Origin of the sequence: Agrobacterium burrii (genome assembly GCF_017313405.1) — a bacterium.
GTDB classification, from domain to species: domain Bacteria; phylum Pseudomonadota; class Alphaproteobacteria; order Rhizobiales; family Rhizobiaceae; genus Agrobacterium; species Agrobacterium burrii.
Genome location: NZ_JAFLNA010000002.1, coordinates 627,578 through 684,528, shown reverse-complemented (window position 1 = coordinate 684,528; position 56,951 = coordinate 627,578). Strand labels below are relative to the sequence as shown.

Genomic DNA, 56,951 nt, shown 5'->3' with positions numbered 1-56,951 from the left:
GCAGGCCGCCGGCTAGGCTGACGGCCTTCAGAACCGTGAGATTAGCCGCATAGGGATATTCGCCCGGCGTCTGCACGTCACCGCTCAGAAAGATCGGCCGGAACTGGGCAATTTCGACGGAAGCCGACGGCAGGTTGCGAAGCGCGAATTTGCTCTGAAGCTGCGCGCCAATCGCCTCCCCGACTTCCGAGGGTGTTTTTCCCGAAACCTCGAGCTGGCCGATGAAGGGCAAGGACAGCGCCCCGGATGGGCCAACGGAATAATCGCCGTTGATGACATCCCAGTTACGGATGCTGCCATCGGCGGGCTGCCATTCGGCGACGCGGATGCGCAGCTTGTCAGCGGTGCCGAGCGTGTATTGTCCACCCTCTGCCGCCATTGCGGAGAGCGGCGCGGCAAAGGCAACGGCAAGCACGAGGGTGGCAAGCGGACGGCGGGTGGTGGCAAAAAAGCCGTTCATCGGGAGACTCCCTGTTTGCTGATCGCCATGCAGGCGATCAGACGATAGAGCAACCGGACAGGGCCGGCTGCGCAGCGCCGCATGAGCGGCCGCTATTGTTAGCACCAATGACGCACCCGAAGACCGGACTTGGGATCCCGGTCAGGGTGCGTGTCGAAACGAAAATCGATAAAGCCGAACTCAATATTGATTTCAGTAGCTGCCGCGCGACAGGCACACGGCTGGAATGGTCTTGACGATGATGAAGACATCCTGCCGCATCGACCAGTTCTGAACGTATTGCGTGTCGAAAGCCACGCGGGTCTTGTAGGAGACGTCGTTACGGCCGCTGATCTGCCACAGGCCGGTCAGGCCAGGACGGGTGCTGAGATAATAAGCGGCATCGCTTTCATAATAGCTCAGTTCCTCGTCAACGACGGGGCGCGGGCCAACCACGCTCATTTCACCACGGATGATGTTGAGGAGCTGCGGCAGTTCATCGAGGCTAAGCTTGCGCAGCACGGCGCCGACGGCGGTAACGCGCGGATCGTTCTTAAGCTTGCGGGTCGCGCGCCATTCTTCGGCGGCTTCCGGATTGGCGGCAAGATATTGCCGCAACATCTCGTCGCCGTTCATCGCCATCGTCCTGAATTTCAGGCAATGGAAATAGCGGCCATTATGTCCGACACGCCGGTGACCGTAAAAGATCGGGCCGGGATCGGAAAATTTCACCAGAGCGGCGATCAACAGGAAAATCGGGCTGAAGATGAGCAGCGCAAGCACAGCCGATGCCATATCGAAGCTGCGTTTTGCGATGCCCCCGATAGGGAAGCTGACATCGAAATCTTCGGAACTGCTGAGTGTCTGTTCAGCCGATTGGGTCGCGGACTTCATAGAGTGAACTCCATTTATGTTTTGCGATTGGTCGGTGCCCGGAGGCGTGTCTTTCCGTCTAAAGGAGATAACAAGTCTGTGTTCGGAATTTGATGCTAATGGATTTTTTGTAAGGCACATTGCCCATGACCGTCTATGCGATTTCTTGCGGCAGCGGCCGATCAACCTCCGGGCAATATTATCCGCTGCATAAAAAAGCAACAAATGCGCCTATGGCCATGTGTCCAGAGCATGGGTGTCGCCGCTGCATGTATTGCGTTTTCGACCCCGGATAGTCTTTTCTTATATGTTTCTTATGACTTGATGAGATGAGACAGGAACACCAAGAAAAGCCATGCGTGTAACAGACTATTAAATTTTTTTGCGGCGCAGCAAGATTGCGGCAATGCATATAAAATTTGACATATTAGCCGGGATTTTTTTACCCGGCACTGTGGCTTTGCCAAGAAAAAGCGATGGAGAAGTTGCAAGAGCGGCGGAAAAGCGGCAAAATAGTGGCAGGAATTCGTATCAAAACCTCGTCATGCTGCAGAAAATCCTCTGCTCCCGCCCGTTTTTTTCCGCGCATGCTGGAACGGCCGCCCTTCTTGCCCCACCTGACGCAGAACCCGGTAGAATCAGAAGGTGGGCGGCGTGCAGGCGCTGATGACCTCGCACGGCACGGGTCCAACGCAACGGAAGCGATGTGGCCTGCGGCTTTCGAAATAATAGGCGTCCCCCGGCCCCAGCACCCGCCTCTCCTCATCAACCGTCACTTCCAGGCGCCCGGAAAGGATGATGCCCCCCTCCTCACCATCATGCACCAGCAGCACCTTGCCGGTATCGGCGCCCGGCTGGTAACATTCCTTCAGGATTTGCAGGCTGCGACCGAAGACATTGTCGCCCACCTGCCGAAACGAGATCGGCCCCTTGCCGATCTCGACCAACTCATCCGCCCGGTAAAAGGCTTTGCGGCTTGTCTGCGGCTCGAATGCGAAAAACTCGGCAAGGCCGATGGGTATGCCGTCGAGAATACGCTTCAACGCCCCCACGGACGGGTTGGAGGTGTTGCTTTCGATCAGCGAAATCGTCGAATTGGTCACACCGGCGCGTCTTGCCAGTTCCCGCTGGGAAATATTGTGGCGCAGCCGCAAATGCCGCAAACGCCCGCCTATATCCACCGACATGCTGGAGCCTCCGTTACCCTTGTTCGAAATATCGAAAACCTGCCTTTTCGCCTATAGCATTTTCAATGACTTGGCCACAGTGAGAAAAGGGCTTGTTCAGTCTGGAAAATAGCTTTCAATCATCGGCAACGAACAGGAGAACCATGATGGACAACCCCAGCCGATCCAACTCCACCTCGCTTGACAGCTACTGGATGCCGTTTACCGCCAACCGGCAGTTCAAGGCCAGCCCGCGCCTGCTGGTCAGCGCCGAGGGCATGTATTACACCAGCGATGACGGCCGCCAGGTTCTCGACGGAACGGCTGGCCTCTGGTGCGTCAATCTCGGCCACGGCCGCCAGCAGATCGCTTCCGCCGTTAAACATCAGCTTTCGACCATGGATTACGCGCCCTCCTTCCAGATGGGCCACCCCGTCGCTTTCGAATTCGCCGAGCGGCTGGCGGAAATCGCTCCCGGCCCGGAAGGTGCAAAGCTTGATCGCGTCTTCTACACCGGCTCCGGTTCAGAATCGGTCGATACGGCCCTTAAGATCGCCATCGCCTATCAGCGCGCCATCGGCCAAGGCACCCGCGGCCGCCTGATCGGCCGTGAGCGCGGTTATCACGGCGTCGGTTTCGGCGGTATCTCGGTGGGCGGTCTCGTCAACAACCGCCGTGTTTTCCCGCAAATCCCCGCCGACCATCTGCGCCACACCCACGATCTGGCGAAAAACAGCTTCGTCAAGGGCCAGCCCGAGCACGGCGCCGAACTTGCCGACGATCTGGAACGGCTGGTCGCGCTGCATGGTGCTGAAACCATCGCCGCCTGCATCGTCGAGCCGGTGGCCGGCTCCACCGGCGTGCTGGTGCCGCCGAAGGGTTATCTGGAGCGCCTTCGCGCCATCTGCGACAGGCATGGCATTCTCCTCATTTTCGATGAAGTCATCACCGGTTTCGGCCGCGTGGGCGCATCATTCGCCAGCAACTACTTCGGCGTTACGCCTGACATCGTCACCACCGCCAAGGGTCTGACCAATGGCGCGATCCCCATGGGCGCGGTCTTCACCAGCCGCAAGGTGCATGATGCGCTGATGCATGGCCCGGAAAGTCAGATCGAGCTGTTCCACGGCTATACCTATTCCGGCCATCCCGTCGCCTGTGCCGCCGGCATCGCCGCGCTCGATATCTACCGCGACGAAGGCCTCTTTACCCGCGCATCCGAATTGCAGGATGTCTGGCACGATGCCATCCATTCTCTGAAGGGCCTGCCAAACGTCATCGACATCCGCACCATCGGCCTCATCGCCGGCATCGAGCTGCAATCGCGCGATGGCGCCATCGGTGCGCGCGCCTATGACATCTTCACGGATTGCTTCGAGCGTGGCCTGCTTGTCCGCGTCACCGGCGATATCATCGCCCTCTCGCCGCCGCTGATCGCCGAAAAATCCCATTTCGATGATATCGTCTCAATCCTCGGCGACGCGCTGAAACGCGCAAATTAAAAGTATAAAGTCCTAATATAGGAAAGGCTGCAATAGAAATTGCAGCCTTTTTTTCGCTTTTATCAAAGCAAAGCGTACATAGATCATTTATTAAGCATGTTCTATTATTTTCCCGCAGTATAACCAACAGCGCGGGAACGTCCCATGGCGTCGATTCAGAAAAAGATAATATTGGCTAGCATTGCAATCTTTTCCATCACCGGCGCCGCCACGGGCGTTGGCATGTGGGCAACGGAAACGCTAAACCGTAATAGCGAATATGTCGCACTTTCGGCAGAAGTGCTGCGCAACCACATGCAGGCGGACATGATGCATGATGCATTGCGCTCCGACGTACTTGCCGCCATTCTTTCCACCAATGCCAGTATGGGCCTCGATCTCAAGGCGGTTGAGGCTGACCTTGGCGAACATGAAGCCAGCTTCCGCGAAATGATCGAGGCCAACAGGTCTCTCTCAGCTGGCACAAACGTCAAAACCGTGATCGACGGCGTCGAAAAACCGCTGCTCGCTTATATGGACGCCGCCAATGCGGTTGTCGGCCTTGCCGGCTCCAGCCCGGAAGAGGCGATCAAGCTGATGCCTGAGTTCATGCGGCAATTTTCGGGGCTTGAAAAAGCGATGGAAACGGCCGGCGACCAGATCGAGGCCCTGTCCGATGCCGCCTCGGCCGAAAGCGAAAAAACCAAGGAGACCATCAACCTTGCCTTGAAGGGCCTGCTGGTTCTGGCGGCAATTTTCTCCGCCGGGCTTTTCCTTCTCACCCGCAAATCGGTTATCCACCCCATCCTGCAATTGTCAAAGAATATGGAAACATTGGCGGGCGGCGATACATCTCAGCCACCCTCCGGCATCGACCGCAAGGACGAGATCGGCTCCATGTCCGTCGCCGTTGAAGTCTTCCGGCAGGCGGCAATCGCCAACCGGGTGCTTGAAGAACAGGCGGCAGCGGCCCGCCTGCAGGCGCAAGCCGATCAGGAAGCCGCACGCCAGCAGGCCGAGGAGGACGCTTCCGAACGATTGCGCATTGCCACATCAGGCCTCGCTAGCGGTCTGAAGCGGCTGGCTTCGGGTGATCTGGCCTTCCAGCTCGATCAGGCCTTCGCCCCGCAATTTGAAGCCCTGCGGCACGATTTCAACAGTTCTGTCCGGCAGCTGGCCGAAACATTGTTTGCGATTTCCGATGGTATCGGCACGATCGACGGCAGCAGCCGCGAGATTGCCGCCGGCGCCGGTGACCTTTCCCGCCGTACGGAAAATCAGGCAGCCTCCCTCGAACAGACCGCCGCAGCGCTCGAGGAAATCACGGCCAATGTCTCAAACGCCAACAAACGCACTTCTGAGGCGCGGCTTGCCGCCACCGACGCCAACCACAGCGCCCTGAAATCGGTTGAGGTGGTGAGCCACGCCGAAGAGGCGATGCGCCGCATCGAGACATCGTCGCGGCAGATTACCGGCATCATCGGCGTCATCGACGAAATCGCTTTCCAGACTAATCTTCTGGCGCTGAATGCCGGGGTGGAGGCCGCCCGCGCCGGTGAGGCCGGTAAGGGCTTTGCCGTGGTGGCACAGGAAGTGCGCGACCTCGCCCAGCGTTCCGCAAAGGCCGCAAGCGAAATCCGCGACCATATCCGCCAATCATCGGCAGAAGTGGAAAGCGGCGTGAAGCTGGTTCTCGATACCGGTGCGGCGCTGAAGGATATTGGCGAGCGCATCGCCGGCATCGACCAGCACATGACCGCGATTGCGACATCAGCCGCCGAACAATCGACGGGGCTTGCAGAAATCAACGCCGCCGTGAACTCCATGGATCACGCCACCCAGCAGAATGCGGCGATGGTGGAACAATCCACCGCCGCCTCGGCAACGCTTGCCGCCGAAACGGCAAAGTTGCGCGCGCTGGTTTCACGTTTCCGTCTGGATATGGAGGATGTCGGCGGCCACGACATCATCCGTCACGTGGCCTGAGGCGGAAGCATTGCGCTGCCATTCGCCCATCATTTCCAGCCGCCGATTTCAGCGGCTGGAAATTTTTGTCTATCAGTAGGTCTGGACCGGCTGCGACAACCCGTCGCCAACCACGCCATTGCCATATTGGGCAACGGGCACGCCTTCCTGACCGATCGGCACGCCCTGCTGCGCCGGGCCAAGCGCCGTCACAACGATCGGCGTACCATCCGGCACGCGGTTATAGAGATCGACGATATCCTGGTTGATGAGGCGCACGCAGCCTGATGATACCGACTTGCCGATGGTCCACCATTCGGGCGAACCGTGCAGACGGTAGATCGTGTCCTTGCCGTCCTTGAAGATATAGAGCGCACGCGCACCGAGCGGGTTCTTGAGGCCCGGCTCCATGCCGCCGTTGCGGCTGCTGTACGGCTCCAGTTCCGGCTGTCGGGCGACCATCTCGTCAGGCGGCGTCCAGCGCGGCCATTGGCGCTTGTACTGGATGACGCCGCGGCCGGACCATTCGAAACCGGCGCGGCCGAGACCGACGCCGTAACGCATGGCCTGACCGTTCTCATAGGTGAGATAGAGGAAATGGTTGGCGGTATCGACGACGATAATACCGGGGCGCTCGCCTGTCGGATTGGCCACCATCTGCCGCAGAAACTGGCGTGGAATGCGCTTATAGGGAATTTCCGGCAGCGGAAACTGCTCGTCCGGCTTGGGGCCGTACATCAGCGCATACATCGGGTCGTCGGCGGGGGCGGTCGGCCGTGCGGCTTCGCGCGCCGTGGTGTTACAGCCCGCAAGGCCGGCAAGCGCCAATCCACCTGCTCCAAGCAGGAAACCCCGCCGGGTCGTTGTCGTGTCGTTCAATTGAAAAACCTCATTTACGTCATCTCACACTGGCAAAGGGGTCTGCCAGCGCCGCATCGGGGCGGCTGATAGGGTACTTCGTGCCGGAAACCTGCGATGCCATGGACTTGGCGCCGCTGGATTTCAGAATGGCACGGAAGCTCGGATGCATGCCGCCGTCTACATACGCGCTGAGAGGGGCGGAAGTTCCCTCGTTCATCGCGGCGGCAATTTTTTGTTGTTCCTCGGCCAGTTTCGACGCCACAGCCGGGTCCGGCTGATTGATGGCTGGCGGGCAGGCGGCCAGCGGATCGGCGGGCTCACCTTCGGCAAATTCGCTGTTGAAGACATAGCGCCGGCCGCAGACGGAGACCTTGGGCTGGCGACGCGTTACCTCGAAATAGTCGTAGCCTTCCTTGAGTGTCTTCCAGAAAGGCATGTTGGGATCGTCGCGATTGGCCACCATGTTTCTGGCGCTCATACGGAAAGGATAGGCCTGCACCTGAAAACGATCCTGCCCGCCCTGCAGAGCGCGCGCCACGACGGCGTAAATCTCGCCGACCTGCTGGTCGGTCATGGCGTAGCAGCCGGACGACGAACAGGCGCCGTGCACCATCAGCGCCTCGCCGGTGTAACCGAGCGCCGATTCCAGCCGGTTGGGATAACCGAGATTGAAGGAGACGAAATATTGCGAATTCGGGTTAAGCATGCCGGCCGAGACATGATAAAAACCTTCCGGCGCCTGCCGGTCGCCGGTCTTCATCTTCGGCCCGAGCTTTCCGGACCAGCGGCACATGGGATAGGTCTTGAGCAGCGCATAACTTCCGGTCTTGTCGATCTTCCAGACCTCAAGCTCGCTTTCCTGCTTGAAAATGCGAACGAGGACGGGGCTTTCCGGCCGCATGCTCTTGGCGGACATCTGCGCCATCATCTTGGACGACAGCTTCGGCGGGTCTTTCTTGACACTATCAAGACCCATGGAGGTGCACGCGGCAAGACCCGCGCCGATCGCAACGACCGCAGCCACTCTTACCCCCGCCATCACCTTCAGCCGTAACCCCGCAACCGCGAAATCCAGCAATGCCTTCATGTCCATGGATCGTTCTACCCGACTGATTTGCCCGCCTTTCCGGCAGACGCTTAACTAGCGAAGGTGGCCATAACGCGGCAACCTCGCCCATGGACAAAGTCTCGTGAACAGACGTTACCCTTTCGTTAATCATAGGGACACAAGCCCGTGAGGGGCGCCGGACGATCCGCCTATCGAAGCAGCCCCTGCCCGCCGTCGATCCAGACCGGCGTGCCGGTAATGTGGCGCGACGAATCGGATGCCAGGAACCCGATCAGCGCGGCGACATCGTCGCTCGTGCCTGCGACGCCTCCCGTGATCGGAATATCTCCGGCAGGAAAACGGACCTGCACTTCTGTCTTTTCGCGTCCGCGTATATCGGTGTTTTCGTCGATTGCCGTTTCGATCTCGCCGGGACAGACGGCATTGACGCGAATGCGGTGCCGCCCAAGCTCCAGCGCCAGTTGCTGGGCCATGGCGAGCTGCCCGGCCTTGGTCACGGAATAGGCGGTAGCACCGGGCGAGGTGAAGGTGCGGGTGCCGTTGATCGACGAAACGATAACGATGGAGCCGCCACCCGCCGCCTTCAGATGCGGCACGCTGGCATGCACGGTGAGATAGGTGCCGCGCAGGTTGATGCGGATCGTGTCGTCCCACTCGGAAGGCTTCAACTCATCGATGGGCGCCCAGACGCCGTTGACGCCGGCATTGGCCACCACCACATCCAGACGACCGAAGCTTTCCACCAGCGCTGCGACGGCATGTCGCATGGCCGCTTCGTCCGAAACATCGGCGACAAGGACCTTCGAAGAGCCGGATGCGGCTTCTATATCAGCCGCTACCGCTCGCAATTCGGATTCGGTGCGACCGAGCAGGCCAACCGAAAAACCTTCCGCGGCCAGATGGAGGGCGGCGGCGCGACCGATGCCGGAACCCGCGCCGGTGATGAGAGCAACTTTGCGATCAGCCAATATCACAGCCCGCCTTTTCTGGAGGCTATCGAGGTGACGGTGGCCGAAACCGGATCGCTGGCTGGAAAGCTGTCTTCCAGTCCCTCATCCAATTCTTCTTCCAGAATATCGCGATCCTTCGCGGTGCGGGCGCTTGCCTGACCATGCGGAACATCACCCTGCGCCGTTCCCAGCGCGGAAAATTGCGACGACGCATCAGCGCCGTGGCGGGTGCCGAAAGCCGTCAGCTGAACCATCACTGCGCTGGCGCGTTTGATGGCCTCGGCATCATCGATGCCCTCCAGCCCATCGGCGAGACGGACGGAAACCTGATCGCCATCGCTGCCGACGAACTCGACGGATATGACGCCGTTATTGCGTTTTACATAGGTCGTGGAAAGTTGCATGACATGCCCTCCGGTTTGAAATGCATCGGCTTAGCCATCCGATGCGGTAACACTGAAACCTGAATTCACAACGATGGCAGAGCGGAAGGGGTTCCAGATGAATCAGGCCTTTAGCCCGGAAATGCAGGCGAGTTTCTTCAAGCGTGACGCGCTGGACGTGGCCCGCGCGCTCATCGGCGCGGAATTTCGCGTCGGCAATGCCGGCGGCATCATCGTGGAAACCGAAGCCTATCATCCCGACGATCCGGCATCCCACGCCTTCAACGGGCAGACGCCTCGCAACAGGGCAATGTTCGGCCCGGCCGGCCATCTTTATGTCTACCGGTCCTATGGCATTCACTGGTGCGCGAATTTCGTCTGTGCGCCCGGCTCCGCCGTGCTTCTGCGCGCCATCGAACCTCTGACCGGCATGGACATGATGAAACTGCGGCGCGGAACCGACAAGCCGAAACTTCTTTGCTCAGGCCCCGGCAGGCTCTGTCAGGCAATGGCCATTACCGGAGACATGGACGGCATGCCGCTCGATGCCCCGCCGTTTCTTCTACGGTTGCCGAAGGAAGCCGCCGCCATTACCAGCGGCAGGCGCATCGGCATCAGCCGCGCGGTGGATTATCCATGGCGCTTCGGGCTTGCAGGCTCGACCTTCATCAGCAAGAAGTTCGAAAACCTCGAGAATAAAGCCGTCTAGAGGACTTTTGGCGGCTGATCGTTTTCGTCGGGATTGGGGGTTGGAATTTCATCCGGCAGCCTGTCGGGTTCCGGCTCTTCCACAGGCGGAATATCCGGCTGCGGCGGCACCGGCATTGGCGGTTCGGGATAAGGTTCGACGGGAACGGTCGACATCGCGGCCTCCTGATATAAATGCGCGATCCAAAACAGATTGCGCTTTCATCTATCGGGACAACGCGCCTGCGCCGTCGCCATTCAGGCGGCGCAACATAAGAATTCGCCCATCGGTCATATGCCGATCAGGTCCCTTCGGTCCGGTTGCGCCGCCCCGTGGTTATACAGGGAAACGCCGGGACCGGCGGTCCGTTCCGTTTTTAGGAAGCTTTTTGCGGCGGCTCAGGCAAAACCGAGCGCGCTGCGGGAAATATCGCGGTTTTCGCAATAATCTCGGGAATGGGCCTCATGGCCATGCTCACGGGCTGTCGAACGGGTCAGTTCCGGGCTTGGAACATTGAGCAGCGCGTCGGCGTAAGTGCCGGTCGCTTCCACGTCATCGATCACAGGCTGCTGTTGCGGTTTTAAAAATTCAAACATCCGTCGTCCTCCTTCGACACGTCCCCTCAACGCGCCGGCCCAAGTCCTGTTCCATAACGAACACGACTGCTTCGATTATACATGAGATGTTGCTGCCGTATAGATGACGAAAGGCGAACGCTATCAACTGACGTTCACAAAATGGAGTGGAATCAGTGAGCTATGCCGACAAGTTCAGGCAGGCCCGACCGACTCCCTTAAGATCAGCTCCACCGGCCATAATTCCTGAACCTCGCGCACGGGCCGGCCGCCGACGATCTGCAACAGCAGGTCCGTCACCCGCATGCCGGCCATGCGCATGGGCGAGCGGGTGGTGGAGAGCGGCGGCATCATGCTTTCCGGTGTCAGATAAGGAAACACGTCATCATGAGCGATGACGGAAACGTCCTTGCCGATGATCAGCCCCATCTGGGTTGCAGCGCGATAGACCCCCTGCGCCGTCATCATCGCACCCGCCACGAAGGCTGTAGGGCGCGGCGTCTGCTCCAGAAGCGAACGGGCAAAACGGAAGGCCGCCTCTTCGCTGAAATGCTCGCTCATCATGAAACGCGAATCCGGCGCGATGCCGTGGGTCGCCAGCGCATCGCGAAAACCCTGTTCTCGATCCTGCACGAAGGTACGGCCGACCGGACCATTGATAAGGGCAATCCGCCTGTGTCCACGCTCCAGAAAATGGATCGTCGGGCGATAGGTCACGTCGTGATTGTCGATATCGAGCCAGGCATGTTCGAAGGTTGTCTTCGAGCGGCCATGCACGATGAAAGGTACGCCCAGCCGGTTGAGCAGCGCAATGCGCTCATCCTCCGGTCTTGGCGAATGCACGATGATGCCATCCACCCGTCCGCTCGATGCAAGCCGGCTGAAAATCGCCAGCTCCTCGTCAAGATCATTGTCGACCGTCACGCTGACGAGGATGTCGGTCTCTTCCCCTTCCAGCCGGGTCGCCATTCCGCCCATGAATTCCGAAAAGAAATGCCCGCCGCCTGAACGACCCATAACGACGCCGATGGCGCCGGCCCTGCCGGTTGCCAGCCTGACCGCGTTGGCATTGGGCCGGTAGCCGTATTTCAGCGCAGCCTCCATCACCCGCTGCCGCGTTTCCTCGCGCACCTCGGGATAGCCGCCCAGCGCCCGGCTGACGGTGGTAGGCGACAGCCCGACCTTTTCTGCGAATTCCTTGAGCTTCATGTTTTTTGCCAATTTGCCCCTGCATGCGTTGCCGCTGCAGATTTTTCAAGCCGACAAAAATTGAAAACGATTTCAATTTTCCATCTCCTGAAACCTTACAGTTGGCGTTCTTGAAAGGCAAACGCCTAAAAATTGCAGGAGAAATCGCCCGATTAGAAAGAGTATTGACAGATTGCCCGGCTTTTGCGAGCTTCCTTTCAGTCAAAAGCGCTTTCAATTTTGAGGATGATCGAGAGCGTCAACGGAGGAGTTTTGACAATGAATATTTCCATGAAGACTTTGTTCCTGTGCGGAGCCGTGTTTTCTGCCGCCGTTTCCGCGCAGGCTGCGGAAATTTCCATCGCCGCCAATTCGACCGGCAAGAACGTCGCATTTTTCAAAGAGCGGATCGCCGCCTTTGAAAAAGAGACCGGCCACAAGGTCAATCTCGTCACCATGCCGTCTTCATCCAGCGAACAGTTCAGCCAGTACCGGCTGTGGCTTGCCGCAGGCAACAAGGATGTCGACGTTTACCAGACCGACGTGATCTGGGCGCCGCAGCTGGCCGAGCAATTCGTGGATCTGACCGCAGCGACCAAGGATGTCATCGGCGATCATTTCCCCTCCATCGTTGCGTCGCAGACCGTGGACGGCAAGCTCGTCGCCATGCCGATGTTCACCGACGCGCCGGCGCTGTTCTACCGCAAGGATCTTCTGGAAAAATACGGCAAGCAGCCGCCGAAAACCTGGAAGGAACTGAGCGAGACCGCCAGGGAAGTTCAGGACAAGGAACGCGCAGCTGGCCAGAAGGACCTGTGGGGCTTCGTTTTCCAGGGCAGCGCCTATGAGGGCCTGACCTGCAACGCGCTGGAATGGATCGCGTCGGCCGGCGGTGGACACATCGTCGAAACCAACGGCGATATCTCCATCAACAACGAGAAGGCCGCAGCCGCGATTGAAACAGCCAAGGGCTGGGTCGGCGCCATCGCGCCGCAGGGCGTGCTCGCCTATAAGGAAGAGGAAGCGCGCGGCGTGTGGCAGACCGGCAATTCCGTCTTCATGCGCAACTGGCCCTATGCCTATGCGCTTGGAAACGGCGCCGATAGCGCCATCAAGGATAAGTTCGGCGTCACCCCGCTTCCGGCCGGTGCTGAAGGCGAAGCCCCAGCCTCGACACTGGGCGGCTGGAACCTTGCCGTCTCGAAATATTCTGCAAATCAGGAGGCGGCCATTCAGCTCGTGAAGTTCATCGCATCCAAGGAAACCCAGAAGATGCGTGCCGTCCAGCTTTCCAACATGCCGACTATCGCTTCTCTCTACGACGACAAGGATGTCGCGGCCGCACAGCCCTTCATGCCCACATGGAAGCCGATCTTCGAGACCGCCGTTCCCCGCCCCTCCGCCTCGGCCAAAGTGAAATATAACGAGGTTTCGGCCAAGTTCTGGGGCGCGGTTCACAACACGCTCTCCGGCAACGGCACGGCGGCGGAAAATCTCGAGTTGCTCGAGGTTGAACTGACCGATCTCAAAGGCAACGGCTGGTAATCCGGCCCGCGCGGGCAGCGGTCTCATTTGGCCGTTTCCCGCGCCCCAACCGCGAGATATATCCATGAACGACATTGCCCTTCAACGACCGGTCGCGGCATCCGGCACCGGCTCCGACCTGCAATCGGAACGCCTGAAATCCGCCTGGCTGTTTCTGGCCCCCACATTTCTGGTGCTTGGGCTAGTGGCCGGCTGGCCGCTGGTGCGCACCGTCTGGTTCAGCTTCACCGATGCGTCGCTTACCAATCTCGAGGGTGCGCAATTCGTCGGCCTCAAGAACTACCTCACCTGGATCACGCTCAGCAGCGGCCGCACCATCTATCGTGGCTTGCTTGCCGATCCCGCCTGGTGGGGCGCGGTTCTCAATACGCTGAAATTCACCATTCTTTCCGTCAGCTTCGAAACCGTGCTCGGCCTCATCGTCGCGCTGGTGCTGAACGCCGAATTCAAGGGGCGCGGCTTCGTGCGCGCCGCCATCTTGGTCCCATGGGCCATTCCCACCATTGTTTCGGCGCAGATGTGGGCGTGGATGCTGAACGACCAGTTCGGCATCTTGAACGACCTGTTCCTCAATCTCGGGCTGATCTCGCAAAAAATCGCCTGGACGGCCAATCCGGATACTGCGATGGTCGCCGTGCTGATCGTCGATATCTGGAAGACAACGCCCTTCATGGCGCTGCTCATCCTCGCCGGCCTGCAGATGGTGCCGAAGGATATGTATGAGGCGGCCAAGGTGGATGGCATTCATCCGGTCAAGGTGTTCTTCCGCGTCACCCTGCCGATGATCCGCCCGGCGCTCATGGTCGCCGTCATCTTCCGCATGCTGGATGCGATGCGCGTCTTCGACCTCATCTACATCCTGACGCCCAACAACGCCCAGACCCGCACCATGTCCGTGCTGGCGCGCGAGAACCTGTTTGATTTCGACAAGTTCGCTTACGGTGCTGCGGCCTCCACCATGCTGTTCCTCATCATCGCCTCGATCACGGTCATTTATATGTGGCTCGGGCGCGTCAACACCGATGGAGCCGCGCGATGACCGTCACCGATATCGTCAAGACCACAGCCTTTTACGCCCTGGTCGCCATCATCATGGTGATCTCGGTATTCCCGTTTTATTATGCGATCCTGACCAGCCTGAAATCCGGCTCGGCGCTGTTCCAGGTCAATTACTGGCCGCGCGAATTCTCGCTGACCAATTACAGCTTCGTCATCGGCAACGGCACGTTCCTGCGCAATCTCGGCAATTCGCTGTTCGTTGCATCTTCAGTCGTCGTGCTGTCGCTGTTCCTTGCGGTGACGGCGTCCTATGCGCTGGCCCGTGTCCGTTTCCGGGGCCGCGCGCTGCTGCTTCTCACCATCCTGTCGGTTTCGATGTTCCCGCAGATCGCCGTTCTCGCCGGCCTGTTCGAACTGATCCGCTGGGCGGGCATCTTCAACACGCCCTTAGCGCTGATCTTTTCCTACATGATCTTCACCCTGCCCTTCACGGTGTGGGTGCTGACAACCTTCATGCGCGACCTGCCGATAGAGATCGAGGAAGCAGCGATTGTCGATGGCGCGACGCCATGGGTCATCATCACGCAGGTCTTCATGCCGCTGATGTGGCCGGCGCTGGTCACGACTGGGCTTCTCGCCTTCATCGCGGCGTGGAACGAATTCCTCTTCGCGCTCACCTTCACCTCGTCGAACGAGCAGCGCACGGTGCCGGTCGCCATCGCCCTACTTTCCGGCGGCTCGCAGTTCGAAATCCCCTGGGGAACGATCATGGCGGCCTCCGTCATCGTCACCGCCCCGCTCGTCGTCCTCGTTCTGATCTTCCAGCGACGCATCATCTCCGGCCTCACCGCCGGCGGCGTCAAAGGCTAGGAGAAATCTCATGACCACCATTCAACTGCGCGATCTTCGCAAATCCTTCGGCGCCTTCGATGTCATCAAGGGCATCGACATGGATATCCGCTCCGGCGAGTTCATGGTCTTCGTCGGCCCCTCCGGCTGCGGCAAGTCCACGCTGCTGCGCCTCATCTGCGGGCTGGAGGAAATTTCCGGCGGCACGCTTTCCTTCGATGGCGAGACGGTCAACCGCCTGCCGCCCGCCAAACGCGGCGTCGCCATGGTCTTCCAGTCCTATGCGCTTTATCCACACATGACCGTGTTCGAAAACATGGCCTTCGGCATGAAGCTATCAGGCGCGGACAAGGAACAACGGAAGAAGCGCGTCGAAGCGGCAGCCGAGATGCTGCAGCTCACGCCCTATCTGGAACGCCTGCCGAAGCAGCTTTCCGGCGGCCAGCGCCAGCGCGTCGCCATCGGCCGCGCCATCGTGCGCGATCCGAAGGTGTTTCTGTTCGACGAGCCGCTTTCCAACCTCGATGCGGCATTGCGCGTTGCCACGCGTCTGGAAATCGCCAAGCTGCACCGCTCGATGCATGACACGACGATGATCTACGTCACGCACGACCAGGTGGAGGCAATGACGCTCGCTGACCGCATCTGCGTGTTGCGTGATGGCCGCGTCGAGCAGATCGGCACGCCGCTGGAGCTTTACGAAAGCCCTGTCAACACCTTCGTCGCCGGCTTCATCGGCTCGCCGAAGATGAACTTCCTCACAGGCAAATATGCCGAGGCGGAAGGCGCGGCGACCATCGGCATTCGCCCCGAACATATCACCGTCACCACCGGCGAGAACGGCTGGAGCGGCGAGATCGTGCATTCGGAAATGCTGGGATCGGACAGCTTCATCTATGTCGAGATCGGCGCTGGCGAACCCATCGTCGTGCGCGAAGAGGGCGTGACCGATCGCAAGGCTGGCGAGCGCATCACGCTCGTGGCCGATGCGGCGCAGATCCATCGTTTCGACAATCAAGGCCAGGCGCTGGCCCGCAATCCCGTACGCGGCGCTGCCTGAAATTTCAACTTTCGCCGGGATCACCCAAGGTCCCGGCTTTCACCGAGGAGCATGACAATGACCATCAACACCGTTGTATGGGGCGAAAATATCCACGAACACATCAATGAGACGGTGCGTTCGATCTATCCAAACGGCATGCACAACACTATTGCCGATGCACTGAACCAGAACCCTGAGATCAACGCCACCACCGCCACGCTGCAGGAGCCGGAACATGGCCTGTCGCAGGAGCGTCTCGACAAGACCGACGTTCTGGTCTGGTGGGGCCACAAGGACCATGGCGCGGTTCAGGACGAGATCGTCGAGCGTGTCGCCAAGCGCGTCTGGGAAGGCATGGGCCTCATCGTCCTGCATTCCGGCCACTTCTCCAAGCCGTTCAAGCGGTTGATGGGCACGCCCTGCGCGCTGAAATGGCGTGAGGCGGGCGAACGCGAGCGTCTGTGGACCATCAATCCACGTCACCCGATCGCCGCCGGCCTGCCGGAACATTTCGAGCTGGAAAACGAGGAAATGTATGGCGAGCAGTTCTCCGTGCCGGAGCCGCTGGAAACCGTGTTCATCTCTTGGTTCCAGGGCGGCGAGGTCTTCCGTTCCGGTCTCACCTGGCGTCGTGGTGCCGGCAATATCTTCTATTTCCGCCCCGGCCACGAAACCTATCCCACCTATCACGACGCCAATGTCCAGAAGGTCATCAGCAACTCGGTAAAATGGGCCTATAATCCGGTCGGCGCACTGACGAGCATCCATGCCGCACCCAATGTTCCAGTCGAACAGGCGCTGGAGCCGATCGAGGAACGCGGCCCCAAGCTGCACAAGGCAGGCGAAGCAGGTTACAGGTAAACAGCCATGAGACTTCTCATTCTCGGAACCGGTGGCATGGCCAACAACCATGCCACCTATTTCTCGCAAATCCCCGGCGTCGAACTGGTCGCGGCGGTGGATGTGGACGATGTGGTGGTGCGCGGCTTTGCGCTCCGCCACAACATCCCGCTCTCCTTCACCTCGCTGGATGACGCCATTGCCTGGGGTGAATTCGACGCGGCAGCGAATGTCACGCCGGATGCCATCCACCATCCCACCAGCCTGAAGCTGCTGGCGGCCGGCAAGCACGTCTTCTGCGAAAAGCCGTTGGCGGAAAACTACGCCAAGGCTGCCGAAATGGCCGATGCCGCCGAAAAGGCCGGCCTCGTTGCCATGGTCAACCTCACCTATCGCAATGTCGCCCCCTTGCAGGCGGCGCGCGAGATGGTGTTGGCCGGCAAGATCGGCAAGGTCCGCCATCTCGAGGCCTCCTATCTCCAGAGCTGGCTCGTCTCCAAGGCCTGGGGCGACTGGATGACGGAGAGCAAGTGGCTTTGGCGGCTTTCCACCAAGCACGGCTCGAATGGCGTTCTCGGCGATGTCGGCATCCACATTCTCGACTTCGCCTCCTATGGCGCGGGAAGCGATGTGGAACGCATCTTTACGCGGCTGAAGACCTTCGACAAATATGAGGGCAACAAAATCGGCGTCTACGACCTCGACGCCAATGACAGCTTCACCATGACCGCCGAAATGGAAAACGGCGCCATGGGCGTCATCCACGCCAGCCGCTGGGCGACGGGTCACCTCAACGAACTTCGCCTGCGCATCCATGGCGATAAGGGCGCGCTGGAAGTCATCCACACGCCAGACTATTCCAGCCTGCGTGCCTGCATTGGCGAGGATGTGGAAAAGGCGATCTGGAAGACGATCGATGTCGACCCCGTACCGACGAATTACGAAAAATTCGCCAAGGCCGTCATGGAAGGCGGGCCGGCCGATCCGGATTTCCGCCACGCGGCCAATCTGCAGAAGGTGCTCGATCTATCTATCATCGCGGATCGGGAGAGGCGCGAGGTGGCTGTTTCAGCTTGATATGAAAGAACAACATGCGGCAAAACGTTGCCGCATGTTTCTTCTCCCCGCCGGGGGAGAAGGTGGCCCGAAGGGTCGGATGAGGGGGCAACGTTGCCGTAACTCACTGCCCTTGCCCCCTCATCCCGCTGCCGCGACCTTCTCCCCCTCGGGGAGAAGAAACAAGCGGCTTCCACTCGCTCAATACATTGTGCGCTTCTTGAGGATGCAAGCTACAGCGTGGAATTTCACTCCCGCGCAGCTTCACACCCCGCGCTTATTCCCCCACAACAACACATGCAGTTGCGGCAGCACTCGCGCCGAAAACCAGCGGTCTTCGCTGACCTTGTCCACCAGCCACAACATCCGGTCCATCACCCCGTCGATATCCACGCGCGCATCGTCATCATCCGGCGGCGGCGGGGTATGGTTGCCGGGCTGGAGATAAACCGGCAGGTTCGGGAAACGCGCGGATGCCGCTTTGGCATAGGCATAATCCGCATCGTCAAAAACCACGATCTTCAACGCCACCTGCGGTCCATCGCCGGCGGCGGCGAGACAGTTTTCGAGAGCCTGCCAGTCCGTTTCCATGCCGCTCGATGGCGGTTTAGGGCTCAGCACCAGATGGTCGAGATCGGCAAACCAGTCTTTGGCGACACTGCCCTGCGTTTCCAGCGCGAAACGATAACCCCCGCCCTGCCCCTTGGCGATCAACGGCCCAAGCGGCTGGATGGCCGGATTACCGCCTGACAGCGACACCGTCAGCGGCACGCCGCCCGAAAGCCGCCGCACCTCCTGCCAGATCGCCTCGACCGGCATCGGTATCCACGTCTCGCGGTAATCGCTATCGACGGCATGCAGCGTATCGCACCAGGAACAGCGGTAGTCGCAGCCACCGGTGCGCACGAAAACCGTTGGCAGACCGATCAGCGGCCCCTCACCCTGAATAGTGGGGCCGAAGATTTCGCTGATGCGGATCGGGGGGGCCTTGGCTGCAATCTTTTGTGCAGCCGCCGTCATGGCCGATATTCCGCCCAGGTCTTGGCGGTTTCGCTGACCCGCACGGCGCTGGTTTCCGGCAGTCGATCCTTGCACCAGTCGTAAAAATGCTTCGCAAGGCATTCCGCCGTCACCCGGTCATGGCCGAGAACATCGTTCAGATGGCGATGGTCGAACTGGGCGTCGATGTAGTGCTTCAGCGGCGCAAGCTCGTGATAGTCGCGCACGAAACCGTGCTCGTTCAGCGCTTCGCCCTTCAGTTCCACCTCGACGATGTAGTTATGGCCATGCAGACGGCTGCACTGGTGATCGGCGGGCAGGCTTTTCAGCTGGTGCGAAGCGGAAAAGTGAAATTCCTTGGTGATGCGAAACATCAGCGCACCTCCTGTGCCGCAAAGGCGTGGGTGGCCGCCACCCAGAAATCCGGGTCTTCATAATCGGTCGGGTCGGTAACGCCGGCCAGATGAAAAGCCTCGCGCCGCTCCACGCAGGTGCCGCAGCGGCCGCAATGGGTGAGGCCGCCCTTGTAACAGGACCATGTTTCGCCAAAGGGCGTTCCGTATTTCACCGCATCGGTAACGATTGCCGCCTTCGAGACGGTGACGTAGGGCGCAAACAGGGTGACATCGGCATAACCTTCCAGCGCATGCGCCTGCATGGCGTTGAAACTGTCGATGAAGCCCGGACGGCAATCGGGATAGATGAAATGATCGCCGCCATGCACGGCAATCGCCACCGCATCCGCCTGCTGTGCAGCGGCAAGGCCAAAAGCGATGGTGAGCATGATGGCATTGCGGTTCGGCACGACGGTGGAGCGCATGGTCTCCTCCGCATAATGGCCATCAGGCACGTCGATATCATCAGTCAGCGCCGAGCCGGTGAGATGCGCGCCGATGGTTCTGATATCGATGACATGATGCTGCACGCCAAGGCGCGTGGCGCAACTGGCGGCGAAATCCAGTTCCTTCTTGTGGCGCTGGCCATAATCGAAGGAGACGAGAGCGAGAAGTTCGTGTTCCGCCGCGATTTTATGGGCAAGCGAAACGGAGTCCAATCCGCCGGAGCAGATGACGATGGTTTTCATAAGTTGGGATCCCTTGTTTTGACCGGGTGGGCTGCGACCGGATTACAGGGGGCGGCTTTACAGCAAAGTGCTGGATTTGTGAAGGGCTTTGCCAAAAACACAAAAGCGGCGAAGTCACCTTCGCCGCTTTCCAATCGCTTTATGGCTTAACGCAGCAGCGCCTGCGCTTCCTCGATGCCGAGAGCGGCTGGCTGGGTGCACGTCGTCGTCATCTCGATGAAACGACCTTCTTCGCCTGACTTCAGGATCGAGGTCATCACGTCGATGCCGTGCAGGGAACGATCCAGCGAGCAGCGGGCATCCCGGCCTTCCAGAATGGCAATCGCCATATCGGCAAGGCCGGCCGTGCGATAATTGGCGCGCGGGCCGTTCGGGCTTTCCTGATTGGAGACGCCGAAGGGATGCGCCCAGTCTTCCAGCGGCTGGATATCCTTATCGCGACCGCTGGCTTCCACCACACCGCCGAAGAAGTTCGGGTCCGGCACGTAGATCGAGCCTTCCGTGCCGTAAAGCTCCATATTGGCATGGCGATGCGACCACACATCCCAACTGGCCGAAAGCGTGATCGTCGCGCCGTTCACGAATTCCAGCAGAGCGTGGATATTGGTCGGCGTTTCCACCGGGATGATTTCGCCGTTCAGCGGCTGGCTGGTCACCGTGCGGGTGGGGTTGGCCATTGTCGTCAGCGCACCGACGCGCTTGACCGGGCCGATAAGGTTGATGAGGTTGGCGACATAATAAGGACCGAGATCGAGGATCGGCCCGCCACCCTTCAGGAAGAAGAAGCCGGGATTGGGGTGCCACATCTCCATGCCGGGGCTCATGACGTGGCATGTGCCTGAGGTGATGCGCCCGACCTTGCCGTCATCGATATATTGCCGGGCAAGCTGATGCGAACCGCCAAGGAAGGTATCTGGTGCGCAGCCGACGGAAAGCTTCTTCTCGCGGGCGATCCGCCGCAGTTCTTCGCCCTCTTCCAGCGATAGCACCAGCGGCTTTTCCGAATAGACGTGTTTGCCCGCTTCGAGTGCTGCTTTCGACACCGGGAAATGCGCGGCGGGAATGGTGAGGTTCACCACCACGTCGACTTCGGGGTTGGCGAGCAGTTCCTCGATGGACTGCGCGACAACGCCGAATTCTTCCGCCCGCAGTTCGGCGGCATTGCGGTTAAGGTCGGCGCAGGCCAGCACCTTGATGCCCTTGAAGAGCGGCGCCAGCGAGAAATAAGCAGACGAGATGTTGCCGCATCCGATGATGCCGACGCCAAGATCCCTTTGCATGATGAAAACTCCGGATTGAGACTTAATAGGTTTTGAACGAGGCGATCGAGCGGGTGATCAGCCGGTCGATATCTTTCGGATTGTCGTGCTCGACCACGAAATGTTTCGTGGCGGATTTCGCCTTCAGCGCGGCAATGAGACCCTTCCAGTCCACGGTGCCGTGACCGACATCGGCCCAGCCATCTTCATCCGCGTTTTCGCCTGCGGGCGCGATATCCTTCACATGCACGGCGGTGATGCGCTTGCCGTAACTTTCGATCCAGGCAAGCGGATCGGCGTTGCCCCTGATAATCCAGGCGATATCCGCTTCCCACTTCAGGTCCGGCCCGCCGGCAAAAATCTGCTCCTGCGGGGTGGAGCCATCCTCGAGCGCCTTGAATTCGAAATCGTGGTTGTGCCAGCCGAAGGTCAGCCCGGCATTCACGAAGGGCTTGCCGGCTTCCTGCAGGCGCTTGCCAAAGGCGAACCAGCCGGCCGCATCCGCGGGGCGCTGGTCGGGCATAAGATAGGGGCAATAGATCGCCTCCACGCCGAGAACTTTCGCAATATTGAGCGCCTTTTTCGGATCGCCTTCCAGAAGGTCGAGGCCGAAATGGCCGGTTGGCATGGAAAGACCGTTGGCGTCGAGTTCGGCGCGCAGAGCCTTCAAACCGGCCTCATCCAGCGACGCATACATGGCGCCGTAACCTTCGACCTGTTTGTAACCCGCCGCCGAGAGCTTCTTCAAAATATCGGAAAAAGGCTGGAAATTGCGGGCGCTGTAAAGCTGAAAACCGAGTTCTGTCATTGTCTCCTCCATAGAGATTTTGCGTCTTGGGATTGTGTGTGGGGGAATTACCGAGCCTCTAAAGCCGATCCTCGCTCTCGGCGTCGAACAACGAGGCCATTGTCAGGTCGAGGCCGAGGCGAACCTTGGTGCCGGGCGAAAACCGCCGGTGGCCGCCGACGCGCACCGACATGGTGTGGCCGGCATGTTTCAGCCAGATCAGATTGTCGGCGCCCATCGGCTCCTCGATATCGACCACCGCCTCATGCACCTCGCCACTGAGGATATCGGCATCGACACGCACATGTTCGGGACGAACGCCGAGAACCACGGCGCGGCCGGCGGTGAGCGGCGTTTCCGGCTGATAACCATCCAGCGAGAAGGTGACGCCATTGGTGGTGAACACCACCTTGCCGTCCTTTTCGATCAGCTCGCCGCGCAGAAAATTCATCGACGGCGAACCGATGAAGCCGGCGACGAAGAGGTTCCTCGGTTTGTTGTAGATCGTGACAGGATCGGCCAGCTGCTGGATGACGCCGCTTTTCATGATGGCGATGCGATCCGCCAGCGTCAGCGCCTCGATCTGATCATGCGTCACATAAATCATGGTGTTCTTCAGCGCCTGGTGCAGGCGCTTGATCTCGACGCGTAGTTCCGAGCGCAGCTTGGCGTCGAGGTTGGAGAGCGGTTCGTCGAACAGGAACACGTCAACATCGCGCACCAGCGCCCGGCCGATCGCCACGCGCTGACGCTGGCCGCCGGAAAGTTCGGCGGGCTTGCGCTTCAGCAGCGGCTCGATCTGCAATATGCCGGCGGCCCGTTTGACGCGCCGGTCGATTTCCTCTTTCGGCACCTTCGCGACCTGAAGGCCGAAGGAGAGGTTCTTCTCCACCGTCATCTGCGGATAGAGCGCATAGGACTGGAACACCATGCCGATGCCGCGATCCTTGGGTTCTTCCCAGGTGACGTTGCGGTCCTTGATGAAGATCTGCCCGTCGGTCGGCTCCAGAAGCCCGGCGATGCAGTTGAGAAGGGTCGACTTGCCGCAGCCGGAAGAGCCGAGCAGCACGAGGAATTCGCCGTCGTAAATATCGAGATTGAGGTCTTTCAGCACGGTAACGGCACCGAAGGACAGGGAAAGATCGCGGATGGAAACGCTTTTGTTCATATAACTCAACCTTTTACTGCGCCTGCGGCAATACCGCGGACGAAAAGCCTGCCGGAGACGAAATAGACGATCAGCGGCACGGCACCCGTCAGAAGGGTTGCGGCCATGTTGACGTTGTATTCCTTCACGCCCTGCACGGAGTTGACGATATTATTGAGCTGCACCGTCATCGGGTAATATTCCGGCCGCGTGAACACCACGCCGAACAGGAAGTCGTTCCAGATGCCGGTCACCTGCAGGATCATCGCGACAACGAAGATCGGCAGCGACATGGGCAACATGATGCGGAAATAGATTTGCCAGAAATTGGCGCCGTCGATGCGCGCCGCCTTGAACAGTTCTTCCGGCAAAGAGGCGAAATAATTGCGGAAAAGCAGCGTCAGGATCGGCATGCCGAAGATGGTGTGCACGATGACGAGGCCGGTCAGCGTGCCATAAACGCCCATTTCCCGCAGCACGATGACGATCGGATAGATCATCACCTGATAGGGGATGAAGGCGCCGATGATGAGGATCGAGAAGAACAGCTCCGACCCCTTGAATTTCCAGTTGGCGATCGCGTAGCCGGTGACGGAGGCGACGGCGATCGAAATGATGACGGAAGGCACGAGAATGCGCACGGAGTTCCAGAAGCCGCGCGAAAGCCCGTCGCAGTTCAGGCCCGTGCAGGCATTCGCCCAGGCCTTGACCCATGGTTCGAAGGTAATTTCCACCGGCGGCGCGAAGATGTTGCCGAGACGGATTTCCGGCATACCCTTCAGCGAGGTGACGACCATCACGTAAAGCGGCAAAAGGTAATAGGCGGCGGCGACGAACAGCATGCCGTAAAGAATGATGTTTCGGCGGGAGAAGGTTTTTCTCGGTTTCCTGCCACGCGGGCCGGAAAGGTCGCTCGCAACCGCATCCGTGGCAACGGCCACCGTGTTCAATGTGCTGATATTAGCCACGCTTCTTGCCTCCGAATTCGAGGTAGGCCCATGGAACGACGATGATCGCGACGGTGAGAAGCATCATGGTCGAGGCGGCAAAACCCTGCCCCAGATTTTGTGCCTGAAACATGTAGTCATAGACATATTTCGCCGGCACCTCAGAAGCGATACCCGGCCCGCCGCTGGTCTGCGCCACAACCAGATCGTAGACCTTGACGATGCCGCTGGCGATGATGACGAGGGTGGTGATGAAGACAGGTCGCATCATGGGAATGATGATGAGGATATAGGTCTTCCACATCGGAATGCCGTCAACACGCGTCGCCTTCCAGATATCCTCGTCTATGCCGCGCAGACCCGCCAGCATCAGGCACATGACGAGCCCGGTGCCCTGCCAGAGCGCGGCAATCAGAATGCCGTAGATGACGATCTGCGAATTATAGAGCGGATCGAAGGTGAAGCTTTCCCAGCCCATCGAGCGGACCACGGACTGGATACCGAATTCCGGGTTCAACAGCCATTGCCAGACAAGCCCGGTAACAATGAAGGACAATGCAAAGGGATAGAGGAAAATGGTGCGGAATGTATTCTCGAACCGGATTTTCTGGTCCATCAGCGCCGCCAGCACAAAGCCGATGACAAGGCTGAAGATCAGCGACAGAATGCCATAAATCGCCAGATTCTGAATGGAAATGATCCAGCGCGGCGCGGCCCATAGCCGTTCATACTGGTCGAAACCGATGAAACTGGCGCGCGGCAGAAGCTTGGAATTGGTGAAGGAATAAATCACCGTCCAGACCGTGCCGCCGAGGAAGATCACCATGGCGGTCAATATCATGGGGATGGAGGCAATCTTGGAATTGAGATTGCGAAAAAGCTGATTGGGACGCCTGGAGCGCGTTTGACTTGCCATGTTACCTCCTCCTGTAACGTTACAGTTAGCGGTCAGGCAAAAGCCTTGCCGCATCAAACCCCTGCCCGTGCTGATACTTATTCCACAGACCTGAGGCTGGAGAGGGGGAGCGGCGAACCGCTCCCCAACCCGGAGAGATCACAATCAGTCAGCCGCACCGATGAGGTCCGCGAAGCGCTTCTGGCCATCTGCCGCCGACATCGAGCCGGCGAAGAATTCCGCCATCAGGTCTTCCTTCTGTTTCTGCGTATCGGCGGAAATCAGCTGGTCGGTGCTGGTGAGCGCATTGCCTTTGGCCAGAATTGCCAGACCCTTTTTCATGCAATCATTGGCGGCGTTGAGATCGACGTCGCCGCGGATGGGCAAGGAACCCTTCTTCAGGTTAAAGGCGACCTGCGTTTTCGGATCGACGATGGTTGCCGCCAGCACGTCCTGCGCCTTGGTTTTCGCCTCGTCTTTCAGGACCGGGAAATAAAAGGCGTCGCCGCCCGTGGTGATGTAGTCGTTGAGGCCGAGACCCGGCAGGCAGGAATAATCCGTACCGGCCTTCTGATTGGCCAGCTGGAATTCACCCTGCGCCCAGTCACCCATGATCTGGCCGCCGGCTTTGCCTGTTATGACCATGTTGGTGGCCTGGTTCCAGTCCTGAACATTGGTGCCCTTGGCCATATCGCGGGCATCGACGGCTGCTGCGAAAATCTTCGCCATATCAGGGCCAGCTGCCGCCTCGGCATCCTTGTCGCCATAGACTTTCTGATAGAGGTCCTTGCCGCCGATCGAAAGCGTCAGCGTGTCAAACAGGCCGTTGGCCTGCCATGCCTGCCCACCGAGCGCCAGCGGTTGGATACCAGCCTTTTTCAGCGCCGGTGCTGCGGCAACGAATTCGGTCCAGTTCTTCGGAACCTCGACGCCCGCCTTCTTGAAGGCTGCGTTGGAAAGCCACAGCCATTGCCAGGAATGGATGTTGACCGGCGCACAATAGATCTTGCCGTCGATCGTGCAGCTGTCGAGCAGGCTTGCCGGTTTGATGACGTCTTTCCAATTGCCCTTTGCGGCAACGTCGGAAAGATCACGCATCAGGCCGGCCTGCACCAGCTCTTCCGCCTGTCGGCCATGGTTGAACTGGGTAGCGCCCATCGGGTCGCCGCCGGTGATGCGGCTGATCATGATCGGACGGGCAGTGCCGCCCGAACCGGCAATCGCACCATCCACCCATTTATTGCCTGTCGCATCGAAAGCCTTGGCGAGTTCGGCGACCGCTGCGGCTTCGCCGCCCGATGTCCACCAATGGGTAACTTCCAAATCGGTAGCCCCAGCCATACCCGCCGGTATAATAACACTGGCCAAAAAGGCCGCAGAAATAACACGCATTCGCATGAGTCTCCTCCCTCACTGAAACGTTGCAGTAGGAACGTATGCGAAGATTTTTGATTAGGCAACCGCCCAAAACACGAATCTCGCCGTCGCTTTCGCGAGGCGTTTCAGAGGGCCCGAAAATGCGGAATGACTGGCCGAAACACGGAATCGCGCGGCGTAACTTACCGGCAATGCCGATCCTTTACCGTGTTGGAACGGACTTCACCCCGGCACAAGACCGGGCGGGCCAAGGCAAACAGGCAAAAAGACCATGAAACGTTTGCATATTCTTTTGATCATCGGTTTGGCCGGTGTCGCATCGCTTTTACTGGCGGGGTTCGAGCAGCTTGCGCCGGGCGTGCAATTTTCACTGGCGATGCGCCTGTTGATGCTGATCCAGCCGGCAATTCTGACCGTCGCGGCGGTCGCGGTCGGCCAGGCTCTGGCCGTAAAAGTCGGGTTTGGCGCGCCGCTGGTCGATGCCTGGCTGCAGGGAGGCAATCTCAGCGCAATACTACGAAGGCAGGTGCCGCCCGCACTACTGGTGGGTCTCGCCGTCGGCCTGCTGATGATCGCCTATGCGCGGGTAATCCTGCCATCGGTCACGGATGCGGCGACCATGGCAAAGATGACCGCTTTTTCCGTTCCGCTGACAACCCGAATTCTTTACGGCGGCATCACGGAAGAGTTGCTGACCCGATGGGGCCTGATGTCATTTTTCGCATGGGCACTCTGGCGCTTGGGCAGCAAGGGTGAAGTCCGGCCGGCCATTTTATGGGCCGCCATCGTGTTAGCCGCCACCCTATTCGCCGCCGGCCATCTGCCGCTTCTGTTTACGATTGCCGCTCAGCCGCAGCCGTCGCTGATCATTACAATTCTGCTCGCCAATTTTATCCCCGGCCTATTGTTCGGATGGCTGTTCTGGCGTCGGGGACTGGAGGCAGCAATGTTTTCCCATGCCTTCGCCCATTGCGTGAACGCGCTGGCATCCTGAACGAAGAAACGGCAGTCTGCCCGACTGCCGTTTTTCGCTATTAGATATAGCTCTAGCGCACAACATCTATTGCCGCTTGTAATCATCCTCGATGCGAATGACATCATCCTCGCCGATATAGGCCCCGGTCTGGATTTCCACCAGTTCGAGCGGGATTTGCCCCTCATTGGCCAGCCGGTGCGGCTGGCCGATCGGGATATAAACCGACTGGTTTTCCGTGAGCAACTTCGTCTCTTCGCCAATCGTCACCGTCGCTGTTCCCTTGACGACGATCCAGTGTTCCGAGCGGTGATAATGTCTCTGAAACGAGATGCGGTGGCCGGGATCGACCGTGATGTGACCGACACGGTAGCGCTTATCCACATACATGTGTTCGATGTATCCCCAGGGGCGATAAACACGTTTGTGCGCTTGCGTTCGCGGCGCATAGTCGCTGTCCTTCAGCGTCTCCACCAGACCCTTGACATCCTGCACCCGGTTTTTCGGCACCACCAGAACCGCATCCTTGGTGGCCACCACCACCAGATCCTTCGCGCCCACCACCGTCGTCAGCAATTGCGTGGAATGAATGAGGCAACCCTCGGAATCAATGAAGACGCCATCGCCTTCCAGCGCATTGTCGTTGCCGCGCTTCTCAGCGATCTCCCAGATCGCGTCCCAGCTGCCGATATCCGACCAGCGAAAATGGCCATGCACCACCGCCATGCGTTTGGTTTTTTCGATCACCGCATAGTCGATGGAGTTTTTCGGCGAGGCCTCAAAGCTTGCCTGATGCAGGCGCACAAAGCCAAGGTCGCTTTCATATTGCTCGACCGCCTGCGTTACCGCCGCCAGAATCTCCGGCGCGAAGGCCTTGAGTTCGGCGATCATCACGTCGGAGCGGAACAGGAAGTTGCCGGAGTTCCACAGATAGCCCTTTTCGAGATAGGAAATTGCCGTCTTTACATCCGGCTTTTCCACGAAGGCATCGACGGTGCTGAGATCGGCCTCACCGTCGATCGCCTCGCCCGGTTTGATATAACCATAGGAGGTGCGCGGCTCGGTCGGGACCAGACCGAAGACGACAATATTACCCTGATCGGCGGCCTTGGCCCCGAGTTTCACGGAATCGGAAAACTTGTCGGCATCGAGCACCACATGGTCGGCGGCGAGCGCCAGAACCAGACAACCGGGCTCGCGGCGTTCGGCCAGCACGGCGGCGGCAGCCATGGCGGCGGCGCTGTCGCGGCGGGCAGGTTCCAGCACCACCGTTGCCGGCAGATCGATCTCTTCCGCCTGACGGCGGGCGAAGAAACGGAAATCCTCGTTGGTGATGACAAGCGGTTCGGCATACAGCCCCTTGTCACCCACCCGCATCAGCGTCTGCTGATAGGTCGAAAGATTGCCGACCAGCGGCTGGAACTGCTTGGGCAACTGGTCACGCGAAACAGGCCAGAGCCGCGAGCCCGCACCGCCAGCAAGAAGAACCGGCGTGATCTTTCGAGAGTGTTCCTTCACAATAAAACCTTTCCAACTCTAATAAATTTCCCGGCGCGCCGGACAATATACATATTTGCCAATGCCGCCATCATCGGTTCACGGGCACACAAGCGCAAGCTCATAAATTCGCTCTGTGAAAGCTTGGTGAACGGATGGCGGGCATTGGGAGCACATGCCGATTGCCTGCGGACCCATCCTGCTAACGCCGGGGCAAACGCGAGGTTCCGCCTGATCCGCCGCGTCGATGACGCAAGGGATCGCGGAAATTCATCTGCCAACCCGCTCCCCAAAATTGAACCATATCGACTTAATCGATTGAAACGTCCGTAAAATTCACTCGTGCTAAATTTGCTGCACTGAACAACATTCAACGCTTGGCAGGCGTGCAAAAAATACCATAACAACAACGAATATTTTTATACGATTAACGACAGGAAAGCGCACACAGCCCATGTCCGACACGCCAAAACCCGCCAGCACACGAACATCGGTTACGGATCAGGAAGCCCTGGATTTCCACGCGCAAGGCAGACCGGGGAAACTGGAAATCACCCCGACCAAGCCGATGGCGACGCAGCGGGATCTGTCGCTTGCCTATTCGCCCGGCGTGGCTGTGCCGGTGAAAGCCATCGCCGAAAATCCGGCGAGTGCTTACGATTACACGACGCGCGGCAACATGGTGGCGGTCATCTCCAACGGCACCGCGATCCTCGGCCTCGGCAATCTCGGCGCGCTTGCGTCGAAGCCGGTCATGGAAGGCAAATCGGTCCTCTTCAAGCGCTTCGCCGATGTCGATTCCATCGACCTCGAAGTCGACACCGAAGACGCCGATGAATTCATCAATTGCGTGCGGTATCTCGGCCCCTCCTTCGGCGGCATCAATCTGGAAGACATCAAGGCGCCGGAATGTTTCATCATCGAAAGCCGCCTGCGCGAGCTGATGGATATTCCCGTTTTCCATGACGACCAGCACGGCACCGCCATCATCGCCGCCGCCGGGCTTATCAACGCCATTGAATTGACCGGCCGCGATTTCAAGACGACGAAACTGGTCTGCAATGGCGCGGGCGCTGCCGCAATCGCCTGCATGGACCTCATCAAGGCCATGGGCTTCAACCCCGAAAACATCACGCTCTGTGATACCAAGGGCGTGATCTATCAGGGCCGCACCGAAGGCATGAACCAGTGGAAATCCGCCCACGCGGTCAAGACCGATAACCGAACGCTGGCAGAGGCCATGAAGGGTGCGGATGTGGTGTTCGGCCTGTCGCAGAAGGGTGCTTTCAGCGAAGACATGATCCGCTCCATGGCCCCGAAGCCGATCATCTTCGCCATGGCCAATCCGGACCCGGAAATCACGCCGGAAGAAGTGTCGCGCATCCGCGACGATGCCATCATGGCGACCGGACGCTCCGATTACCCGAACCAGGTCAACAACGTCCTCGGCTTCCCCTATATCTTCCGCGGCGCGCTCGATGTTCGCGCCCGCCAGATCAACGATGCGATGAAGATCGCCGCCGCAAACGCGCTGGCCGATCTTGCCCGTGAAGACGTTCCTGATGATGTGGCCGCCGCCTATCAGGGCAACCGCCCGCGTTTCGGGCCGCAATATATCATTCCGGTTCCCTTCGATCCGCGCCTGATCTCCGCCATTCCGGTGGCCGTGGCGAAAGCCGCCATCGAAACCGGCGTCGCCCAGCGCGAGTTGCCCGATCTCGACGCCTATGCCCGCGAGCTTTCCGCCCGACGTGACCCCATGGCCTCGACGACGCAGCGTCTCTACGAGCGCGTGCGCCGCTCACCGAAGCGTGTCGTTTTTGCCGAAGCGGAAGAAGAACAGGTCATGCGTGCGGCGATTTCGTTCACCGCTCAAGGTCTTGGCACCGCCATCCTGCTCGGCCGCGACGATATCATCAAGGCCAATGCGGAACGTGCCGGCATCGATCTCGACCGGGCCAATATTGAGATCACCAATGCCCGTCTCTCCAGCCGCGTCGATGCCTATGTCGATTATCTCTATGCGCGGCTGCAGCGCGGCGGTTTCCTGCTGCGCGACGTGCAGCGCCTGATCCACAATGACCGTAACCATTTCGCCGCCTGCATGGTGGCGATGGGCGATGCGGATGCCGTGGTGACAGGTGTTACCCGCAACTATTCGACCGCGCTCGAAGATATCCGCCGCTGCATCAACACCAAGCCCGGCCATCGCGTCATCGGCGTTTCGCTGGTCGTTTCGCGCAACCGCACCGTCTTCGTGGCCGATACCGCCGTACACGACATGCCGTCGGCCGAAGACCTTGCCGATATCGCCGAAGAGGCGGCCGGCCTCGCCCGCCGTTTCGGTTACGAGCCGCGCGTCGCCATGCTCGCCTATTCCACCTTCGGCCAACCGGTCGGCGAACGCTCCGACAAGGTGCGCGAAGCGGTGAAAATCCTCGACCGGCGCAATGTCAATTTCGAGGTTGACGGTGAAATGTCTGCGGATGTGGCGCTCAACCATCATCGTATGCAGAGCCAGTATCCCTTTGCCCGCCTTTCCGGTGCCGCCAACGTGCTGGTCATGCCCGCCATCCACTCCGCCTCCATCTCCACCAAGATGCTGCAGGAACTGGGCGGCGCAACCGTCATCGGCCCGCTGCTCGTCGGTCTCGACAAATCGGTGCAGATCACCTCGATGGGTGCGAAGGACAGCGATATCGTCAACATGGCGGCGATTGCGGCCTATAATGCCGGGAGATAAGCACAGGGCGTGCGGCTTGTTTCTTCTCCCCGCCGGGGAGAAGATGGCCCGAAGGGTCAGATGAGGGGGCAAGCTCTCCGCATGTCTCGACCCTCGCCCCCTCATCCTGCTGCCGCGATCTTCTCCCCGGGGGGAGAAGAAACAAGCGGCATCCGCTCGCTATCCGGTGAGCAGGCAGCAGGTGGATTACCTGCCGCCCTTCGCGACAAAGCCCAAACAGGAAGACAAAGAACAGGATTCTACGATTTAAAATTATTAGGATATTTTTTCGCGCTCAAAGCTTTATTGGAACACGATTTTATTCATACTATTTTTCGCGCAATGCCAATTCTCGCTCTTGGCGGGTGCCTCATGTAGTTTCCATTCACAATCAAAAGGAAATACCCATGGCCCTCTCTTTTTCCAGATTTGCCGCAAAACTCATCGCCGGAACCGTCGTCATTGCTTCGATGGCGACCGCCGCTCACGCCGATGCGACGCTTGACCGCATCAAGGGTCGTGGCAAGCTTACCGTCGGCGTCATCCTGTCCGGCGCGCCTTTCGGCTTTATCGATCCGAAGACGCAGGAGCAGAAGGGCCTCAACATCGACGTTGCCAAGGCGCTGGCCGCCGGTCTCGGCGTTGAACTGGTCACCGAAACCGTGACCCCGCCCAACCGCGTGCAGTTCCTGCAGCAGGGCAAGGTCGATATTCTGATCGCCAACATGCAGTACACTGAAGAACGCGCCAAAACGCTGGACTACGTGCCCACCCCCTATGACCGCCAGGGTGGCGCTGCCATCGGCCGCAAGGATAGTGGCATCAAGGACTGGTCGGATCTGAAGGGCAAGATCGCCTGCGTTTCTCAGGGCTCCAACTACACCCAGCCGCTGATCGAGCAATATGGCGCGCAGGTGAAGGCGCTGCCGAGCCAGCCGGAATCGCTACTGGCGCTAAAGGGCGGCAATTGTGATGTCTCCGTTCACGTCAACGGCACGCTGAGCCTGATGCTGCAGGACCGCGCCGATGAGTGGAAGGATTACGGCATCCTGATCCCCACCGACCTCATCCCGTCCGATTCTGTCATCTGGCTGCGCAAGGGCGAGGCCGACACGCAGGCCGCTCTCGACAAGATCGTCAAGGAGCTGCACGCTTCCGGCAAGATGATCGAATTCGCCAAGGCCAACCGCCTGCCGAGCATCGGTTTTATGGAAGAGCAGAAGACCAAGCTTTCCGCTGCGCAGTGAAAACGGGCGCGACGGTGTCGCGCTTGCCTACCCCACCGCCGTCATATCGGCCTTGAGCCGGTATCCAGCCAGCCCCAGTCTTGGGGCTGAAAAGATTGTTTTCGCCGCGCAGATGCGCGGCGGATGGATTCCGGCTCAAGGCCGGAATGACGGAAGCGAGATGCGCCCGCGCTTCTTTTCTGCTTGTATGGCAAGGCAGGCAACTCTGGCGCCGCCCGCAGGGCGGCACCCGCAATAACAGCATGGATTTCCGATGCAGGATTCTTTTACAGCGCGCTTCATAGAACTGGCTGCGCATCTCGGCCTCAACTATGATTTTCTGAACAGCGGTTACGAGGTTCAAATCTGGCTCGACGGCATGAAGATGACACTGATTCTGGTCGCCGTCACTCTGCCGCTCAGCCTCGTTTTCGGCTTCATATTCGCGGCGATGCTGACCTCCGGCAAGGCTTGGCTCGCCGGCCCCGTGCGCGCTTATGTGGAGTTGACGCGCAACACACCAACGCTGGTGCAGTTGATGTGCGGCTTCCTCGTGCTCAACATGCTGATTTCCAACGCGCTCGGCGGTGCGCAGAACAACCCTTTGACGCCGTTCTTCTGGGTCGTCGCCATTACCGGCCTGCATATCGCCGCCTTCCATGCGGAGGCATTACGCGGCGGCATCGAGGCGGTGCCGGCCACGACCATCGAGGCGGCGCGCGCCATCGGCTTCAGCTCTTTCGAGGTGCTGCGTTACGTCGAATTTCCGCTGGCGGTCCGCACGGCTCTGCCGTCGATCATCAACAATCTCATCAATCTGGTGAAGCTCACCACCGTCGGATCGGCGATCGCGGTCGGTGAAATCACCTATGCCTCGATCCTGATCTGGACGCAGCGGGACAATGTGGTCGAGCTGATGCTGGTGATCCTCATCTTCTTCAGCGTCATCAATTTCATCGTCGCACGGACCGGTCTCTGGCTCGAACGGCGTCTCGCAGTTCCGGGGTTCGGTCAATGAGCGCGGTGGTTTCTCAAACGCGGGCGGCAAAGAAGCTGCCCTTCGGCACCATTCTGCTGCTCGGCGTGCTTGTCGCCGTCGTGCTGTGGCTTATCCTCGATCCTTCGCTGGGACAGGTGCTGTTGCAATGGCTGCCCTATCTGGCCAAGGGTTTCGCCATGAATGTGCTGATCAGCATTCTGGCAATCGCCATCGGCACCTTCATCGGCGTCCTGCTCGGCATCATGGAGCTTGCGCCCTATCGTCTGGTTCGGGCGCCGGCGCTGACCTACGTGCAGATATTCCGCAACGCCCCGCATCTGGTGTTGATCTTTGCAGCCACCTACATCTTCCCTTTCGAGATCGTTGCTTTCGGCCATTACATTCCGTTTCCGGACTGGATCAAGGCCGTGGTCGGGCTTGCCATTCCGGCCAGCGCCCACATCGCCGAAATCACCCGCGGCGCCATCCAGTCTATCCCGACAGCGCAATGGGAAGCGTCACAGGGCCTCGGCTTTTCGCGCAACCAGACCCTGCGCTGGATCATCCTGCCGCAATGCGTCAAACGTTCGCTGCCGCCATGGATGAACCTTTACGCCTCGATCACCATGGGCACCGCACTTGCCTCGCTGGTTGGCGTGCATGAGCTGCTGCATGCCGCGACAGACGCCAGCACCGCCGTGCAGCGCAACGATTTCACCGTCGTCGTTTATCTCACCGTCCTGATGGCGTTCTTCCTGTTCTGCTATCCCGTCTCCCGTTTCACGCAGCGCCTTGAGCGGCGCTTCGCTTCCCGCTGATTGGAACAAGCCATGTCCGCACCCGCACCACAAACCGTCGCAAAAGCTCTGGTCGAACTGGAAGGCGTACACCTGTCCTTCGGCGACAATCAGGTTCTGAAGGGCATCGATCTGACGGTGAACAAGGGCGACGCCGTTTCCATCATCGGCCCCTCTGGCTCCGGCAAATCCACCATCCTGCGCTGCATCAACGGTCTGCTCATTCCGCAATCGGGCAAGATCACCGTCGGCGGCACCCGTGTCGACCAGCTGAAAACCGAAGCCGAGCGCATAACACTGCGCAAGCGCATCGGCATCGTCTTCCAGCAGTTCAACCTTTTCCCGCATCTGACTGTCATGGAAAACATCACCATCGCGCCGATCAAAATCCTCGGCACGCCGAAGGCAGACGCCGAGCGACATGCCCGCGAATTGCTGGAAAAGGTCCGCCTGTCGCAAAAGGTCGATGCCTATCCTGGCCAGCTTTCCGGCGGCCAGCAGCAGCGTGTGGCCATTGCCCGCGCGCTTGCCATGCGCCCCGAACTGGTGCTGTTCGATGAGGTGACGTCGGCACTCGACCCGGAAACCGTGGGCGAAGTGCTCGCCGTCATCCGTGATCTCGTCAATGACGGCATGACCAGCATTCTCGTCACCCATGAAATGCGCTTTGCCGAGGAAATCAGCGACAATATCGTCTTCACCGAAAACGGCCTGATCGTCGACCAGGGCACGCCTGACCATATCTTCTACAAGTCGACCAATCCGCGCATCAACGCCTTCGTCAAGGGTCTGGGAGGGCAGGTGGCGCGGGTCAATGACGGCGAAGGGATATGACGCCATGACGACCGAGGAAAAACTCACCCTTCATCTCGCCGAAGCCATCGCCGCCTCCGATCCGCTGCGTGACGACGAGGCCGTGACCATTGCCCGCACCGCGCTGATCGATTTTTTCGCCTGCGTGCTCGGCGGCGCTGCCGACAGAAGCACCAAAATCCTGATCGACAGCTTTACCCCGGGAACATCGGGTACGGCTGGTATCATCGGCCACGATCTGCGCACGGATGTCTTTATCGCCGCCCTCATCAACGGCCATGCCGGCCATGTGCTTGACTATGACGACGTCCACGGCAGCGTGCGCGGCCACCCCACTGTCGCCATCATTCCCGCACTTCTGGCCGTTGCAGTCGAGGAAGGTTCGACGGCGGATGCCTTCATCGCCGCCTATATTGTCGGGCTGGAGACCATGGCGCGGATTGGCCTGTCGCTTGGCACGAAACATTACGAAAACGGCTTCCACGCCACCGCCACGCTGGGACCTATCGGCGCTGCGGCGGCTATTGCCCATCTTCTGAAATTCGATCCGCAGACCACGGCGGTCGCACTTGGCCTCGCCGCCACGCAATCGGCCGGGCTTCGCCTGCAATTCGGGTTCGATGCCAAGCCGCTGCATGCCGGGCTTGCGACCCGCGCCGGCCTCACCGCCGCGCGGCTGGCACGATCTGGTTTTCAGGGCGCACCGGATTTTCTGGAAAACCCCATCGGCTTTTATTCCGCCTTCGCCTTTGGCGTGGAACAGCCGAAACGGGTTCTTTCGGGCTGGGGCGCACCCTGGCAGATCGTCTCGCCCGGCCTCACCCTCAAGGCCTTTCCCTGCTGCACCGCCGCCCACCCCATCGCCGTCGGCGCGCTTGCACTGCGCAGCGCGCATGATCTGACGGCGAACGAGATCGAAACTGCGGTCATCACTTTCCCGCCAGGCGGCGATGCAGCCCTTATCGGCACGGACGCCCCTCAGACCGGCATTGATGCCCGCTTCAGCGCCGAATATGTCTTTGCCGCAGCGCTTGTGGACGGCGCGCTCACCATCGGCCATTTCGATGAAAGCCCTGTGCGTACCGATCTGCTGGCGCTTTCGGCAAAAGTCTCGCGCCAACATGACGAGACCGCCCGCCGCCTGTCACCCGATCCAACCACCCGTTTTGTGGTCATCGATGTGACGAAAAAGGATGGCACCGTGCTATCGCGCCGCGTCGATGGCCTGCCCGGCATCGATGACCCAACCGAAAAATTCGCCGACGCCACTGGCGGCAATGAGAAATTCGCCGGAATTCCGGCACTGGTGCGGAGCATGAAAACCGCAGCCGATCTCAGGAAGCTCGAAACGCTTCTGGCAACTGAAATATAACACGACCGACATGAAGGCATGACCCCATGACCAATACGACCCGCAAAAGACAAATGCATCTCGGCCTTTTCCTGCAGGGCGCCGGCCACCACGTTTCCGGCTGGCGTCACCCGGATGCGGAGGCTGGCAGCGAGAATTTTGACCTGCTCACCCGTGTCACGAAAATGGCCGAAGCGGCGAAGTTCGACATGGTTTTCCTGGCCGACGGCCTGACCAGCGGTGTAGACGCCCACCCTTCCATGATTGCCCGTTTCGAGCCGCTGACACTGCTGGCGGCCCTTGCCATGGTGACCGACAAGATCGGGCTGGCCGCCACTGCCTCCACCACCTATGGCGAGCCGTACCACACCGCCCGCGCCTTCGCTTCCATCGATCATCTGAGCCATGGTCGTGCGGCCTGGAACATCGTCACCACATCTTACGCCCGCACGGCGGCGAATTTCTCCAAGGACCATCCCGAGCATGACGAGCGTTATGCAGTTGCGGAAGAATATGTGAATGTCGTGCGTGGCCTGTGGGACAGCTGGGACGACGACGCCTTTGTCAAGGACAAGCAGGCGGGCCGTTACGTCGATCCGCAAAAGGTCCATATTCTCGACCACGAAGGCAAATATTTCACGGTCAAGGGTCCACTTAACATTCCACGTTCGCCGCAGGGACACCCGGTTCTCATTCAGGCCGGTTCCTCCGGGCCGGGTCAGGATCTCGCCGCCCGCACCGCCGATATCGTCTTCACCGCCCAGCAAGCAATTTCCGAGGCGCAGACCTTCTACACCAGTCTCAAGGCGCGGGTGGCGAAGTTCGGCCGCGATCCCGCAAGCGTTGCCGTCATGCCTGGATTCATGCCGATTATCGGTAAGAGCTTTGACGAAGCTGCTGAAAAGCTGAAGGAACTGAACCGCTGGACGGACATCAAGAGCGCCATGCCGCTGCTTGAGGAGCGTATCGGCCACAGCCTGACAGAATACGATCTCGACGGCCCGCTGCCGGATCTGCCGATCTCCGACCAGCTGCGCAGCCGCGCCGAGCTTCTGACCGAGCTGGCGCGCCGCGAGAAGCTGACGATCCGGGAACTCGCGCTGCGTGTTGCCGCCGGCCGTGGCCACCACATCGTCATGGGCACGGCGAAAGACGTGGCCGACCGCATGCAGCAATGGTTCGAGAACGGCGCTGCCGACGGTTTCAACGTCATGCCGCCCTTCTTCCCCGGCGGGCTGGAAGAATTCAACCGCGAAGTCGTGCCGCTGTTGCAGGAGCGTGGCCTGTTCCGCAAGGACTACGAAGGTTCAACGCTGCGCGACCACCTCGGCATCGAACGGCCAGCATTGCAGGGATAAAAAAAATGCGGATGCCCGATCAAAGGCATCCGCATCCAACAATTTCGTCAGCAGGTCGAGGCGAGCGTGAGCCCGCCTTTTTATGCGGCTGCCCGTCCAGATTCCTTATCCTGGCGGCCGGCATTCGAAAAATCCGACCGGACAGATGAACCGTCTTCGCGCTGAATGTTACGACGGTTCAGTTTGAACAGGCTGACGAGCTGCGCAAGCACATCGGCACCCTGAGCCAGCGTGGCGCTGATCGCGGTGGTGCGGGCGCTCATTGCGGCATTTTCCTGCGTCATCCGGTCCAGCCGGTTGACCGCCTTGTTGATCTCGCTGATGCCGACAGCCTGTTCGTCGGCCGCCTTTGAAATCATCTCGACATTGCCGTCAATGTGCCTGACCAGCCCGTCGATCTGCTTTAGCGCCTCGCCGGTCTCACCGACCAGCCGGACGCCTTCGAGAACCTCGCTGCCGGAATTGTTGATCAGCGCCTTGATTTCCTTGGCGGCGTTGGCGGAACGCTGCGCCAGTTCGCGCACTTCCTGCGCCACCACGGCAAAGCCCTTGCCAGCCTCACCCGCACGTGCCGCTTCAACACCGGCATTCAGCGCCAGAAGATTGGTCTGGAAGGCGATTTCATCGATAACACCGATGATCTGGCTGATTTCCCGCGATGCCGTCTCGATGCGCTGCATGGCATCAACCGTCCGCTCGACCACTTCCGTGGACGCAACCGTGGATGTCCGCGCGCTCTGCACGAGTTTGCGCGTCTCTTTCATGTTTTCGGTGGACGAACGAACCGTCGCGGTGATCTCTTCAAGCGCCGCCGAGGTTTCCTCCAGCGCCACCGCTTGCTCGCGCGAACGTTCGGCAAGATTGACGGAGGCTTCGCTGACTTCCTGGCTGCTGCGGGTCAGATCGCCGGTCTGGCCGAGAACATTCTCCAGCGTCTTCTGGAATTCCGCGATGGACTTGTTGAAGTCCCGCCGCAGTCCCTCGAACTCACCGACAAACGGCTTGTCCAGCGTGACGCGGATGTTGCATTGGGAAAGTCGCTCCAGCGCTGCGCCAAGCTCCTCCACCGCATGCACCCGGTCCGACACGTCGAAGGCGAATTTGGCAACCTTGAAGACCTGGCCACGGTCATCGAGGATCGGATTGTACGATGCCTGAATGAAGATACGTTTGCCATCCCTGCCAAGCCGCATGAACTGGCCGGTGGAGAAACGGCCGGTTCGCAAATCTTCCCAGAAGGTGCGGTATTCCATCGACCTGGCATAAGAAGGTTCGCAGAACATCGAGTGGTTCTTGCCGATGATCTCCTGCGCCTGATATCCCATCGCTTCGAGGAAATTTTCGTTGGCGCTGAGGATCGTTCCGTCCGGCGAAAATTCGATCATGGCCTGGGCACGGGAGAGTGCCGCGAGCTTGCCGTTGTCATCGGCGCTCTGGCGCTTGATAGCCGTAATGTCGGTCGCGATCTTGACCACCTTGTAGGGCTTGCCGAAACGGAAAACCGGATTGTATGAGGCTTCGATCCAGATATCCGCGCCGCTTTTCGCACGCCGACGATATTGCCCCTTGTCGTGCTCGCCGCGCGAGAGTTTTTCCCAGAAAGTCTTGTACGACGCAGACGCCGCATCTTCGGCGCAAAGGAACGTGCGGTGATGGAGCCCGACGATCTCATTTTGACTATAGCCAATCGCCTTGCAAAAATTATCGTTCGCTTTGAGAACCTTGCCGGTCAGATCAAACTCGATGATGGCCTGTGAGCGGTTCAGGGCTTCCAGCACCGCAGATGCATCCAAACCAAACTTAGAAAAGTGAGACATGCTTTTGAACCCCCAACAATGACCAGTTTGCGGACCTCCTCAATCCTCACTAATCCAGGAGATGAAAACTGATCGGTCTGCCCGCACGCAAATTAGCGGGACACCGTTAAATAGCGATTAATGATGAATTATAACTATTGCTTCAGAGGCCGAAGCTGCTGTTAAAAGCCGAGAAATCCAGCCCTCCGACCTGCGGCATCCCCTCTGATGTGGACCGCTTATTTGCCACAGTGCTGATATTTCTGCGGCCGCGGTGCAATGCGGCCTTTCATCGGGGCGGCATTCATTGTTATGGCGGGCTTGAGAGATTTGTGTTGCAGGAGCGCCGATGACTAAAACCCTGAAATGCGACGTGCTGGTGATCGGCACCGGCATTATCGGTTCCATGGCGGCGCTTTACCTGCAAAATGCCGGCCGTGAGGTTGTTCTTCTGGAACGCGGCGAAGTTGCCCGCGGTGCAAGTTCCGGCAATGCCGGCATCCTGGCCTTTCCGGAAATCATCCCCATTCCCGCCCCCGGCATCATGAAGAAAGCGCCGCGCTGGCTTTTCGATCCCCTCGGTCCGCTCAGCGTGCCACCGGCCTATGCCGCAAAGATCGCCCCCTGGCTCTGGCGCTTCTGGCGTGCCAGCGCCGAGCGCAACTTCCGTCACGGGCTTCGGGCACTCAGCGATATCAACCGGCTGGCAGCCAGTGAAATGGCGCATGTCGCCGCCATGCCGGAGCTTTCGTCCTTCGTTTCAAAAACCGGCACACTCGATCTTTACGATAGCGAAGCAAGCTTGAATGCCGCCGCGAAGGACTGGGACGAAAAGCAGCGCGCGGGCTTCTCCTTTGAACGTGTCGGCCGCAATGAGATAGATGAATTGCAGCCGGGCCTTGCCCCGCAGTTCCGCCATGCCATGTTCTCCCCCGATGGTCTGCAGGTCTCCGACCCCTACGATTTCACCCGCGCCATTTTCGATCTGGTGATTGCCCGTGGGGCCAGCCTGCGTAAAGGCGAGGCCGAACGCATCGATGCCGTCGGTGAAAGCACGATCGTCACCTTGGAAAATGGCGACAAGATCGATGCTGACAGGGTGGTAATCGCCTGCGGCGCCTGGTCGAGGAAACTTGCCGCGACGCTTGGTAATATCGTGCCGCTGGAAACCGAGCGAGGTTACAACACCACCCTGCCCGCCGGCGCCTTCAACCTGACACGCCAGCTCTATTTCAACGATCACGGCTTCGTCGTGACACCGCTTTCTTCAGGCATCCGCGTCGGCGGCGCGGTCGAGCTTGGCGGGCTGGAGCTGCAGCCGAATTTCAAACGGTCGGAAGCGATGCTGAAAAAGGCGGGGCGTTTCCTGCCCGGTCTCAAAATGGAAGGCGGAACGCAATGGATGGGTTTCCGTCCGTCAATGCCGGACTGTCTTCCCGTCATCAGCACCGCGCGTACCACACCCTCCGTCATCTACGCCTTCGGCCATGGCCATCTGGGACTGACGCAATCGGCAGCCACTGCCCGCCTCGTGACCCAGTTGGCGAACGGCGAAGAGACCGCGATTTCGGTCGATCCTTTCAGACCGGGGCGTTTTTCATAAGTGAAGAGCGTGAGACCTGCTTTAAAGCTGCCGACAGCAATAGGCGGGTTATTTCACCGGCTGCATGGAATCATCAGGGAATTCCACCGTGGCGAAGGACGGATAGACTTTTCGCAGGATCGCTACCTGTTGCTGGTCGCTCACGCGTAGCAGATACCAGTCCGCGCCGTCCATCAAAGCCAGCGTATGGGATTTCGCCTCAATCGTCTGGCCGCCGGTTTCCATCACCGTTTTTGTCGGAATGAGCGCATAGGGCGTGCCATCCGGCGTCTGCTCAACGCTGATCGCCCCTTTGTCCATGGTGAACTCGGTTATCTTGACCGCCGCAAGCGCCATCTGCATCTGCGTCGTCAAGGCGCTGCGCAATTGCTCGACGGAAACACCCGCATTCCTTGCGATAAACTCGAAGATTTTGGGCGGCACCGTCTTGCCGACGGTTTCGAAATCCTGCCCGTTCAAAGCGGTATTGAACCGTTCAATCTGCGTATGCAGCCTGTCCTGCTCAGACGGCAAAATATCCCGCGACAGAACGGGCTGCGAAAGCGCCGCAAACAAAATCAGGCAGGATAGCAGGCGTTTCATGGCTGGCCTTTCCGATATCCGGCGTCGCCCGGTTTCCGCATCGGGAAACCGCCCGAGAAGGAGACCGTTCAGCGCAGCAGAATGAAGCCCGCGGCCGAAAGCACGAGAAACACGATAAGACCGCCAAGAAGACCCGCAGATGCGAAGAAACCAGCGACCATGGCCAGCATCAGCACGCACAGCAGCATCGTGCCGTATTTCGCCATAGCCAGAAAACCATTATAGGTCTTTTCGTGCTCGGCGTAGTTCATCTCGGCGCCAACTTCGACCGGACCCGTGTGGTGTTCGCTCATTCCGCTTCCCCTTTGCTCCATCCGTCATTCCCGTATCGCCAGGGACCTGCCCTGCCCGCGATCACGGGCTCATACCGGATTCTCCGAAGCCAGAAGTAACATGAAGTCGCTGAAAAGTGCAATGGATCATCAACCCGCGCAGTTGGTTCCGACATCCGTGGAAAAGCGAATTTTAATCCGTTGCAAAAGGGGCATGCTGTAGCGTCCAGGGTAAAATCAGTGCACGATAAATCATTGCAAGTGCTTGCCATACGGGGTTCTCGGAGGATGACTATACCGTTCTGAGTTGCTTTTTGAAAAGCGTTTCAATAAGCACCTGCAAACAACAAAAAACCGACTTGCTTGGCGGCAAGCTCAATAAACCGCCAATAAAAAGTCGCGGTCCGGACCTTGTATCTGGTCCTGAGGAGGGGAAAGTGAAATTTTTTTTGGGAATCAGCCGTGCCGTTGATGCGGTCACCACGGTTATAGGTCAGTCTGTGTCCTGGTTGTTGCTGGCAGCAGTCCTGATCAGCGCCACCAATGCCGTCGTGCGCAAGATGTTCGATATGTCATCAAACGCATGGCTCGAGGTGCAATGGTATCTCTATGGCACCGTTTTCATGCTGGCCGCGGCTTACGCGCTTCTGAAGAACGAACATGTCAGGATCGATATCCTGTCGTCCACATGGTCGAAGCGCACGCGCGACGTCGTCGATTTCGTGCTTCACATCATTTTCCTCGTTCCATTTGCCGGATTGATGACATATCTGGCCTGGCCGTGGTTCTGGACCTCGTTTAATTCCGGAGAAATGTCGTCCAATGCCGGCGGGCTGATCATCTGGCCCGCAAAACTTGTCGTCCTGCTGGGCTTTGCCCTGCTTCTACTTCAGGCGTTTTCGGAAATCATCAAGCGATACGCAGTAATTGCGGGATATATCGATGATCCCCGCGAAACCGTGCTGTCGGATTCCGAAACAGAAACCCACGACACGGCAGGGACCTGACATGATAGATTTGATTGCGCACAACCTGCCGCTGGTGATGTTCAGCAGCGTGATGCTGATGCTGTTGCTCGGTTACCCCGTCGCCTTCACCCTGGCCGCCGGCGGTCTCATCTATTTTGCCCTGGGCGTGGAGCTATCGTGGATTTCTCCGGAAATCCGCCTGTTCTGGCCATTGTTGCAATCTCATCCGGAACGCATCTACGGGATCATGTATAATGACACCCTGTTGTCGATCCCGTTTTTCACCTTCATGGGCATCATCCTCGAGCGTTCCCGCATGGCGGAGGACCTTCTCGATACGATAGGCCAGCTTTTTGGCCCGATCCGGGGCGGCCTCGCCTATGCGGTCATTCTCGTCGGCGCGCTGCTGGGCGCCACCACCGGCGTCGTGGCGGCTTCCGTCATGGCGATGGGCCTTATCTCGCTGCCGATCATGATGCGTTACGGCTATAACCGTCCACTCGTCGCGGGCACGATCGCCGCCTCCGGCACGCTGGCCCAGATCGTCCCGCCATCTCTCGTTCTGATCGTCATGGCGGACCAGCTCGGCCGTTCGGTCGGTGACATGTATGTCGGCGCACTCTACCCCGCGCTTTTGATCGTCGCGACCTATTGCGCCTATATCTTCGCCATTTCGATTTTCAAACCGGCGCTCGTGCCCGCACTTCCAAAGGAAGCCCGCACTCTCGGAAACGGCGTTACTTCGCTGCTGGTGATGATCGCCCTGTCGGTGGCGCTTTATTTCCTCGGCATGCATCTGCTCTTCAGCGGCATAACAAGCCCGGAATGGCGGCTCGTTACAGCGCTCGCCTTCGCCGTATTTGCGGTTTATCTCGTTGCTATTTTTAATAGCGCCGCGAGCAAGAAGGTCATTTCACGCCTCGCCGAACAGGTCATCATCGTTCTGGTGCCGCCACTGGCGCTCATATTCCTCGTCCTCGGCACCATCTTCCTCGGCATTGCCACACCGACCGAAGGCGGCGCGATGGGCGCAACCGGCGCGCTTATCCTTGCGCTCGCCAAAGGCAGACTTTCGCTGGCGATCGTCAAGAACGCACTGGATGCGACGACAAAGCTTTCCGCCTTCGTCATGATGATCCTCATCGGCGCCCGCGTTTTCGGTCTGACCTTCTATGGCATCAATGGCAATGTCTGGATTGAAGAATTACTGCTTGCCCTGCCTGGTGGGGAATACGGCTTCCTGATCGTGGTCACGATCATCATTTTCATTCTCGGCTGCTTTCTCGATTTCTTTGAAATCGCCTTCATCATGGTGCCGTTGCTCGCCCCGGTGGCAGAGAAACTCGGGATCGACCTCGTTTGGTTCGGCATCATTCTCGGCATCAACCTGCAAACCTCGTTCCTGACCCCGCCCTTCGGTTTTTCGCTGTTCTTCCTGCGTTCAATCGCGCCTACTTCCACCTGGGTGGACAAGGTGACGGGCAAAAAAATGCCCGGTGTGAAAACGACGGAAATATACAAGGGTGTATTCCCCTACATCATCATCCAGTTTGTGATGATCCTGGTCGTCATCGCATTCCCCGGCCTGGTCCTGACCTACAAGAGTGGCCACACCACCGTCGATCCAAGCACCGTCAAGATCGAGATACCCGGCGGGCTGGGAAACAACAACCTGTCACTGCCTCCGCTCGGCGGCGGCGCGTCTCAACAACAGCCATCCATGGGTCTGCCGCCACTCAACCTCGGCGGGCCGGCTCCAGCCCCATCCGGGCAGGGGAACCAGGCTCCGGCAGCACCGCCGGCGCTCGGTTTGCCGCCGCTCAATTTGGGCGGACCGCAACCTCAGCAGCCCGTGCCGAACACCCAATCCGACCTTAGCCAGCCGCCCAAGATCGGGCCATAAGAGCACGACCGGCGCAGCGCAGCGGTGATCGAAAGCGATCCCCGCGCAACGCTGCGCCGACCCATTGCCATCCAGGCATCAGGCACGCGGATATAATAAATTGATCAGTGTTGGTTGACAGGCCAGCGAGGCCGAAATTCCAGCTCAAGAACAAAAAGCCCCGGAGACCGAAATCTCCGGGGCTTTCTGCCGGTCCGCCTTTACCGAAAGATCAGAGCTTTCCGTTGCGCTGCTGAATCATCATGAATGTATCAAACGTATATTCCGCAAGCTGCATCCACAGATAGCCCTCGCGCTTGAAGGCCACCTGGTCCTCGTAAATCTTCTTGAAGTCAGGGTTGGATGCCGAGATATTGGCATAGACCTCCAGCGCAGCCTTATAGCAGGCTTCGAGGATTTCCTGGCTAAACGGCCGCAGAACAGCGCCTTCAGCCACAAGTTGCCGCACCGCAGTCGGATTTTTGGCGTCATATTTCGCCATCATGCTGGTGTTTGCAAAGGCGCAGGCATCCTGCAACACCGCCTGGTAATTCTTCGGCAGGCTGTTCCATTTGTCCAGATTGACGAAGGAATGGATGACCGGGCCGCCTTCCCAGAAGGCAGGGTAATAATAATATTTCGCAACCTTGTAGAAACCGAGCTTGTGGTCGTCATAGGGTCCGACCCATTCGGCAGCATCAATGGTGCCTTTTTCCAGTGCCGGATAGATGTCGCCGCCGGCGATCTGCTGCGGCACGACACCGAGCTTTTCCACCACCTTGCCGGCCAGACCGGCAATGCGCATCTTCACGCCCTTGAAATCATCGACGGTATTGATTTCCTTGCGGAACCAGCCACCCATCTGCGCGCCGGTATTGCCTGAGATCATGCCGTAAAGATTGTGCTTGGCGTAGAATTCGTTGAGCAGCTTGTTGCCGTTGCCTTCATAGAACCAGGAATTGGTCAGGCGGGCATTGAGGCCGAAGGGTATCGCCGTGCCGATGGCGAAAGTAGGATCTTTGCCGACGTAATAGTAGGAACAGGTATGGCACATTTCCACCGTGCCTGACGACACGGCATCGGCCGCCTGCAGGCCGGGCACGATTTCACCGGCAGCAAAGGGCTGGATGGTGAAATTGCCGTCGGTTGCGGCAGCGACGTGCTTGGCAATATCCTCGGCACCGCCATAGATCGTGTCGAGCGATTTCGGAAACGACGACGTCAGACGCCAGGTAATCTTGGTATTCTGCTGTGCAATGGCGGGCGCGGCCAGAGCGGCCGTAGCGGCTCCCGCAAGCGCACCTTTTTTCATAAAGGAACGGCGATCCATCTATATCCTCCCAGATATGAACGCTGCCCGCAGCTTTGAATTCCCCTCTTTGCTGTTCAGGCATCGCAGCAAAGTAAGCACGGTTACCGCCCGGCTGACAAGCACCCGGGCCAAGAATTAATCGCGGAAAACCGGCCTTTTCGGGAACTCCCCTTCGTATTTTATTTGCAACTGAAATATCCTCGCACCGCCTTATACTTTAGGCGCATCCATTACCGGCAAAACGCAAAACACCTGCTTGACTTGGCGCACCGGCAGTCGCACAAATTTCGAAGATTCGCCCCGGAGCCACCATGCCAAAACCCATTATTGCCGTTCCCGCCGACATCCGGCACTTCACCGGAGCCGACTGGCACGCGGCGCAGAACCAGTATCTTTCCGCCGCGTTGAAGGTTGCCGGTGTCATGTCCTTCATCGTTCCGGCCTTCGAGGACGGTAACGAGGTCGACGCCATTCTGGACAGGGTAGACGGCCTGCTCGTCTCCGGCTCGGCCACCAATGTGCACCCATCGCTCTATGGAAAAGAGGCGCAGGAAAGCGACGGCCCCTTCGATCCCGCCCGCGACGCGACCAGCCTGCCGCTCATTCGCCGCGCCATCGAACGTGGCATTCCGATGCTGGCCATCTGTCGCGGCATTCAGGAGTTGAATGTTGCGCTCGGCGGCACGTTGGCCTCCGAGATTCAGGAACAGGCAGGCATCTGGGATCACCGCAAGCCCGAACATGACGACCGCGACGTGTCCTTCGCCATTCGCCAGTCCGTGCATGTCCGAGAAGGCTCCTGCATTGCGCAGCACCTCGGCATGTCGGGCGAAATCCAGATCAACTCGCTGCACCGGCAGGCGGTTGCCGAAACAGCACCGCGCCTTCAGGTGGAGGCAACGGCAGCGGACGGCACGATCGAAGCCGTTTCCGTCATCGACGCCAAGGGCTTTGCCGTCGGTGTACAATGGCATCCGGAATATTGGGCCGAGACGGACGCGCCATCGCGCGCCTTGTTCGAGGCCTTCGGCAAGGCTGTTCACGAGTACAGAAACAGCAAGGCCTAAAAATCATCCCCTGCCCTCCGACATAAGTCGGGTCTCCAAGGCCAGCGCATAAAAAAAGGGCAAGCCTGAAAGCTTGCCCCAAGTCCGGGAGGAGGAGTGTTTAGCGCTTTGCGCGTTTCTTCTGTCGGTAGACGTCGGCGACGACGGCGGCCACGATGATCAGGCCTTTGACGATCTCCTGATAATAGGCATCGACCCTGAGGAACGTGAAGCCGGATGTCATGACCCCGAGAATGATGGTGCCGATGACGGTTCCGGTGATGCGGCCGGCACCGCCGGCAAGCGACGTGCCGCCGATAACGGCTGCGGCGATGGCGTCGAGTTCATACATCACGCCCATGCCGGCCTGCGCGGTCTGTGCACGGGCGGCGGTGACGACACCGGCGAGACCTGCCAGCATGCCGGCAATGGCATAGACCTTGATGAGATGCGCCTCGATATTGATACCGGAAACGCGTGCCGCCTGCTGGTTAGCGCCAATCGCATAGGTGAACTTGCCATAACGCGTATAACGCAGCGCAACGTGGAAGATCGCGGCAACGACGAGGAAAACGACGACCGGCCAGATGCCCGTGCCGATGAAGTTGAAACCATCGGTCAGGCCGGAGATCGGCTGGCCCTTCGTGTACCACTTGGAAAGGCCACGCGCGGTCACCATCATGCCAAGTGTTGCGATGAAGGGTGGGATTTTCGTGCGTGCAATCAGCTGCCCGTTGATGAACCCGGCCAAAGCCCCGGCCAATATGCCGACAGCGAGCGGTATAAAGAAGGGCAGGTCGGTCAAGCCGGGATAAAGCGCCCGCGGCCAGGTGGAGGATTGCGCCACGCTGGCAGACAGCATCGCCGTCAGGCCGACAACCGAACCGGAGGACAGGTCGATGCCGCCGGTAATGATGACCTGCGTCACGCCAACGGCGATGATGCCGATCACCGACACCTGCAGGATCATGATTGTCAGGCGCTGCTGGTTCATCAGGAAGCTCTGGCCGATGAAAATCCAGCCGAGAATTTCATAGACCAGCGCGATGCCGATCAGCACGAAAAAGATATTGGCTTCCGGCGGTATGCGCCTGTGCGGCTTGCGTCCGGATTTTGCATCCAACTCTGCGTTGGCGGCGGCGTTTGTGTTCATAATCATTCCTCCTCGAGAAATCCCGGCGCGCCTCACCGCGATGCGAGATCCATCACCTTCACCTGCGTGGCTTCACTTCTGTCAAGGAAACCCGTGACCCGACCTTCATGCATGACCATGACACGGTCGCTCATACCCAGAACCTCCGGCATTTCGGAGGAAATCATGATGACGGCGACGCCCTCGCGCGCCATCTCGCAAACCAGCTTGTGAATTTCCGCCTTGGCCCCGACATCGATGCCGCGCGTCGGTTCATCCAGAATGAGGATGCGCGGCTTGGTCAGCATCCAGCGGCCAATCAGCACCTTCTGCTGGTTGCCGCCCGACAGGTTTTCGATACGCTCGTAAAGATGCGGCGTCTTGACCCGGAGCTTGCGGCACATTTCCTCGCAGGCTTCCGAAAGGGCGTTTTCCTGCACGAAACCGTTGGCGACATATTTGTCCTGCAACACGGCGATCTGCATGTTCTCCAGAATATTGAGGATCAGCAGACACCCGGTATCCTTGCGGTCTTCCGTCAGGAACGCCATGCGGTGGCGAATGGCCTCTGTCGGGCTCATGATCGAAACCGGCTTGCCATTGATTGCAACAGTACCCGACGACGCCGGCGTGACGCCGAACACCGTTTCCGCCACATTCGAACGGCCCGAGCCGACAAGACCGGCAACGCCGAGAATTTCACCGGCACGAACATCGAAAGAGACGTCGTGAAACACGCCGTCGAGCGTCAGGTTCTTGACCGACAGCACCACATCGCCGATCGGAACCTCTTCCTTCGGGAACATCTGGGTGATTTCGCGGCCCACCATCATGCGGATGATGTCATCACGCGTCACATCGGTGGAGGCGTGAGTGCCGATATATTTGCCGTCGCGGAAGACGGAAAACTCGTCGGCGATCTCAAACAACTCATTCATCTTGTGGGTGATGTAGACGATGCCGATGCCGCGTTCCCTGAGGTCGCGAATGATGCGGAACAGATGTTCCACCTCGCGCTCCGTCAGCGCCGATGTCGGCTCATCCATGATCAGAACGTCGGAATCGTAGGAAACCGCCTTGGCGATCTCGACCATCTGTCGGCTCGCAACCGACAGCTCGCCGACGCGCGTTTCCGGGTCAAGGTCGATGCCGAGCCTTTCCAGCAGCGCTTCCGTGCGGCGATACATTTCGCCATGGTCGATGAAACCAAGCCGGTTTTTCGGCTCGCGGCGTATCCAGATGTTTTCGGCCACCGTCATATAGGCCATCAGGTTGAGTTCCTGATGGATCATGGCAATGCCGTTTTCGAGCGCGTCGAGTGGGGAATCGAGGCGTATAGGGGCGCCCTTCAGGCGGATTTCGCCGACATCCGGCTGGTAGATACCCGCAAGGATTTTCATCAGCGTCGATTTGCCGGCGCCGTTCTCGCCCATCAGCGCATGCACGGTGCCGCGCTTGAGGTGGAACTGCACATCATCAAGCGCCACGACGCCGGGAAATTCCTTGCGTATGCCTTCCGCTGCCAGAAGAAATTCTGCGTTCGGCACGGCGCCGCTGGCGCGCACGGCGGCCATTGTCGATGGACTGACGACCATCTCACCCTCCACAATAGACAAAAATGACCGGAAAATGGGCCTGCGAAATCGCAGCCGTCCTCCGGGGAGGCTTACAGCGCCGAGTCATTAACGACAAAAAGGGCGCTGTAACACTTTGAATTCACTGAAATTCTAATTATCGAGATCAGCCCGCAGGCTGGGCCTTCGGTTGCCGTCCGGGTCCGGCATCTGCTTCCGATGTTATGTCAATCGGGCGCAAATGCCGGAACGGGATCGTCAGTTCTTGGCCACGTAGTCCTTGACGTTCTCAGGCGTGACGAGCTGGAAGGGAATGTAGACCTTCTTGTCGACCTTGTCGCCCTTGACCAGCTTCAGCGCCGCATCGAGAGCGCCCTTGCCCTGGCCCGCAGCATCCTGGAACACCGTCACATCGAGATCGCCTGACCGCATGGCGGCAAGCGCGTCCTGCGTGGCGTCTACACCGGCAACGACATAGTCCTTCATGTCCTTGCCAGCGGATTTCAGCGCCTGAATGGCACCAATGGCCATTTCATCATTGTTGGCGATGACCGCGTTGAATTCGACACCACTGGAGAGCCAGTTGGTGACGAGGTCGGCGCCCTGCGTGCGCTGCCAGTTGGCCGTCTGCTCTTCAACCACCGAAATGCCCTTGCAGTCATCGGTTTTCAGAACATCGTGCACGGCCTGCGTGCGCATGCGCGCGCCCTGGTTGGAAAGCTCGCCCATCATGACGACGGCTTTGCCTTTACCACCGAGAAGACGGCAAACTTCCTTGGTTTCCAGCGTACCGGCCACGGTTTCTTCAGATGCCACGAAGGCCTGTCCGTCCGGCAGGCTATCCACGTTCACCGGCTGGCGGTTAACATACACCAGAGGAATCTTGGCTTCTGTCGCAAGTTTCGACATGGCCGCCGTCGCGTCGGTATCAACCGGGTTGACGATGATCGCATCGACCTTGGACGCGATGAAGTTCTGAATCTGGCTCTGCTGCTTGGCAACGTCGTTCTGCGCGTCTTCAACCTGCAGGGTAACGCCCTTCAGTTCCTTGGAATAATCCTGCATGCCGTTGCGCAGCACGGTCAGGAAGTTGTCGTCGAACTGAGCCATCGAAACACCGACGGTTTCTGCATGTGCCGCCGTGCCCAGAAGCACAGACATGGCTGCACCAATAATAAGCTTCTTCATTGTTTTCTCCTCCGCGGTGTCCGGCGCCACCTCTCCCAGCCGGAAGCGGACCCGAAAGCCCGCCGCTACCTCCACATTCAGAAAACGGAATAATGAAACCGATTTTCTGCTGTTCGATATATTTATTCCATTTTTGGTTCGAACGTCAATGTTTTCTTCGCAGCCAGGCGACGAAGCGGCACACAAGGCGGTGATGATGGGAGCTTAAGAGGGATGGTGCTTCGGGGCGGATTGCCGACAGCTGTACCGGCCCGTTCTTTTCATGTCCTCCCCGCCCTTGCGACGAGGAGCCATAAACCTTTGAAATTATGGACCCCCGGGGCAAGCCCGAGGATAGCGCCAAGTTTGATGCGAGGTCGAATTCAATCTCAAGCCCGCATATCGGCCATTGAAACGGATGCTGGAACGGTACGTTCTATTTATGCGAACCGGGCATGACATCTGCGGGAATCGGGCAGACGTAATCGCTGCCTTCGGTCTTTTCCTGCCATTCCTTTTTTGCACTGGCGAGCAGTTCCGGCGAGGTCATCAGCGCAAGACCGGTCGATGCGAGCGTTTTGGCGGCATGCGCCATGGCCTTGTGGGCGGCCGGGCTCTTGCCCTGCGCTACCACCTGCCAGGTATGCGGATTTGTCCCGATCGCCCAGGCCGGCGTCCAGCACTGCGCGGTCGGCGTGATCCAGCTGACGTCACCGACATCGGTGGAACCCGCCCGGAAATGCGACTCGCCCTCGAAATCGCGCAGGCCGAGATGCAGGGGCGTCGAACCATCGATCTTCCGGTTGGAAAAGACATCGCCCTTTATCTGGTAGAGCCGGATGCTGCTTTTGATCGCCTCATCAGTAAAGGTGTCCTGAATACTCTTTGCGAAAGCGATATCCGCTTCGTCGAAGGCGACAGGGCCAAGCGCCACCATGTTTTCATGCATCGCCGTTTCCAGCGTGATGTTGGGCAGAAGGTTGGTGGAGGCAGTATCAAAGATGATCTCCACCTCGGTTTCGGTCATCATGGCCGCACCGCGCGCCACCTTGTCCACCCGGGCGGCAAGATCGAGCGCCTGGCGCATTTCCGGGGCGCGGATCAGGTAAAGCACTTCCGCCTTGGCCTGCACCACATTCGCCGCCTTGCCGCCGGTATCGGTGATCGCATAATGCACCCGGCAATCCTGCGGCATATGTTCACGCAGGAAATTGACGCCGACATTCATCAACTCAACAGCATCCAGAGCTGAGCGGCCGAGATGGGCGGCGTTGGAGGCGTGAGCCGCAACACCCTTGAAACGGTAGAAATATTCCAGCACGGCAAGATTATTGGTGGAACGTACGCCATTAAACGGTGCCGGGTGCCAGGTCAGCGCCGCATCGACATCATCAAACAGGCCGGCGCGGACCATGAAGGTCTTGCCGGAACCACCCTCTTCGCCGGGGCAACCGTAATAACGCACCGTGCCGGGCAGATTGCTGGCTTTCAGATGCCGGGCAAGCGCGATGGCCGCCATCAGCGAGCCGACGCCGAGCAGGTTGTGGCCACAACCATGGCCGGTGGCATCAGGTTCAAGCGGCTGAACCTGCGCCACATCGGCCACCTGGCTCATGCCGGCCAGCGCATCGAATTCACCGAGGAAGGCAATGACCGGCTTGCCGCTGCCGAATTCGCCGATGAAGGCCGTCTCCATGCCCGCCACACCACGGCGGACCGCGAAGCCATTTTCTTCAAGCGCGGCTGCCAGAACGCCGGCGGATTGCCGTTCTTCGAATTTCAGCTCGGCAAAATCCCAGATGCTGTCGCTCAGGGTGGTGAAATCGGGTTTCATCGCTTCAATTTCGGCGGCAATCGACATCACGGCTTCACGGTTCATGGCTTGTCCTCGCATTTCCGCCCTTTGCGGGCGCACGCAATCGTTTCGGCGGAGGCACCGCCAAATCCTTACAGTCTATGATGGAAAATGCCCGCGCCGGGCTTTACTTCCGGCGCGGGCGATCGTGGATCAGTTGTCGACCGAGACTTCCCAGAGGCGGGCGTTCGACTGCCAGACCGGCTGGCCCTTGAGCTTCTTCGTCGCACCCCAGACGTCGACCATGTCGTAAAGGAAGATGCCGGGCATTTCCTTCAGCATCAGCTCATGGAACTCGTCAAAAATCTTCTGACGCTTGGTCTGGTCGGCCTCGACATAGGCGGCCTTCATCAGCTCGATCGCCTTCGGATCATCCCACATCAACGAGGCGTTCTTGTCCTTGTTGCCGACATAGAAGGCATACATCAGAGCCGGATCGAGGCGCGGGGCGACAGACTGTGAGATCACCTGATAATTGCCGGAACGACGGCGGTCGACCTGCGTGGCATAATCCAGCACCTCGATCTGCACGTTGAGACCCGCCTGCTGCATCATCGCCTGCGCCATGACAGCAGCCGGGAAGCTCGGCACGTTGCCGCGCTTGTTGGCGATGATGGAGATCGGTTCGCCCTTGTAACCGGCAGCAGCCAGTTCCTTCTTGGCTGCCTCGATATCATAGGCCGGGCGCTTCTTCTGGGTCTCGTCGAAATAGACCGAGTCCTGCGAGACCATCGAACCGTTGGCTTCGCCCGTGCCGTTCGATGCGGCGGCGACCAGTTCGTCGAGATCAAGCGCCATCGCCATGGCGCGGCGCACGCCGGGGTTGCTCAGCACCTTGTCGCGCGTCTGGATGTAGAACAGGTTCTTGCCGTTGTTGCGGGCAACGATGAGCTGCATCTTCTCGTTGGTCTTGAATTCCGGAATGAGATCGGGAGAAATCTCGGCCGTATCGAGCACACCGGATTCAAGGCCCGCCTTCACGGTCGAAGCGTCCGGAATGACCATGAACTTGATGCCGTCGGCCAGCGGCCGCTTGGAGCCGACCATGCCGTCAGGCTTGCCGTCATTGGCCGGCGAAACATAATCGGCAAATTTGGCAAGGCGGATATATTCGCCCTTCTTCCACTCATCCCACTGGAAAGGGCCGGTGCCGATCGGCTTGACGAAGCTGCCATCGGCAGCGACGGATTCCGGCGAGATCATGCCGGTATAACCGCATTCCGGCCGCGACATCAGGCCGAGAAAAACGGCGGAGGGTTTTGCAAGCGTGATCTCGACCGTGGATGCATCCGTGGCCTTGACGCCGGTGACGTGTGCTGCCCCGCCTTCCGCAAAATCATTGAGGCAGGCCCATTTGGTTTCCGGCTTCAGGTAACGTGTCCAGTTCCAGACGACATCCGCTGCGGTGAGCGGCTTGCCATTGTGGAATTTCACGTCCTTGCGCAGCTTGAACGTATAGGTCAGGCCATCAGGCGCAACCTCGACGCTTTCGGCGAGAAGCGGTTTCACCTCGCCGGCATTGTTATAACCGACAAGGCCTTCGACGATATGCAGGATAACCCCGTCCGTATTGCCGTCACGGTTCACGCCCGGATTGTTGCTGCGCAGATCCGAGCTTTGCGCAATGGTGATGTCGCGGGCCGCCGCGATATTGGCCGTTACCAGCAGGGCAACGCCTGCGAGAAGAAGTTTTTTCACTGTTCTACCCTCTTTGTTGTCGTTGATTGTGATTGATTAAAACCCGTCCCAGCAGGCCTGTGCCAGCCGGCCGATCGTTTCGAGCGCGATGGTGTATCCGGGCGTACCATCAGGCATGGTTTGCGGCACCTCGTCGGTATAGGCGGTGATGATGAAAGACGGCGCGCCGTTTCTGTAGACGATGCCGGCATCCATGCGCCCGCGCTTGCCGCGTCCGCTCTTGCTGGCCACCATGGCCTCGAAAGGCAGGCGGGAGCGGATTCCATAACGCAAAATCTGGTTTTTCAGCGTCTGCATCGCCCAACCGCATAATTGCGGGCTGCAACCGAGCTTTGCCTGCGCCTCCGGCGAGGACTGGGCATCGAGGATGGTCTGCAGCAGAAGCACCTGATCCGCCGCCGAGGTGGTGGTGACGGTCTTCAGCGGATGATCCGCTGCAAGCGCCAATGGCGGAATGAGGAAACGGTGGTGGGTATTGGCCATGCCGAGCGATTTGCAATAGCTGTCCACCTCTTCCAGCGTCAGCCGTTCCAAGACCATCTTGGTGCAGACATTGTCGCTCAGCACCATCATGCCGGCCAGCGCATCGCGCAGGGAGATGACGATACCCGGCGTCATATAGCGGAACATGCCGCTCGCCACCTCTTCCGCCAGCCGCTTCTCATAGGTGACGGGCTGGTCGAGATCGATCCGGCCTTCGCTTGCGGCCTTGAGCACGGCCATCATGATCGACGTCTTGCGGGTACTGCCCGATGGCGTCTCCTCGTTTTCTCCCCGCCCGATCTCTTCGCCGGTCAGGAGATTGCGCACCATGAAGCGCGTCACGAAAGGCTGTGCATCACAGATCGCATTCAGTTGGGCAGCCACGGTCATTGTCATCTTCCTGTTAAACTTCATCTTCCAGACGCCATTTCAGTGTCACACCACCCTTTTCATTCTGGTCGAGGGCGGGAATGGCCGAGAGCAGCCGGCGCGTATAGGCCTCTCTCGGGCTGTCGAAAATCGTGTCGCGGTCACCTTCTTCGATGATGCGGCCGTCCTGCATGACGACGACACGGTCGGCCACCTGTTCGACCACGCCGAGATCGTGGCTGATGAATAGGCAGGAAAAACCATAACGTTTCTGCAGATCGGAAAAGAGATCGAGCACCTGCGCCCGCACCGTCACGTCAAGCGCGGACACCGGTTCGTCGGCGATCAGGAAACGCGGGCGGCGGGCAATGGCGCGGGCAATCGCCACACGCTGGCGCTGGCCGCCGGAAAGCTCGTGCGGATACCGGGCGGCAAAATCCGCAGCCAGCCCCACCTCCTCTAGCGTTTCCAGCGCCCGCTTGCGCTTGGCGGCCTGATCGAGGCCGGGCACGAGGCGCAACGCCTCTTCCACCAGCTCCTGAATGGTCATGCGCGGATCGAGGGAGGAATAGGGATCCTGAAACACCATCTGGCAATTCAGGCGATAATCGTTCCAGTCCTCGTTGCGCTCGCGGCCCTGAAAGCGGATTTGCCCTTCGCTTTCCTTGACCAGACCGGCAATGGTGCGTCCAAGCGTGGTCTTGCCGGAACCGGAGCCGCCGACCAGCGCCACGACCTCGCCCTCGTGAATATCGATGCTGACACCATGCAGCGCCCGCTTCGACTTGGCTTTTTTGAGCAGCGACTTGCGGCCGGCATAATCGACGACGATATTCCTTGCCGAAACCATCGGTGCCTTGCTGGTGTCGATGGCGCGCGGCTGCCCCCGAAAGGGCAGCGAGGAAAGCAGCTTTTTCGTATAGGGATGCTGCGGCGCATCCAGCAGGTCTTCGGTGCGGCCCTGTTCTACGATGGCGCCTTTTTCCATCACCACGATGCGGCTGGTATAACGCGCCACCATCGGCAGATCGT

At 59.2% G+C, this 56,951-nt stretch carries 53 protein-coding genes (2 of these 53 running past the window's edge); 22 read left to right on the top strand and 31 right to left on the bottom strand.

Annotated elements, in window-relative coordinates; all coding sequences use genetic code 11:
* From JZX89_RS06660 to JZX89_RS06650, 3 genes are all read right to left on the bottom strand, one after another.
* Positions 1 to 460, bottom strand: partial view of a polysaccharide biosynthesis/export family protein gene (locus tag JZX89_RS06660; RefSeq protein WP_174375316.1) — the start only. 794 nt of this gene lie to the left of the window's left edge; 460 of the gene's 1,254 nt are visible here — the first part of the coding sequence; the start codon lies at positions 458 to 460; the stop codon falls past the left edge of the window.
* A 192-nt stretch (positions 461 to 652) separates the two neighbouring features.
* On the bottom strand, positions 653 to 1,333 hold the full coding sequence (locus JZX89_RS06655; protein WP_149899187.1) for a sugar transferase: 681 nt from the start codon (positions 1,331 to 1,333) through the stop codon (positions 653 to 655).
* Positions 1,334 to 1,950: 617 nt separating this feature from the next.
* The gene (locus JZX89_RS06650) at positions 1,951 to 2,499 is read right to left on the bottom strand and encodes a cupin domain-containing protein (RefSeq protein WP_207133518.1); all 549 of its coding nucleotides are present in this window, start codon (positions 2,497 to 2,499) and stop codon (positions 1,951 to 1,953) included.
* A gap of 146 nt (positions 2,500 to 2,645) precedes the next feature.
* Between JZX89_RS06650 and aptA the strand changes: the two genes are divergently transcribed.
* Together aptA and JZX89_RS06640 are read left to right on the top strand one after the other, a co-directional pair.
* Positions 2,646 to 3,980: an omega-aminotransferase AptA gene (gene aptA / locus JZX89_RS06645; RefSeq protein WP_207133516.1), complete on the top strand. Its 1,335-nt coding sequence runs from the start codon at positions 2,646 to 2,648 to the stop codon at positions 3,978 to 3,980.
* A 144-nt stretch (positions 3,981 to 4,124) separates the two neighbouring features.
* Positions 4,125 to 5,945 carry a methyl-accepting chemotaxis protein gene (locus JZX89_RS06640; RefSeq protein ID WP_207133514.1) on the top strand — a complete coding sequence of 607 codons (1,821 nt, stop codon included), beginning with the start codon at positions 4,125 to 4,127 and terminating at the stop codon, positions 5,943 to 5,945.
* Positions 5,946 to 6,017: 72 nt separating this feature from the next.
* Here the strand turns inward: JZX89_RS06640 and JZX89_RS06635 are convergent, their stop codons facing one another.
* From JZX89_RS06635 to JZX89_RS06620, 4 genes are all read right to left on the bottom strand, one after another.
* Entirely contained in the window at positions 6,018 to 6,803 is a 786-nt protein-coding gene (locus JZX89_RS06635; RefSeq protein WP_153517114.1) for a L,D-transpeptidase, read from the bottom strand.
* Positions 6,804 to 6,822: 19 nt separating this feature from the next.
* Complete coding sequence (locus JZX89_RS06630; RefSeq protein ID WP_207133512.1) at positions 6,823 to 7,878, bottom strand: L,D-transpeptidase family protein; 1,056 nt, start codon at positions 7,876 to 7,878, stop codon at positions 6,823 to 6,825.
* Between the two features lie 164 nt (positions 7,879 to 8,042).
* Positions 8,043 to 8,828, bottom strand: coding sequence for an SDR family oxidoreductase (locus JZX89_RS06625; protein ID WP_207133510.1), 786 nt, complete (start codon positions 8,826 to 8,828; stop codon positions 8,043 to 8,045).
* Positions 8,825 to 9,208 (bottom strand): hypothetical protein, encoded by a 384-nt coding sequence (locus JZX89_RS06620; RefSeq protein ID WP_174375309.1) that lies wholly within the window; start codon positions 9,206 to 9,208, stop codon positions 8,825 to 8,827. Before JZX89_RS06620 ends, JZX89_RS06625 begins: the two co-directional genes overlap by 4 nt.
* A gap of 97 nt (positions 9,209 to 9,305) precedes the next feature.
* Here JZX89_RS06620 and JZX89_RS06615 point away from each other — a divergent pair, with 97 nt between their 5' ends.
* A complete protein-coding gene (locus tag JZX89_RS06615) occupies positions 9,306 to 9,896 on the top strand; it encodes a DNA-3-methyladenine glycosylase (RefSeq protein WP_207133509.1) in 591 nt (196 codons plus the stop codon).
* Here the strand turns inward: JZX89_RS06615 and JZX89_RS06610 are convergent.
* From JZX89_RS06610 to JZX89_RS06600, 3 genes are all read right to left on the bottom strand, one after another.
* Positions 9,893 to 10,051 carry a hypothetical protein gene (locus JZX89_RS06610; protein ID WP_080842802.1) on the bottom strand — a complete coding sequence of 53 codons (159 nt, stop codon included), beginning with the start codon at positions 10,049 to 10,051 and terminating at the stop codon, positions 9,893 to 9,895. The two genes, JZX89_RS06615 and JZX89_RS06610, sit on opposite strands and share 4 nt — an antisense overlap.
* Positions 10,052 to 10,273: 222 nt before the next feature.
* On the bottom strand, positions 10,274 to 10,471 hold the full coding sequence (locus JZX89_RS06605; RefSeq protein WP_035243556.1) for a hypothetical protein: 198 nt from the start codon (positions 10,469 to 10,471) through the stop codon (positions 10,274 to 10,276).
* Positions 10,472 to 10,645: 174 nt separating this feature from the next.
* A complete protein-coding gene (locus JZX89_RS06600; RefSeq protein WP_207133508.1) occupies positions 10,646 to 11,659 on the bottom strand; it encodes a substrate-binding domain-containing protein in 1,014 nt (337 codons plus the stop codon).
* Between the two features lie 258 nt (positions 11,660 to 11,917).
* Here JZX89_RS06600 and JZX89_RS06595 point away from each other — a divergent pair, with 258 nt between their 5' ends.
* From JZX89_RS06595 to JZX89_RS06570, 6 genes are all read left to right on the top strand, one after another.
* Positions 11,918 to 13,183 carry an ABC transporter substrate-binding protein gene (locus tag JZX89_RS06595; protein ID WP_207133506.1) on the top strand — a complete coding sequence of 422 codons (1,266 nt, stop codon included), beginning with the start codon at positions 11,918 to 11,920 and terminating at the stop codon, positions 13,181 to 13,183.
* Between the two features lie 64 nt (positions 13,184 to 13,247).
* On the top strand, positions 13,248 to 14,222 hold the full coding sequence (locus JZX89_RS06590; RefSeq protein ID WP_174375305.1) for a carbohydrate ABC transporter permease: 975 nt from the start codon (positions 13,248 to 13,250) through the stop codon (positions 14,220 to 14,222).
* Complete coding sequence (locus JZX89_RS06585; RefSeq protein ID WP_207133504.1) at positions 14,219 to 15,052, top strand: carbohydrate ABC transporter permease; 834 nt, start codon at positions 14,219 to 14,221, stop codon at positions 15,050 to 15,052. Before JZX89_RS06590 ends, JZX89_RS06585 begins: the two co-directional genes overlap by 4 nt.
* A 10-nt stretch (positions 15,053 to 15,062) precedes the next feature.
* Positions 15,063 to 16,091, top strand: coding sequence for an ABC transporter ATP-binding protein (locus tag JZX89_RS06580; RefSeq protein ID WP_207133502.1), 1,029 nt, complete (start codon positions 15,063 to 15,065; stop codon positions 16,089 to 16,091).
* Positions 16,092 to 16,148: 57 nt separating this feature from the next.
* Positions 16,149 to 16,934, top strand: a complete 786-nt coding sequence (locus JZX89_RS06575) for a ThuA domain-containing protein (RefSeq protein WP_207133500.1) — start codon at positions 16,149 to 16,151, stop codon at positions 16,932 to 16,934.
* A 6-nt stretch (positions 16,935 to 16,940) separates the two neighbouring features.
* Positions 16,941 to 17,990, top strand: coding sequence for a Gfo/Idh/MocA family protein (locus tag JZX89_RS06570; RefSeq protein WP_149899200.1), 1,050 nt, complete (start codon positions 16,941 to 16,943; stop codon positions 17,988 to 17,990).
* Between the two features lie 243 nt (positions 17,991 to 18,233).
* On the opposite strand, the gene queE is transcribed toward JZX89_RS06570, so the two are convergent.
* The 9 genes from queE to JZX89_RS06525 all read right to left on the bottom strand — a co-directional run bounded on the left by queE (position 18,234) and on the right by JZX89_RS06525 (position 26,485).
* On the bottom strand, positions 18,234 to 18,989 hold the full coding sequence (queE, locus tag JZX89_RS06565) for a 7-carboxy-7-deazaguanine synthase QueE (RefSeq protein WP_207133498.1): 756 nt from the start codon (positions 18,987 to 18,989) through the stop codon (positions 18,234 to 18,236).
* Positions 18,986 to 19,342 (bottom strand): 6-carboxytetrahydropterin synthase QueD, encoded by a 357-nt coding sequence (gene queD / locus JZX89_RS06560; protein ID WP_207133496.1) that lies wholly within the window; start codon positions 19,340 to 19,342, stop codon positions 18,986 to 18,988. Before queD ends, queE begins: the two co-directional genes overlap by 4 nt.
* Complete coding sequence (gene queC, locus JZX89_RS06555) at positions 19,342 to 20,052, bottom strand: 7-cyano-7-deazaguanine synthase QueC (RefSeq protein WP_207133493.1); 711 nt, start codon at positions 20,050 to 20,052, stop codon at positions 19,342 to 19,344. The genes queD and queC overlap by 1 nt, the downstream gene beginning before the upstream one ends.
* Before the next feature lie 146 nt (positions 20,053 to 20,198).
* The gene (locus JZX89_RS06550; protein WP_207133492.1) at positions 20,199 to 21,332 is read right to left on the bottom strand and encodes a Gfo/Idh/MocA family protein; all 1,134 of its coding nucleotides are present in this window, start codon (positions 21,330 to 21,332) and stop codon (positions 20,199 to 20,201) included.
* 22 nt (positions 21,333 to 21,354) lie between these two features.
* The gene (locus JZX89_RS06545) at positions 21,355 to 22,119 is read right to left on the bottom strand and encodes a sugar phosphate isomerase/epimerase family protein (protein ID WP_207133483.1); all 765 of its coding nucleotides are present in this window, start codon (positions 22,117 to 22,119) and stop codon (positions 21,355 to 21,357) included.
* Between the two features lie 58 nt (positions 22,120 to 22,177).
* Positions 22,178 to 23,266 carry an ABC transporter ATP-binding protein gene (locus JZX89_RS06540; RefSeq protein ID WP_207133481.1) on the bottom strand — a complete coding sequence of 363 codons (1,089 nt, stop codon included), beginning with the start codon at positions 23,264 to 23,266 and terminating at the stop codon, positions 22,178 to 22,180.
* A 5-nt stretch (positions 23,267 to 23,271) separates the two neighbouring features.
* Positions 23,272 to 24,213, bottom strand: a complete 942-nt coding sequence (locus JZX89_RS06535) for an ABC transporter permease subunit (protein WP_174375296.1) — start codon at positions 24,211 to 24,213, stop codon at positions 23,272 to 23,274.
* Positions 24,206 to 25,108, bottom strand: a complete 903-nt coding sequence (locus JZX89_RS06530; protein ID WP_207133479.1) for a carbohydrate ABC transporter permease — start codon at positions 25,106 to 25,108, stop codon at positions 24,206 to 24,208. The genes JZX89_RS06535 and JZX89_RS06530 overlap by 8 nt, the downstream gene beginning before the upstream one ends.
* 144 nt (positions 25,109 to 25,252) lie before the next feature.
* The gene (locus JZX89_RS06525; RefSeq protein ID WP_153517097.1) at positions 25,253 to 26,485 is read right to left on the bottom strand and encodes an ABC transporter substrate-binding protein; all 1,233 of its coding nucleotides are present in this window, start codon (positions 26,483 to 26,485) and stop codon (positions 25,253 to 25,255) included.
* A 250-nt stretch (positions 26,486 to 26,735) separates the two neighbouring features.
* Between JZX89_RS06525 and JZX89_RS06520 the strand changes: the two genes are divergently transcribed.
* Complete coding sequence (locus JZX89_RS06520; RefSeq protein ID WP_207133477.1) at positions 26,736 to 27,458, top strand: CPBP family intramembrane glutamic endopeptidase; 723 nt, start codon at positions 26,736 to 26,738, stop codon at positions 27,456 to 27,458.
* A gap of 66 nt (positions 27,459 to 27,524) precedes the next feature.
* Here JZX89_RS06520 and JZX89_RS06515 read toward each other — a convergent pair whose 3' ends face one another.
* On the bottom strand, positions 27,525 to 28,955 hold the full coding sequence (locus JZX89_RS06515) for a mannose-1-phosphate guanylyltransferase/mannose-6-phosphate isomerase (RefSeq protein ID WP_207133474.1): 1,431 nt from the start codon (positions 28,953 to 28,955) through the stop codon (positions 27,525 to 27,527).
* 433 nt (positions 28,956 to 29,388) lie between these two features.
* Between JZX89_RS06515 and JZX89_RS06510 the strand changes: the two genes are divergently transcribed.
* The 8 genes from JZX89_RS06510 (at position 29,389) to JZX89_RS06475 (ending at position 38,180) form a co-directional block, all read left to right on the top strand.
* On the top strand, positions 29,389 to 31,677 hold the full coding sequence (locus tag JZX89_RS06510; RefSeq protein ID WP_174375293.1) for an NADP-dependent malic enzyme: 2,289 nt from the start codon (positions 29,389 to 29,391) through the stop codon (positions 31,675 to 31,677).
* A gap of 81 nt (positions 31,678 to 31,758) precedes the next feature.
* Positions 31,759 to 32,034 (top strand): hypothetical protein, encoded by a 276-nt coding sequence (locus tag JZX89_RS06505; RefSeq protein ID WP_153514764.1) that lies wholly within the window; start codon positions 31,759 to 31,761, stop codon positions 32,032 to 32,034.
* Between the two features lie 29 nt (positions 32,035 to 32,063).
* On the top strand, positions 32,064 to 32,903 hold the full coding sequence (locus JZX89_RS06500) for a transporter substrate-binding domain-containing protein (protein WP_149899213.1): 840 nt from the start codon (positions 32,064 to 32,066) through the stop codon (positions 32,901 to 32,903).
* A 253-nt stretch (positions 32,904 to 33,156) separates the two neighbouring features.
* Positions 33,157 to 33,900, top strand: coding sequence for an amino acid ABC transporter permease (locus JZX89_RS06495; protein WP_207133472.1), 744 nt, complete (start codon positions 33,157 to 33,159; stop codon positions 33,898 to 33,900).
* Complete coding sequence (locus JZX89_RS06490; RefSeq protein ID WP_149899215.1) at positions 33,897 to 34,679, top strand: amino acid ABC transporter permease; 783 nt, start codon at positions 33,897 to 33,899, stop codon at positions 34,677 to 34,679. Before JZX89_RS06495 ends, JZX89_RS06490 begins: the two co-directional genes overlap by 4 nt.
* 12 nt (positions 34,680 to 34,691) lie before the next feature.
* Positions 34,692 to 35,492, top strand: a complete 801-nt coding sequence (locus tag JZX89_RS06485) for an amino acid ABC transporter ATP-binding protein (protein ID WP_207133471.1) — start codon at positions 34,692 to 34,694, stop codon at positions 35,490 to 35,492.
* A gap of 4 nt (positions 35,493 to 35,496) precedes the next feature.
* A complete protein-coding gene (locus tag JZX89_RS06480; protein ID WP_207133563.1) occupies positions 35,497 to 36,843 on the top strand; it encodes an MmgE/PrpD family protein in 1,347 nt (448 codons plus the stop codon).
* 26 nt (positions 36,844 to 36,869) lie between these two features.
* Positions 36,870 to 38,180, top strand: coding sequence for an LLM class flavin-dependent oxidoreductase (locus JZX89_RS06475; RefSeq protein WP_153514760.1), 1,311 nt, complete (start codon positions 36,870 to 36,872; stop codon positions 38,178 to 38,180).
* A gap of 80 nt (positions 38,181 to 38,260) precedes the next feature.
* On the opposite strand, the gene JZX89_RS06470 is transcribed toward JZX89_RS06475, so the two are convergent.
* Complete coding sequence (locus JZX89_RS06470) at positions 38,261 to 39,997, bottom strand: methyl-accepting chemotaxis protein (protein ID WP_207133462.1); 1,737 nt, start codon at positions 39,995 to 39,997, stop codon at positions 38,261 to 38,263.
* Positions 39,998 to 40,325: 328 nt separating this feature from the next.
* On the opposite strand from JZX89_RS06470, the gene JZX89_RS06465 reads away from it, so the two are divergent.
* Positions 40,326 to 41,579 (top strand): NAD(P)/FAD-dependent oxidoreductase, encoded by a 1,254-nt coding sequence (locus JZX89_RS06465; protein WP_207133461.1) that lies wholly within the window; start codon positions 40,326 to 40,328, stop codon positions 41,577 to 41,579.
* A 48-nt stretch (positions 41,580 to 41,627) separates the two neighbouring features.
* On the opposite strand, the gene JZX89_RS06460 is transcribed toward JZX89_RS06465, so the two are convergent.
* Both JZX89_RS06460 and JZX89_RS06455 read right to left on the bottom strand, forming a co-directional pair.
* Positions 41,628 to 42,161 (bottom strand): P-loop NTPase family protein, encoded by a 534-nt coding sequence (locus JZX89_RS06460; protein WP_207133459.1) that lies wholly within the window; start codon positions 42,159 to 42,161, stop codon positions 41,628 to 41,630.
* A gap of 68 nt (positions 42,162 to 42,229) precedes the next feature.
* On the bottom strand, positions 42,230 to 42,454 hold the full coding sequence (locus JZX89_RS06455) for an aa3-type cytochrome c oxidase subunit IV (RefSeq protein ID WP_174375285.1): 225 nt from the start codon (positions 42,452 to 42,454) through the stop codon (positions 42,230 to 42,232).
* A 293-nt stretch (positions 42,455 to 42,747) separates the two neighbouring features.
* Between JZX89_RS06455 and JZX89_RS06450 the strand changes: the two genes are divergently transcribed.
* Positions 42,748 to 43,440 (top strand): TRAP transporter small permease subunit, encoded by a 693-nt coding sequence (locus JZX89_RS06450; RefSeq protein ID WP_246746665.1) that lies wholly within the window; start codon positions 42,748 to 42,750, stop codon positions 43,438 to 43,440.
* Between the two features lies 1 nt (position 43,441).
* Positions 43,442 to 45,304, top strand: coding sequence for a TRAP transporter large permease (locus tag JZX89_RS06445; RefSeq protein ID WP_207133458.1), 1,863 nt, complete (start codon positions 43,442 to 43,444; stop codon positions 45,302 to 45,304).
* 211 nt (positions 45,305 to 45,515) lie between these two features.
* Here JZX89_RS06445 and JZX89_RS06440 read toward each other — a convergent pair whose 3' ends face one another.
* Complete coding sequence (locus JZX89_RS06440) at positions 45,516 to 46,613, bottom strand: TRAP transporter substrate-binding protein (protein WP_149899224.1); 1,098 nt, start codon at positions 46,611 to 46,613, stop codon at positions 45,516 to 45,518.
* A gap of 293 nt (positions 46,614 to 46,906) precedes the next feature.
* Between JZX89_RS06440 and JZX89_RS06435 the strand changes: the two genes are divergently transcribed.
* Positions 46,907 to 47,662: a gamma-glutamyl-gamma-aminobutyrate hydrolase family protein gene (locus JZX89_RS06435; RefSeq protein ID WP_207133456.1), complete on the top strand. Its 756-nt coding sequence runs from the start codon at positions 46,907 to 46,909 to the stop codon at positions 47,660 to 47,662.
* A 100-nt stretch (positions 47,663 to 47,762) separates the two neighbouring features.
* Here the strand turns inward: JZX89_RS06435 and JZX89_RS06430 are convergent, their stop codons facing one another.
* The 7 genes from JZX89_RS06430 to JZX89_RS06400 all read right to left on the bottom strand — a co-directional run.
* Positions 47,763 to 48,794, bottom strand: coding sequence for an ABC transporter permease (locus JZX89_RS06430; RefSeq protein WP_149899226.1), 1,032 nt, complete (start codon positions 48,792 to 48,794; stop codon positions 47,763 to 47,765).
* 32 nt (positions 48,795 to 48,826) lie between these two features.
* Entirely contained in the window at positions 48,827 to 50,368 is a 1,542-nt protein-coding gene (locus JZX89_RS06425) for a sugar ABC transporter ATP-binding protein (protein WP_207133455.1), read from the bottom strand.
* 237 nt (positions 50,369 to 50,605) lie between these two features.
* Positions 50,606 to 51,535 carry a sugar ABC transporter substrate-binding protein gene (locus tag JZX89_RS06420; protein ID WP_149899228.1) on the bottom strand — a complete coding sequence of 310 codons (930 nt, stop codon included), beginning with the start codon at positions 51,533 to 51,535 and terminating at the stop codon, positions 50,606 to 50,608.
* A 415-nt stretch (positions 51,536 to 51,950) separates the two neighbouring features.
* Positions 51,951 to 53,393: a M20 family metallopeptidase gene (locus JZX89_RS06415; RefSeq protein ID WP_207133454.1), complete on the bottom strand. Its 1,443-nt coding sequence runs from the start codon at positions 53,391 to 53,393 to the stop codon at positions 51,951 to 51,953.
* Positions 53,394 to 53,522: 129 nt separating this feature from the next.
* Entirely contained in the window at positions 53,523 to 55,067 is a 1,545-nt protein-coding gene (locus tag JZX89_RS06410) for an ABC transporter substrate-binding protein (RefSeq protein ID WP_207133453.1), read from the bottom strand.
* A gap of 36 nt (positions 55,068 to 55,103) precedes the next feature.
* A complete protein-coding gene (locus JZX89_RS06405) occupies positions 55,104 to 55,940 on the bottom strand; it encodes a serine hydrolase (RefSeq protein WP_188356019.1) in 837 nt (278 codons plus the stop codon).
* Positions 55,941 to 55,953: 13 nt separating this feature from the next.
* Positions 55,954 to 56,951 carry the 3' portion of an ABC transporter ATP-binding protein gene (locus JZX89_RS06400; protein ID WP_207133452.1) on the bottom strand. The gene runs 637 nt beyond the window's last position, so only the last 998 of its 1,635 coding nucleotides appear in the window; its start codon lies off the right edge, out of view — the gene reads right to left on this strand; the stop codon is at positions 55,954 to 55,956.

What these genes read in the sequence shown, in the direction of transcription:
- JZX89_RS06575 (WP_207133500.1), top strand. Translation starts at nt 16,149, where the DNA reads ATGACCATCAACACCGTTGTATGGGGCGAAAATATCCACGAACACATC.
- JZX89_RS06420 (WP_149899228.1), bottom strand. Translation starts at nt 51,535, where the DNA reads ATGAAGAAGCTTATTATTGGTGCAGCCATGTCTGTGCTTCTGGGCACG.
- JZX89_RS06570 (WP_149899200.1), top strand. Translation starts at nt 16,941, where the DNA reads ATGAGACTTCTCATTCTCGGAACCGGTGGCATGGCCAACAACCATGCC.
- JZX89_RS06465 (WP_207133461.1), top strand. Translation starts at nt 40,326, where the DNA reads ATGACTAAAACCCTGAAATGCGACGTGCTGGTGATCGGCACCGGCATT.
- JZX89_RS06605 (WP_035243556.1), bottom strand. Translation starts at nt 10,471, where the DNA reads ATGTTTGAATTTTTAAAACCGCAACAGCAGCCTGTGATCGATGACGTG.
- queE (WP_207133498.1), bottom strand. Translation starts at nt 18,989, where the DNA reads ATGACGGCGGCTGCACAAAAGATTGCAGCCAAGGCCCCCCCGATCCGC.
- JZX89_RS06470 (WP_207133462.1), bottom strand. Translation starts at nt 39,997, where the DNA reads ATGTCTCACTTTTCTAAGTTTGGTTTGGATGCATCTGCGGTGCTGGAA.
- JZX89_RS06520 (WP_207133477.1), top strand. Translation starts at nt 26,736, where the DNA reads ATGAAACGTTTGCATATTCTTTTGATCATCGGTTTGGCCGGTGTCGCA.
- JZX89_RS06495 (WP_207133472.1), top strand. Translation starts at nt 33,157, where the DNA reads ATGCAGGATTCTTTTACAGCGCGCTTCATAGAACTGGCTGCGCATCTC.
- JZX89_RS06425 (WP_207133455.1), bottom strand. Translation starts at nt 50,368, where the DNA reads ATGGTCGTCAGTCCATCGACAATGGCCGCCGTGCGCGCCAGCGGCGCC.
- JZX89_RS06530 (WP_207133479.1), bottom strand. Translation starts at nt 25,108, where the DNA reads ATGGCAAGTCAAACGCGCTCCAGGCGTCCCAATCAGCTTTTTCGCAAT.
- JZX89_RS06455 (WP_174375285.1), bottom strand. Translation starts at nt 42,454, where the DNA reads ATGAGCGAACACCACACGGGTCCGGTCGAAGTTGGCGCCGAGATGAAC.
- JZX89_RS06630 (WP_207133512.1), bottom strand. Translation starts at nt 7,878, where the DNA reads ATGGACATGAAGGCATTGCTGGATTTCGCGGTTGCGGGGTTACGGCTG.
- JZX89_RS06585 (WP_207133504.1), top strand. Translation starts at nt 14,219, where the DNA reads ATGACCGTCACCGATATCGTCAAGACCACAGCCTTTTACGCCCTGGTC.
- JZX89_RS06405 (WP_188356019.1), bottom strand. Translation starts at nt 55,940, where the DNA reads ATGACCGTGGCTGCCCAACTGAATGCGATCTGTGATGCACAGCCTTTC.
- JZX89_RS06510 (WP_174375293.1), top strand. Translation starts at nt 29,389, where the DNA reads ATGTCCGACACGCCAAAACCCGCCAGCACACGAACATCGGTTACGGAT.
- JZX89_RS06595 (WP_207133506.1), top strand. Translation starts at nt 11,918, where the DNA reads ATGAATATTTCCATGAAGACTTTGTTCCTGTGCGGAGCCGTGTTTTCT.
- JZX89_RS06430 (WP_149899226.1), bottom strand. Translation starts at nt 48,794, where the DNA reads ATGAACACAAACGCCGCCGCCAACGCAGAGTTGGATGCAAAATCCGGA.
- JZX89_RS06440 (WP_149899224.1), bottom strand. Translation starts at nt 46,613, where the DNA reads ATGGATCGCCGTTCCTTTATGAAAAAAGGTGCGCTTGCGGGAGCCGCT.
- JZX89_RS06525 (WP_153517097.1), bottom strand. Translation starts at nt 26,485, where the DNA reads ATGCGAATGCGTGTTATTTCTGCGGCCTTTTTGGCCAGTGTTATTATA.
- JZX89_RS06545 (WP_207133483.1), bottom strand. Translation starts at nt 22,119, where the DNA reads ATGACAGAACTCGGTTTTCAGCTTTACAGCGCCCGCAATTTCCAGCCT.
- JZX89_RS06460 (WP_207133459.1), bottom strand. Translation starts at nt 42,161, where the DNA reads ATGAAACGCCTGCTATCCTGCCTGATTTTGTTTGCGGCGCTTTCGCAG.
- JZX89_RS06590 (WP_174375305.1), top strand. Translation starts at nt 13,248, where the DNA reads ATGAACGACATTGCCCTTCAACGACCGGTCGCGGCATCCGGCACCGGC.
- queD (WP_207133496.1), bottom strand. Translation starts at nt 19,342, where the DNA reads ATGTTTCGCATCACCAAGGAATTTCACTTTTCCGCTTCGCACCAGCTG.
- JZX89_RS06485 (WP_207133471.1), top strand. Translation starts at nt 34,692, where the DNA reads ATGTCCGCACCCGCACCACAAACCGTCGCAAAAGCTCTGGTCGAACTG.
- queC (WP_207133493.1), bottom strand. Translation starts at nt 20,052, where the DNA reads ATGAAAACCATCGTCATCTGCTCCGGCGGATTGGACTCCGTTTCGCTT.
- JZX89_RS06500 (WP_149899213.1), top strand. Translation starts at nt 32,064, where the DNA reads ATGGCCCTCTCTTTTTCCAGATTTGCCGCAAAACTCATCGCCGGAACC.
- JZX89_RS06480 (WP_207133563.1), top strand. Translation starts at nt 35,497, where the DNA reads ATGACGACCGAGGAAAAACTCACCCTTCATCTCGCCGAAGCCATCGCC.
- JZX89_RS06415 (WP_207133454.1), bottom strand. Translation starts at nt 53,393, where the DNA reads ATGAACCGTGAAGCCGTGATGTCGATTGCCGCCGAAATTGAAGCGATG.
- JZX89_RS06600 (WP_207133508.1), bottom strand. Translation starts at nt 11,659, where the DNA reads ATGAAGCTCAAGGAATTCGCAGAAAAGGTCGGGCTGTCGCCTACCACC.
- JZX89_RS06580 (WP_207133502.1), top strand. Translation starts at nt 15,063, where the DNA reads ATGACCACCATTCAACTGCGCGATCTTCGCAAATCCTTCGGCGCCTTC.
- JZX89_RS06620 (WP_174375309.1), bottom strand. Translation starts at nt 9,208, where the DNA reads ATGCAACTTTCCACGACCTATGTAAAACGCAATAACGGCGTCATATCC.
- JZX89_RS06490 (WP_149899215.1), top strand. Translation starts at nt 33,897, where the DNA reads ATGAGCGCGGTGGTTTCTCAAACGCGGGCGGCAAAGAAGCTGCCCTTC.
- JZX89_RS06505 (WP_153514764.1), top strand. Translation starts at nt 31,759, where the DNA reads ATGTCTCGACCCTCGCCCCCTCATCCTGCTGCCGCGATCTTCTCCCCG.
- JZX89_RS06655 (WP_149899187.1), bottom strand. Translation starts at nt 1,333, where the DNA reads ATGAAGTCCGCGACCCAATCGGCTGAACAGACACTCAGCAGTTCCGAA.
- JZX89_RS06445 (WP_207133458.1), top strand. Translation starts at nt 43,442, where the DNA reads ATGATAGATTTGATTGCGCACAACCTGCCGCTGGTGATGTTCAGCAGC.
- JZX89_RS06640 (WP_207133514.1), top strand. Translation starts at nt 4,125, where the DNA reads ATGGCGTCGATTCAGAAAAAGATAATATTGGCTAGCATTGCAATCTTT.
- JZX89_RS06610 (WP_080842802.1), bottom strand. Translation starts at nt 10,051, where the DNA reads ATGTCGACCGTTCCCGTCGAACCTTATCCCGAACCGCCAATGCCGGTG.
- JZX89_RS06435 (WP_207133456.1), top strand. Translation starts at nt 46,907, where the DNA reads ATGCCAAAACCCATTATTGCCGTTCCCGCCGACATCCGGCACTTCACC.
- JZX89_RS06650 (WP_207133518.1), bottom strand. Translation starts at nt 2,499, where the DNA reads ATGTCGGTGGATATAGGCGGGCGTTTGCGGCATTTGCGGCTGCGCCAC.
- JZX89_RS06550 (WP_207133492.1), bottom strand. Translation starts at nt 21,332, where the DNA reads ATGCAAAGGGATCTTGGCGTCGGCATCATCGGATGCGGCAACATCTCG.
- aptA (WP_207133516.1), top strand. Translation starts at nt 2,646, where the DNA reads ATGGACAACCCCAGCCGATCCAACTCCACCTCGCTTGACAGCTACTGG.
- JZX89_RS06615 (WP_207133509.1), top strand. Translation starts at nt 9,306, where the DNA reads ATGAATCAGGCCTTTAGCCCGGAAATGCAGGCGAGTTTCTTCAAGCGT.
- JZX89_RS06540 (WP_207133481.1), bottom strand. Translation starts at nt 23,266, where the DNA reads ATGAACAAAAGCGTTTCCATCCGCGATCTTTCCCTGTCCTTCGGTGCC.
- JZX89_RS06475 (WP_153514760.1), top strand. Translation starts at nt 36,870, where the DNA reads ATGACCAATACGACCCGCAAAAGACAAATGCATCTCGGCCTTTTCCTG.